This is a genomic window from Natronospirillum operosum (assembly GCF_004768465.1).
GTDB lineage: Bacteria > Pseudomonadota > Gammaproteobacteria > Pseudomonadales > Natronospirillaceae > Natronospirillum > Natronospirillum operosum.
Window position 1 is genome coordinate 57118 of sequence record NZ_SRMF01000010.1, and the last position, 57671, is coordinate 114788.

Below are 57671 nucleotides of genomic sequence, written 5' to 3' on the forward strand. Positions count from 1 at the left end.
ACGCCCCAGGCATCCAGTATAAAGGCCACCACGACCACCAGAATCAGCATGCGCACGACCTTGAGCACGGTCGGTATGAAGTCGTTCAGTCGTTCTTCCAGCAGCGGAAACCGATGGCGGGTTTCTTCGTTGATATGCAACTGGTTGCCGATCAACTGCCCCAGCACCACGGACAGGAAAACCCCGGCCCCGATGGCCACCACCATCTGAATGGTAGCGCGCACCAGGATGGGCATCGCATCCTCGGGACGCAGGAGCGTGACAATGGCCAGACCGGCAAAATAGGCAATGGCGATCCAGTGCCAGCTGCGCGCCAGCAGACCCAGACTGAAGCGCGCATAGTTGGACTGCGCATGCTCCCCGGCTGCGCGCAGCTTGGCCGCCACCTTGCTCCGATTCTGCAGGATGATGGCCAGCGCATACAGAAAGGCCACCAGCATGATGGCAAAGGTAATCACCTGTCCGACGGCTGCCGACAGATCCGCATTGACCATGGGTACCACCAGCAGCACACCATAGCCGATAAAGCTGACCAGACGCGCCAGCCAGGCATTCCAGTAAGCGGCATCCTCGGACTGCATGGGCAACAGGCGCAACCCGTCATCCCGCGCCGCGAACACCACCCGGATCATGACCTTGAACACCTCGATCATCAGGAAGGCATTCAGGAACAGGGTTTCCCGCGTCGCCATTGCACCGGTTTCACCCAGAATCAGCAGCGCTCCTGCATAACCGGCCAGCCAGGCCAGCACCACGACCAGAATATCCACACTGGCAGCAAACAGTACGGCCAGCGTCTGACGAAGCAGCGGACTGCGCTGGCTGCCCTGCTGCGCCCACTCGCTGGCCCGGCGGAACAGCCCTCGCGCCAGGCGCCTGAGTACAACAAATACCGCCAGCGTAGCCACAATAACCAGCGCCAGATTGAGCGCATTGGTAGCCAGGACAGCGTAGTCCAGGCCGGTTTCACCGGCACTCACGGCGCTGATGGCATCCAGCGCATCGCCAAACTGGGCCACCAGATTCTGGGCGATACCCTGGGTGCTGTCGGCCAGCATGCGGGAGAAGGTGACCGGCTCGGTCGCTGCCGGCTCGGCGCCCTCTTCGGTCGCCGCCTGACGCAATTCATCAATCAGCCGGTTGCGGGACTCTTCGTCTTCCAGCAGGTCGGCGAGCACCTGGCGCGGCGTCTGCTGCTGGTCCTGGGCCAGTGCTGCCACGGGCAGCCAGACAACACCAGCAAACAATACGATAAGGGCGGCACAGAATGGCCGGCAGAAACGCGATAGTGTCGGCACAGACAAAACCGGACTCCTTGTTCTTGGCAAAGTAAGGGGTAGTGACAGCGGGGCCAAAGTCGTCAGATGATTTCCAGGCCATAGGCCGACATCAGCAAATAACCGATGCCCGCCAGAGACTGCAGCATGCAGCTTTCGGCGTAGGCGGGATCACGGTTGCGAAACCACCACCATTGCAACCAGCCCACAGGCGGCAGGGTGCTGACGGCGATGCCCAGAAACAGGCCGATACGGCGCGTCCAGGGGCGCTCGGGCGCTGCCTTGACGGTCAGGTAACCAATCACGAACAACAGCAGCATGTGTAACGCCACAAAGGCGAGCACAGTGATCATGACAACTTCCTGTTGCGGCACAGATGAAGTCTAACGCTAGGCGACTTTGCGCACCGGCGCAAGTAGAAATCCGACGGCTTGCAGTCTGCGTACTCAGTCTGCACCAGCTGATCCGCAACTGCTAAGGATGCGCCATGGCAACTGCTACCGACCTGTCACCCACTCAGCACGGCCTGACCACAGGCTGCGGCCTGGGGTTTCTGGGTGTGCTGGTACTGCTGCTGGGGGCCTGTGCACAGCATCAGAACCGACCTTCGGACAGTGCCGCTGTCACGCCGCCAGCCAATGGACAGCACCAGTTGGAGCAGGATCTGCGTTTCAGCCCGGACACCTGGCCACAGACACTCCATGCCGACCTGTACACACCGGCAATCGAGTCGCCCGACGGAGGCTTTCCGGCGATGATCATGGTGCACGGTGGGGGCTGGGAAGGCCGCTCGCGTCAGGACATGAATCGCGCCGCCCGCCGTTTCGCCAACGCCGGCTATCTGGTGCTCAATATCGACTACCGCTTTGCGCCTGAATACCCCTACCCGGAGGCAGTCCATGATGTGCAGCAGGCACTGCGCTGGCTGCATGAACAGGCGGGAGCACTGTCCGTGGACACCGGCCGCATCGGCTTGCTGGGCTTTTCCTCCGGCGCACATCTGGCCAGCCTGGCGGCGCTGACCGCCGGTACCGACCATGAGCTGGATCAGCCCTGGAGCGGTGCAGCTTATCGACCCGCGGCAGTGGTGGTCGGCGGCACACCGACCGACCTGCGCAAATTCGGCTCCGGGCGTCTGGTGGAACAGTTTCTGGGCGGGACCATGGAAGCGGTACCGGCACGCTACGAGGCCGCCTCACCGGTGACACAGGTGCATGCCGACAGCCCGCCGTTCTTTCATTTTCACGGCACCTGGGACCGTCTGGTGCCACCCGACCACAGCAGCGACTTTCATGCCGAGCTGCTGGCGGCCGGCGTACACAGTGAACTCTATCGCATGCGGCTGCGCGGCCATGCCACCAGTCTGGTGTTCAGCGGCGACGCTCTGAGCGCCGCCGTCGATTTCATGAACCACCAGCTCTACCCCTGACTCAGCGTACCGGGTTTTCCGGCCCGCGCCCGCGGTAGGCCTCGATAAAGGCCGCCATCGGGGCCGGGTCAAAATCATCCAGCCGCAGCCGATGATCCCAGGCGGTCAGCACCACGCCGCGACCCAGCCCCTGGTGTGGCACCGCATTCACGGCCGACCAGGTGCCGTTGTAGAAGCGGGTCCACTCACGCAGCCGCTCCTCGTCTTCCGGCCGCAGCTCATCGTAGTAGACATTGATGTTGCCATGTTCAATGGCATGCACCAGACCTTCATTGGGCTGGGGCGTCTCGTAGAATCCGGGGCGGGTAGGCGATGGCCAGTGCGGACCGGACGTTGGAAAATCTGATTCATAGGCGACGCGGGTTCCGGCCGGCACATGCGTTTCACCCTGATTGGGCGGTGTCTCCACCTGTGCCAGGGCCGGCTGGCCCTCACGCACCAGGGTCTCCCAGTCATCCGGGACAGTCGGGAAAAACAGAACGAAAGCAGCGATCAGCGCCAGCACGGCCGCCACACCACCCCCGATCAGCAGACGCATCCGGCGCCGCTTCTGTTCCCGTTGTTGCCGCATCTTGCGATTTTTTTCCTGGCCCATGTCCTGCCACTCCAAGTACTGATTGATAATAAACGCTTAAAAGGTCCTACAGGCTGCGCAAAAACTCAGCCAGGCCGCCTCGGTACACATCTCCCGAGGTCAGAAACCCGGTGTTATGGTCGCCGCTGATCTCGAGAAAATCGACCCGCGGCGCACTGCCGGCTTCGGCCGCCTGCTGAATGGCCTCGCCATGCCGGAAGGGCACAATGTCATCCTGCGGACTGTGCACAATCAGAATCGGCACCCTCACCTCTGCCACCATGGCCTCGGTGTCATAATCATACCGGGACAGCGTGCGCACCGGCAGAAAGGGGTACAGCCGTGCGCCCATATCCGGCACAGAGGTGAAGGCCGATTCCACAATAAGACTCGCGGGTTGCTCATTTTCTCCCAGCTCGGTGGCAATTTTTGTCGCCACGGCCGCACCCAGGGAGCGACCGAAGAGCGTCACGCTGTCGCCAGCCACCCCCTGTTCCTCGATCAGCCAGCGCCAGGCTGTGCGCCCATCTTCATAGAGCCCGTCTTCCGACGGCCGGCCACTGCTTTCTCCATAGCCTCGGTAGTCGATGATCAGCACCTGCTGCTCAAGCTGGTGAAATATACGCAGCGAATCCAGCCGATGTGAAATATTACCGGCATTACCGTGAAAGAACAGCACGGTTCCGGCCGGGTCCGGGTGCGGCAACCACCAGCCATGCAGGGTTTCGCCATCCTCGGTGGTGAGTTCGACATCCTCGTAGTCCAGCCCTTCATCGGCCGGTGTGCGCACCAGTTCGCTACTGGGCAGATGCAGCAGATTGCCCTGAAACAGCCACATGGCACCGACAATCAGTCCATAGGCGGCGACAACCGTTACCAGAGCTGATTTCAAAAGCATCATCAGAGCCTCCTGCGCCGGGTCAGTGCTTCCTGCGTGCCGGGCCCTCGCGCTGCAGCACTTCCTGCAGACCCTCGCGCACCAGCCCGGTGTGCAGTTTGCGGAAGGTCAGCCCGGCCGCAACAATGCCCAGCCCCAGAAAGGCAAAGGCCCACATGGGCTGGGTTTCGACAAACAGCATGCGCCCGCCGATGGTCACCACAAAGCCGACCAACAGACTGATCACCAGATACAGGGCCACCCGGCCGGTGCGACGCTGGGAGACAAAGATCTCGTAGCGCGCCTGCTCCAGCAGGGCTGCCTGTTCCTGGCGTGAACGGTCACTGATCTCGGGGAAACGACCTATAAAGCTTTTGATAAAGACCTCCGACGACGGCACAGCAAGGGCTCACCATGATGCCAGAATGCGGGCCGCCGCGCACGCGGGAGGGCAGCGCCACATTGTAGGCTGTGAGCCTTGCTCACGCATTCGGGCCAGGACACCCATGCGTGGCCAAGGGCCACAGCCCACAATTCATCATGCCTTGCGGCACCCTCAGGCCGGTTCGGCCACGCGCACGGTGGTGGGGTTGGTCACCGGCTGCAGCGGGCGCACCGAAGACCGGGTCGCGATGAACTCCGGCCGCGGCCGTGTACCGCAATAGGGCGCCTCCAGCCGGTTCTCGACACTGTTGTAGACAAAGAACAGATTGCTGCGCGGCCAGGGAGACAGGTTGTTGGCCGAGGCATGCAGGGTATTGCATTCGAACAGAATCACCGACCCGGCAGGTCCCGTCGGCGACACCAGGCCTGCGTTCTCGCTCATGGCCTGCAGGTTGTCGGCCGCGGGCACACCCAGGGTCTGGTTCTTCAGTGACGCCTTCCAGTTTTCTTCCGGCGTCCGCCCGTGAGTGGGCACAAACCACCGATGCGACCCCGGAAGCAGCATCAGCGGCCCGTTGTATTGATTGTTCTCGGTCAGCAGGATGGACAGGCTGAAACAGCGCATGCGCGGCATGCCGTCCTCGCTGTGCCAGGTCTCGAAATCCGAGTGCCAGTTGAAACCATTGCCGGTAAAGCCGGGCTTGTAGTTGATGCGTGACTGATGAATATAGACATCACTGTCCAGCAGTTGCCGGGCCATGCCCAGCAGACGCGGGTCACGCGTCAGACGATCAAAGCGCGGGGACAGTTCATGAATCCCGAAGATCGAGCGAATCTCATCCGCATAGGGCTCGATGATGACCTGGTCACGGCTCTTCAGGTTGGGGTCCTGGCCGTAGTCTTCCAGATCGTCCAGAAAAGGTTTCACTTCTTCCGGCGAGAAGAAACTGTCAAAAAACAGATAGCCATTGCGTTCATAGAAGTCTACCTGATCGCGGCTGAGAGGCCCCTTGCTGCGCGCCGGCTCGTCGCTCCAGACCACAGGGTCCAGCCGTTCAAAGGCTGCTCGCTTGTCTTCCAGACGAGTCGGGTAAACATCATGAACCTGAGTCATAATCATCCTCCTTCTTGTCTGTGCTCGAACTTCAGATGTTGGGATTTCTCGAGTGAGTCACCCTCCAGGGTTTGGCAGTACACCTGCCATCTGGGGGTTTTGTTCCGTTTTTCAATACCTTATGTAACCCGGCCGAAAAAACAGCCCGGCAAAAGCCGCCGAAAGCCCATCATGACTTGAATCCAGCGGGATTCCGCACTAGTTTCGACAGACAAACACGAAGTCAGATCACACTGACACAGCCTGCCAGACACCATCAACAAGACAGCAGATACAGCAAGGAGGTTCGATGATTCCAGAGACCATGCGAGCAATACAACTGACCGGCCATGGCGGTCTCGACAAACTGGTTTACCGGCAGGACGTGCCGGTACCACAACCCGCCGCCGGCGAGGTGCTGATACGGGTCAGCGCCTGTGGCATGAACAACACCGATGTCTGGGTCCGCGAAGGGGCCTATGGCAGCGAAACCGACCCGGGGGCCGTATCCACCTGGCGCCGGGGGCGTTCGACCCTCGAATTTCCACGCATCCAGGGTACCGACACCGTGGGTGAAATAGTCGCTGTCGGCGACGGCGTGCCTGAGCACCGCATTGGCGAGCGCGTGATAGTCGATTTCAGTCTCTACAACCGCCCGGAGGGCGACGACAGCCTGGCCGACATCGACTATATAGGCCACGGCCGCGATGGCGGCTACGCGGAATACACTGCCGTGCCGGCCGAAAACGCCTACCACGTGACCAGCGATATCAGCGATGCCGAACTGGCCACCTTCTGCTGCGCCTACCTGACCGCCGAACAGATGCTGGAACGCTCGCGGCTCTCCGCAGGCGAACGGGTGCTGGTCACCGGCGCTTCGGGCGGTGTGGGTTCAGCCATTATTCAACTGGCGCGGGTACGCGGCGCCATCCCCTATGCCGTGACCAGCAAGGGCAAGGAACAGGCCCTGAAGGACATCGGTGCCGAAGACGTGATACTGCGCGACGAGCCCGACCTGGTCAGCGCCGTGGAACGCATGGTCGACGGCCAGCCCATCGATGTGGTGGCCGATCTGGTGGCCGGCTCCATGTTCAATGACCTGCTGCGCATCCTCAAGCCCGAAGGCCGCTACAGCACCGCCGGTGCCATCGGCGGCGCCGTGGTCGAGCTGGACCTGCGCACCATGTACCTGAAACAGCTGGAACTGCATGGGTCCTCCCAGGGCACCCGGACCTCGTTCCGGCGGCTGGTGGACTATATTCAGGAAGGGCGCATCAAGCCCCTGCTGGACCGCACCTTCAAGCTGTCCGATTTCCACCGGGCGCAGGAGACCTTCATGAGCAAGACCTACATCGGCAAGCTGGTGGTGGTCCCCGACAGCCAGTGGGAAGAAAAAGGAGCCCCCCATGCCTGAACGCACCGGACGCATGCGCTCGCTGGAACTGATCGATACCCAGTCCGGCGGCGACGTCAGCCGCATCGTCGTGGACGGCATCGGGCTGATACCCGGCACCACTGTGCTCGACAAGATGCGCTATCTGCAGGACCACGGAGACGGCCTGCGCCGCCTGCTGCTGTCCGAACCCTACGGCGACCCGGCCATGTCGGTGGATCTGATCGTCGAGCCCTCGCACCCGGAAGCCCAGGCTGGCTACATCATCATGGAGGCCATGGGTTATCCGCTCTATTCCGGCTCCAACACCATCTGTACGGCCACGGCGGTACTGGAAAGCGGCATTGTGCCCATTCAGGACGGTGAACAGGATCTGGTGCTGGAATCACCGGCCGGCCTGGCCCGCATCAAGGCCTTCAATCACAACGGCCGGGTAGAGTCCATCACCACGCAGGGCGAACCGGCCTATGTGGCCGCGCGGGATCTCAGCATCACGGTGCCAAACTACGGCGTGGTGCGCTACGACCTGGTATGGAGCGGCGCCTTTTTTGCGCTGGTGGATGCCACTGCCCTGGGTTTCGAGATAGTGGCCGACGAGCAGATCGCCCTGGCCGCCTTCGGGGATGCCTTTGTGCGTGCCGTGCGCCCGGAGTTCCGCCAGATTCACCCGGACCTGGGTGATGTCGGCCCCCTGCCCTTTGCGCATTTCACCAGCCCATGGCGGGAGATCGAGCCCGGCGGCTACGAGTCGCGCTCGGCGACCTATGTGCACCCCGGGGTGATCTGCCGCAGCCCGACCGGCACCGGCACCTCGGCGCGCCTGGCGTTGATGTACGAGAAAGGCGAAATCCGCGACGGCGAGTATCTGGAAACCATTTCACCGCGCAACAGCCGGTTCAGGGGCACCGTAATCGGCGAAGCCAGCGTCGGTGAGCACCGGGCGCTGGACAGCCATATTACCGGACGCGCCTGGACTCTGGCCCATTCCACCATCTCGGTGGATCTGGACGATCCCCTGGTCGACATCTCCGACCTGGAGCACCTGCTGCCCAGCGATGCGCCCCACTTCAAGCGCAACGGAGGCTGACCCCTTGGCCAGACCGGGTGACCACAATCAGGCCCCGACCCGCCGCATCGGCTGGATCATGGGCCTGTTGGCCTGGGCGGCGCTGTCCGGGGTGCTGATCCTGGCCTTTCAGGAGCAACTGGCCAACCTGATGAACCCCAATCGTCAGGTGCAGTCGGTGCATACGGCAGAGGCCATCGAGATCACCCTGCAGCCCTCACGCGGCGGGCACTACCTGCTGGATGGCACCATCAACGGGCAGCGGGTCACCTTCATGCTGGACACCGGCGCCACCCAGGTGGCCATACCGGCCGCCATTGCTGATGACCTCGGGCTGCAGCGCGGCCGCCCGGTGCAGGTGCGCACGGCCAACGGCATCGTCACCGCCCACCAGACCGAACTGCAGACGGTGGGACTGGGAGATATTCAGCTCGACGGCGTGGCCGCGCAGATTCTGCCGGGCTATGACAGTGACGCCGTACTGCTCGGCATGAGCGCCCTCGACCGACTCGACTGGCGCCGCGAGGGGCAGGAACTCACCCTGCGGTTTCGGCGGTGAGTCAGGTACATGCGTGCCCGTTGCCGCCTACGGGCCTGTACCACACGGACCGTCACCAAGCTCGGGCACATGCCCCTTGTAGGCGGTGGCCCTCGGCCACGCACAAGCAGGCGCCATGCGTGAGCAAGCTCACAGCCCACAACGGAGGCTCATTTGTAGCGAGCGACGCGAGTCGCGATGGGCGGCGTAAGCCGCCCTTCATACGGGGCTTTCGGCCCCGGTCGGGACCACAGGTAATTTATCGGGACTTGCGTCCCTCGCTACAGGTTGTGGTGCCCCGTTTGTCGGGACTTGCGTCCCTCGCTACAGGTTGTGGTGCCCCGTTTGTCGGGACTTGCGTCCCTCGCTACAGGTTGTGATGCCCCGTTTGTCGGGACTTGCGTCCCTCGCTACAGGCAAGCGGCCATTGGAGGAGACACGCCTTTACGCAGCGCTGCCTGCATCTCGGCTGCCGTACGCACCCGCTTGACCTGCTCGAAGCAGATGCGGGCTTCGGGGTAGGCTCGCTCCAGATATTTCAGCCACTGCTTGATGCGGCTGGGCATATAGCGCTCACGGCCGGCGGCAATATCGGTTGCGCCCAGTTGCATGACCGCCGCCAGGGCCTGTTCCCAGGTCCAGGGTGGCTGGCCGCAGGCTATGACGGCGGCAAGATTGGGCAGGGCCAGCGCCCCGCGTCCGAGCATCACATCGGTGACCCCGCTTGCGGCCCGGCAGCGGTCGTAATCCGCGCGTGACCACACCTCGCCATTGGCCACCACCGGCACCCCACGCTTGCGCGCCACCTCGGCCACCCGGGCGATCTCGTCCCAGTAGGCCGGCGGCCTGTAGCCATCCACCTTGGTACGCGCATGCACCACAATCTCGGCAGCACCGGCATCGAGCAGGGCCCAGGTATTGTCCAGCAGTCGTGCCCGGTCTTCAAAGCCGAGGCGCATCTTGGCCGTGACCGGCTGCGCCGCCGGCACGGCAGCACGCACCGCGCTGACCACACGATACAGCGTCTCCGGCTCGGTCAGCAGAATGGCCCCACCCCGGCTCTTGTTGACAGTACGGGCGGGACAGCCGAAATTGATATCGACCCCGGGTGAGCCCAGCTCGACGGCACGCGCCGCATTAACGGCCATGGTTTCGGGGTTGTTGCCCAGCAGTTGCAGGCGAACAGGAGTACCGGCTGGCGTGCGAGCACCGGCGTGCAGCTCCGGGCACAGACGATGAAACACACGCGGCGGCAAGAGTTCATCCACCACGCGCAGAAACTCGGTCACGCAGAGGTCAAAGCCGCCGTTGCGCGTAATCAGGTCACGCATGGTGGCGTCCATGACGCCTTCCATTGGCGCCAGCAGCAGGCGCCCGCCCGGTTCAGAACTCCTTGTGGTCATATTGCTGCAACTGTTCAATCACCTTGGCCAGCTCTTCGCGCCCCTGCCGGTTCAGCAACTGCCCTCGTATCTGGCGGCTGTAGCGGTCGTCCAGATACTCGCAACGCATACGCAGCTCTTCCAGAAAGTCGTCATGGCGAATGGGCACCGACAGAAAGGTACGCCACTCGATGTCCTTCGCCTCGCCGCGCTCCACCCGCTGCAGCAGTTCGAGCATGCTTTCACGGGTGGTGCGGTAGATGGGGTTGCGCTCGATACGCGCAAAGAACCAGATAAAGCCGCCAAACGCCAGCAGGACCACCACCAGTATGACCAGCGTTGCGAGCATGCCTCTACTCCGTGGGCTCGACTGCAGCCGGTTGCTGTTCGGCCACCCAGATACGGGCATTGCGGAACATGCGCATCCAGGCACTGTCCTCTCCCCAGTCTTCCGGTGCCCAGGAATGGGTGATGGTGCGGAACACCCGCTCCGGGTGCGGCATCATGATGGTGACCCGACCATCGGCGGAACAGAGGCCGGTAATGCCGGCCGGTGACCCGTTCGGGTTGTAGGGGTAGGTCTCGGTCGACTTGCCGTAGTTGTCAACAAAACGCAGTGTCACCAGCCCCGAGTCCAGCGCCTGCTCCGGGGTCTGGCCGGCACGGAATTCAGCCTGGCCTTCACCATGCGCAACCGCAATGGGCAGCCGCGAGCCAGCCATGTTGCGCAGGAAGATGGACGGGCTCTCTTCCACCCGCACCATACAGGCCCGGGCCTCGAACTGCTCGCTCTGGTTGCGCACAAAGTGCGGCCAATGCTCAGTGCCGGGAATCAGCTCGCGCAGGTTCGACAGCATCTGGCAGCCGTTGCAGACGCCCAGGGCAAAGCTGTCCGAACGCGCAAAGAAGGCGCGGAACTCTTCACGTGCCGTCGCATTGAACAGGATCGACTTGGCCCAGCCCTCACCGGCGCCCAACACATCCCCGTAGGAAAAGCCGCCACAGGCCACCAGACCGGTGAAGTCACGCAGGCTGATACGGCCGGACAGGATATCGCTCATGTGCACATCCACCGTCTCGAAATCGGCACGGTCGAAAGCCGCCGCCATTTCGATCTGGCCGTTGACACCCTGCTCGCGCAACACCGCCACCCGTGGTCGGGTATCCGTTCGGCCCAACGTTTCCAGCGGGTTGTCTTCCGGGTCGAAGGTCAGGCTGGCGTGCAGGCCGGGGTTGGCTGCATCCAACAGGTTGTCGTACTCCTGCCGGGCGCAGGCTTCGTTGTCACGCTCGGCCTGCATGCGATAGCTGGTTTCCCACCACCAGCGCAGATACTGGGTGCGGGTATTGGCCAGCACCTCGTCGCCGGCGGTCACAAAGCGGATCTGGTCATCCTCGTTGGGCCCGCCCAGGCGGCAGACCATATCGCTCAGCCCCCAGCGGTTGAGTTCATTGTCGACCGTTTCCAGATCATCATGCCGCACCTGCAGCACGGCACCGGGCTCCTCGCTGAACAGCACGCCGGTCAGGCCGGTACTGCTGTACTGCGCCAGTTTGACGGCGGCATCCAGGTTGACATCGATTCCGGTGCGCCCGGCAAAGGCCATTTCCACCAGGGTCGTGAACAGGCCGCCGTCTGAACGGTCGTGATAGGCCTGCACCAGATTCTGCTCGAGCAGACTCTGCATGGCACCGAAGAACCGTTTCAGGTCTTCCGGGTAGTCGACATCCGCCGGGGTATGACCGACCTTGCGGTAGACCTGAGCCAGCGCACTGCCTCCCAGGCGGTTACGGCCCTGCCCCAGGTCGATCAGCAGCAGTTCGGTGTCGCCCCGGTCGGTCCGCAGTTGCGGGGTCACAGTGCGCCGCACATCCGTTACCGGGGCAAAGCCGGTCATGATCAGGGACACCGGTGACACCACACTCTTGCCGACACCGTCGTCTTCCCACTGGGTGCGCATGGACATGGAATCCTTGCCCACAGGAATGGTAATGCCCAGCGCCGGACAGAACTCCAGCCCCACCGCCTGCACGGTGTCGAACAGGGCCTGATCTTCACCCGGATGGCCGGCGGCGGCCATCCAGTTGGCGCTCATGCGTATATCAGACAGCTTCTCGATGCGCGTGCTGGCCAGATTGGTAACGACTTCCGCCACGGCCAGTCGCCCGGCTGCTGCCGGGTCGATCACCGCTACCGGAGTGCGCTCACCCATGGCCATGGCCTCGCCGGTACAGCCGGCGTAACCCGTGGTCGTCACAGCCGCATCGGCTACCGGTATCTGCCAGGGGCCGACCATCTGATCACGTACCACAGTACCGGTAATGGAGCGGTCACCAATGGTGATCAGGAAACTCTTGCCTGCAACAGCCGGCAGCTTCAGAACCCGCTCTGCGGCTTCCGCCAGTTCCACCTTGGGCATGAATTTCTGCTGCGGCCGCTCCTGGCGCTGGAAGCTGCGCTGCATCTTGGGTGGCTTGCCCAGCAGCACATTCAGCGGCATGTCGACCGGCAGGTTGTCAAACTGACTGTCATGAACCTGCAACTGACCATCGGCCCGGGTTTCACCCACCACCGCAAAGGGGCAGCGCTCGCGCTCGCACAGGGCGGCGAATTCATCCAGCCGCTCCGGGCTGACCGCCAGCACATAGCGTTCCTGCGATTCATTGGACCAGATGGCCAGCGGCGACATGCCGGGTTCGTCATTGGGAATGGCGCGCAGATCGATCCGAGCACCCTGCCCGCCATCATTGACCAGCTCCGGCAGCGCATTGGACAGGCCACCGGCACCCACATCATGAATGAACAGGATGGGGTTATGCTCGCCGCGCTGCCAGCAGCGGTCGATCACCTCCTGACAGCGGCGTTCCATTTCCGGGTTGCCGCGCTGTACGGAAGCAAAATCAAGGTCTTCCGAGCCTTCACCCGAAGCCATCGAGGACGCTGCACCGCCGCCCAGACCGATCTGCATGGCCGGCCCGCCGAGCACGATCAGATGCGCCCCTGCGGGAATCGCATCCCAGGCCTTGTCGACGTGATCCGGGCGGATATTGCCATAACCACCGGCGATCATGATCGGCTTGTGGTAGCCCCAGAGCTGGTCGCCCACCACTGAGGGCGCACTGACCTCGAAGGTACGGAAATAGCCCGTCAGATTGGGGCGACCGAATTCGTTGTTGAAGGAGGCGCCGCCAATGGGCCCCTCCAGCATGATGTTGAGCGGTGATTCCATGCGCGTCGGGCGACCGTACTGGCCTTCCCAGGGCTGCACAAAGCCCGGAATGCGCAGGTTGCTGACGGTAAACCCGGTCAGGCCGGCCTTGGGCTTGGCGCCCTGACCGGTGGCCCCTTCATCGCGAATCTCGCCACCAGCACCGGTCGCCGCGCCGGGAAAGGGCGAAATGGCCGTCGGGTGATTGTGCGTTTCCACCTTCATCAGGATGTGCACGGTTTCATCGTTGTAGCCGTAGGCCTGGGTCACCGGATCAGGGTAGAAGCGGCCATTGCGGAACCCGGCCATGACGGCGGCATTGTCCTTGTAGGCCGACAGAACGCCTTCCGAGTTGCACTCATAGGTATACTTGATCATGCGGAACAGGGAGTAGGACTGATCTTCCCCGTTGATGGTCCAGTCGGCATTGAAAATCTTGTGGCGGCAGTGCTCCGAATTGGCCTGCGCGAACATCATCAGTTCGACATCGGTCGGGTTGCGCTGCATGCGCTGGAAGTTCTCGACCAGATAATCGATCTCGTCATCGGCCAGGGCCAGCCCCAGCGCCTCGTTGGCCGCGCCCAGGGCGTCGTGACCGCCCGCCAGCACATCGACGGTCTCCAGTGGTTCGGGCTCGGCTGTGGTGAACAGCACTTCGGCATCTTCCAGGCGCGGCAGCACCGCTTCCACCATACGATCATGCAGTTGGGCCGCGATGGCCCAACGCTGCTCGTTATCCAGTGGCTGCGCGCTGCTTACATAGTAGGCGACGCCGCGCTCCAGGCGCCGTACGCGACCGAGTCCACAGTTGTGCGCAATGTCGGTGGCCTTGGAAGACCAGGGTGAAATGGTGCCTGGACGCGGCACCACCAGAAACAGCTCTCCGGTCGGTTCTTCGGGCGTTGCGGCCGGACCATAGTGCAGCAAACGTTCCAGCACGGATTGTTCAGACTTCGTCAAGGCCTCGTCAGTGCGCAAAAAATGTGCATAATCTGCGTACACCGAGGTGACGTCCGGACACGTCCTCTGCAAAGTCGACAGCAGTTTTTGGCGGCGGAATGACGAAAGGGCCGGAGCCCCGCGAAGAACCTGCATGATCTGGAAGCCTCTGTAGCTTTTGGATGTCGCGCAGCCGGAGTTGCGATAGAGCGCCGGTATCATACTGAATCAGCCCGGAATTTTCATTGCCCGTATGCATATTTTGGTTCGTCAGAGATTGATCCGTCGAGGTGCTATCTGGGCTTTCGTCGGTCTGCTGGTACTGGCTTTCCTCCTGCTGGGGTTCTCCCGGGTCAGTCATGTCGAGCGCATAGAGCGCGAAGGCGTGCTGCGTGTGGTCACCCTGAACGACCCCCGGCACTACAATGCCCAGGGCGATACGCTGGAAATGTCTCTGGCGCACCAGTTCGCCAACCATCTTGATGTGGACCTGCGCTTCCACACCGCAGACAGCACCGAAGAACTGCGCCGGGCCCTGCGCCTGGGCCTGGCCGACATGGCCATCGGTGGCATTGTTGTGCCCGCCAGTCAGGCTGGCCCGCCGGACATGGCCTACTCGCGGCCCTATATGGATGTACTGCAGCAAGTGGTCTACAAGCGCAACCAGGTGCAGACCCTGAATGAACTGGCGACCCTGACCGGAGCCGTGCGCGCCAACACGCCCCAGTACCGGGCCCTGCGCGCGCTCAACTCGGACCCCCCACTGGATATCGTCGCCTTCGAAGGTACCACCGAAGCCCTGCTGCAGGCACTGGGCAATGGCGAAGTGGACTATGCCGTGATCGACTCCAACGATCATGCCTACTATCGACCCTACTACCCCAGCCTGCGCCATGCATTTGATATTTCCGCACCGCAGCCGGTAGCCTGGCAGTTCTATGCCAACCGGGATGGCTCGCTGCGCCATGCGGCCAACCGGTTTCTGGATGATCTGGAGCAGTCCGGCCAGTTGGAAATCGTGCTGGACCGACACCTGGGACATTTGCGCGAGTTCGACTACGTGGGCATCCGCCGTTTCGAGCGCCACGTCAACCAGCGCCTGCCGCCATTGCGGGATTACTTCCAGAATGCCGCCGAAGAAAGCGGGCTGGACTGGCGTCTGCTGGCTGCCGTGGGCTACCAGGAATCACACTGGCGGCCCAATGCGGTTTCACCGACCGGGGTCAGAGGCATCATGATGCTGACCCTGCGCACGGCCGGTGACCTGGGTGTCAGCAACCGGCTCGACCCCCAACAGAGCGTCATGGGCGGCGCCCGCTACCTGGCCGAGCTGCACAACCGGGTGCCCGACCATATACAGGACCCGGATCGCATGTGGTTCGCACTGGCGGCCTACAACGTGGGCATGGGGCATGTGATGGACGCCCGGCGCATTGCCGCCGCACTGGACGAGAGCGCCGACTACTGGGCCGAACTGCGCCAGTACCTGCCGCTGCTGCGCGACCCCGAATACTACCGCCACACCCGCTTCGGTTTTGCCCGGGGCGACGAGCCCGTCATCTATGTGGAAAATATCCGCCGCTACTACGACCTGCTGCGCTGGATGTTCCCATCCGAAGATGAGTCGGACACCCTGCTGCCCGGCCTGGAACCGGAAGCGCCCGCCATAGTGCTGCCGCCGCTGTTCCAGCTCTGACCGCCGAGCCGACGCTCAGGGGCGTGCGAAACGACGGCGCCCCGCCACCAGCAGAAACAACACCAGCATCAGCAGGAACAGAGGTGAAAAGGCACCGGTGGTTTCGTTGACGCGGCGGGAGACGACGTGTTCTTGGACGGAGTACAAAGCAGGGCCTGACAATGCCCAGTCTCTGATTGCAGCAACACGTGTATAGCCCGCAGGTATCTCAGTTTCATTGCAATCACCAGAAAAACCGAAACTGGTCAGACCTACCAGAACAGGAGTTGCCCCTCCTTCATATACCAATGGTCCACCGCTGTCACCCTGACAAGCATCCCCATCGTCGAACGCACCGGCAAATACCACATAGTCGCTCCACGAGTTCCAGACGCGCTGGGCGTCACTGATATCCGTCGTCAGGAAGCTGGCTTCACTTTCCAGGGTCAAGGTTACCCCCTGGAGGATGTCTGAAGTTGAGCTCTGGACGCCGGATTCAGTCTGTCCCCAACCGTAGGCAATAACCTTTTCCCTACTGTTTACCCACTGATCACTCTGCCTCTTTGTGGCCAGACGAACCGGCTCGACACCCGCAGGCACATTGTCCCCGACAAACACCAGCGCAGCATCCTTGTACAAGCTCTCGTAGCCTGGAAATATCTCGATCTGGCTCGACACGACCCTCTGACTAACAGGCACCTGAGTGTGATCGCCACCGGGCGAGTTGAAAGTAAACCGGACTCGCCTGGCTTTGGTCTGAGAATGGTCATCAAATACACAATGCGCGGCCGTAAGCACCCAGCCATTGCCGATATAGTTGGCACCGCACTTGAACGTGAAGGTGCCGGAAAAATCTATTTCCATGAATACGATGTAGGAAGGAGGATCAGTGACATCCTCCCCATTGATGATTTTGGGTTCCACGAGATAAAACCCGGTCAGCAGCCACCACAGGGACAGGGTTGAGATCAGAACACCGGTTTTCTTCATCGGCAGGGTCAATCCTCAGGCAGAGGCAGGCTCATCCTGAGCCTGCTGGCATCTTCTTGTGACCCTGATACTAGCGCAATGACGGCAACCAGGCCATGCGCAGACTCTGTTGATATTCAGCCTGCTCATCAGACTGAACCCAGGGATAAAGAAAAATGAGACCCTCCTCACATATCCTGAATGTCGCGGTTGTTTTCTCGTTCTGAGCCTTCCCAGGCATGCAGAGTTGAAATATGGTTTTTCAGGCAGGCGCCAGAACAATGCCCTGGAGCCTGCGGTAGCCACTCCACATGTGAGAGGGCTATCAACTCCGGTCAAAAGGAATTACAGGGTTTACAACCTGAATAGCGGCCGCATCCAGATTAAAGGGAATCAGGGACACCGATGGCATGGAACCTCCACAACTCCTGTCTGCTCCGGAAGCACTGGCACTGGTCGCTCGATTTCATGGCGTCGCGGCTGATGCGGAGCAGATCAGGCACACGATCGGCAAGCCCGAGCAAACATACGAGCTGGCTGATGTTGTTCAGGCCGCCAGGCAACTGGGGCTAAAGGCGCGCTCATTCAGGGCACGAGTTGATCAGTTGCAACAACTACCCTTGCCCGCTTTGGCGTTGCATCAATCCGGCCACCTGCTGATCATCGCCCGTACAGACGGCGACAAGGTGCTGGTGCATGACGTGCAGACCGGTCAGCCAGACACTCTGGCGCTGGACAGCCTTGCAGATCAACTGACCGGCGATCTCATTCTGGTCAGCCGTCAGCAGACCTTGTTTGATACAGCGCAGCGCTTCAGCCTCAAATGGTTTCTGCCTTCCATTCTGAAGCACAAGAACCTGCTGAAGCAGGTTCTGCTTGCCTCCCTTTTTGTGCAGTTGTTTGCGCTCATTACGCCGATGTTCTTTCAGGTGATGATTGACAAGGTACTGGTACATGAAGGGCGAACTACATTGCATGTGCTGGCCATCGGCCTCCTGGCAGTATCCGCATTCGATGTGCTGTTGAATGGTCTGCGCACCTATGTGCTGTCCCATACCACCAGCCGCATCGATGTCGTACTGGGGTCAAAGCTGTTCAGCCATCTGACCAAGCTGCCGGTAAGCTACTATAAAGCCCGGCGTGTCGGCGATACCGTCGCCAGAGTCCGTGAACTGGACACCATTCGTGAGTTCATAACAGGGTCCTCTGTCACGCTCATTATTGATGTTCTCTTCACCTTTGTCTTCTTCGCCGTCTTGTTCCTGTACAACGTTACGCTCGCGCTGGTAGTTCTCGCCTCCATTCCCTGCTATGTCCTGTTGTCAGCAATCATCACTCCGGTATTACGCTCACGCGTTCAGGATATGTTTCGACGGGGGGCTGACAATCAGGCCTTTGTTGTCGAGTCGGTAACCGGGATGGACACTCTGAAAGCCATGGCCGTTGAACCCCTGATGCAACGCAAGTGGGAGGGCCAGTTGGCTGCCTATGTCAGTGCATCGTTCAAGGCCAGGAATCTGGGCAATATATCAAACCAGGTCGCCAACCTTATAAACAAGGTGATCACTGTTCTGATCCTCTGGGTGGGTGCAGGCCTGGTCATGCAGGGCGCCATGACCATCGGTATGCTGATCGCATTCAATATGATCGCCGGGCGCATCAGCGGCCCCATACTGCGGTTGGTCCAACTGTGGCAGGACTTTCAACAAACCGGCATCTCTCTGCAGAGGCTGGGTGACATCCTGAACTCACCGGTCGAACCCGGGCACGACCCCAACCGCACCTCACTCCCGGACCTGAAAGGTGAAATCAACTTCGATCACGTCACCTTTGCTTACGACCCAAACCGCCCCCCGGTACTTAACGACATCTCCCTGAAAATACCAGCCGGTCAGAGCATCGGGATTGTCGGTCGCTCAGGTTCAGGCAAAAGCACACTGACTCGACTGGTTCAGCGCCTTTACGCGCCAGATTCAGGGCGGGTGCTGGTTGACGGCATCGACCTCGCCATGATCGACCCTTCATGGTTGCGCCGACAAGTGGGAGTTGTTCTGCAGGACAGTTTTCTGTTCAACCGCTCCATCCGAGACAATATTGCCCTGGCTGACCCCGGTGCCCCCATCGAACGTGTTGTCAACGTAGCCAAGCTGGCAGGAGCGCATGACTTTATTCTTGAGCTGCCTCAGGGCTATGACACACCCACCGGTGAACAGGCTGGGTTGCTGTCAGGGGGCCAGAAACAGCGCATCGCCATCGCCCGAGCACTGCTGACCAATCCCAGGATCCTCATCTTCGACGAGGCAACGAGTGCACTGGATTATGAATCAGAATCAATCATCCAGCAGAACATGGCCCAGATCGCAAAGGGACGAACCGTCATCATCATCGCGCATCGCCTTTCCACTGTGCGCCATACGGACAGGATTGTCGTGATGGACAAGGGGCGCATTGTGGAAACCGGAGACCACAAGCATCTCCTGGCCAAGCGTGGCATCTATGCTCATCTGCACGCACTGCAAAGTGGCACCGCAGATTCAGGTCGACACGAAGCCATGCTTGCCGCCGCCGGAGAGACATCATGATGGCTCGCCTGCCAACAATCGGCCGCCGCAAGAGGGAAGCAGTTGACCCCATCGCCAATGACTTCAAACCTGCGGCTATAGCACTCGAAGAGGCACCGCCGAGCCGTGTGGCACGGGGCATACTGTGGTCAATCATGGCTTTTTTCCTTAGCGCGGTTGCCTGGGCAAGCGTGGGACGTGTCGATGTCGTCGCCGTCACAGAGGGCCAACTGGTACCCAAAGGGCGCACGAATATCGTTCAACCCTCGCAAATGGGGAGAGTGGCACAGATTCATATAGAGGATGGTTCTCTGGTCGAGGTTGGCCAACCGCTGGTTACTCTGGACGGCACTGAGACACAGGCCGAAGTCACTCGATTGCAGGATATCCGGCAACTGACACAACGGCGCCTGCAAAGACAAACCTTGTGGACTGAATTCCTGCAACTCGGCCTGTCAACCAACGAGTCTTCCGAACCTGCTCAGATACAACTCGAGACAGAGGATGCCTTGCTTTCCAGCCGGCATCAGGCCCTGCTGGTTATGGATGCGGGCCTGGCGCAACGCCTGCGGGCCCGCGAACTGGAATACTCAAGAACCTCTGCAACAGTACAGCGACTTGAGCAGACTCAGCCACTGTTGGCAGAGCATGCCAGTGCAATACAGGCTCTGAATGAGCGCGATATGGCACCCAGAGTAGAGCTTATCGCCATGGAGCGTGAAATTATTCAGATGGATGGCCAACTTGAAGGCGACCGTTTGAGATTGATTCAGCTGGAAGCGGAAATTGAAGAAATCGAACATCAGCGGAGACAGCTCTGGACTGATGCATTGGAAAGATCACTGACCGAGCAGGAATCTCTGGAAGCAGAACTTGAGGATCTGGGACAACAACTGGTGAAGGCCACCTCCTTGAGTGAGCAACAGGTGTTGCGAGCCCCGGTCAGCGGCATCATCCACAACCTGCAAGTCAATACCATCGGCAGCGTAGTCCAGCCAGCTCAGACGCTGCTCGAAATCATTCCCAGTCAGGAGCGGGTCATAGCTGAAGTCTGGGTCGACAACCGTGATATCGGCTTTGTCAACGAAGGGCAATCCGCTTCACTGAAACTGAACGCTTTTGCTTTTACCCGGTACGGCACAGTTCCGGGGACAGTTACCAGTGTTTCCAATGACGCCATCGTGGATGAGAACGCCGGTCCCAGATACCTGGCCCGCATTGAACTGGATCAACATTATATCGACCTGGGCGGCAAGGAAGTCAGTCTGGCACCGGGCATGACCCTGAGCGCCGAGGTCACCACTGGGCAACGACGGCTGATCGAGTTTTTTGCCGCGCCCATACTGTCCGCGCTGGATGAAACAGGTCGAGAGCGCTAATCCAAATCAGACAGGAACTGTACCAAGGAAAAAACATGACCGTCCTCAAAAGATACACACCACTATCCGTACTAACGCTGATCTTGGCCGGCTTGCTGTCCTTGCTCGGTCTGGGGACAACGGCCTTCAGCGAAGAAGGTCAGACAATAGCCTGTCTTGAACCCCCGTTGGAGCAATACGGTACAGCGGTGGAAGACCCTGCTCATTATTTCAATCTGTCACCGGATTGCGTGGTTCAGGTGCCCGGAGAGCCGGGCACAGACGAAGAGAACCTGCGTTTAAGTGTAGGCCTGTGCTTTCCTGAGTTGATACGCTGCGATGAAACAGACAATCACTATTATCGGCTTCATATATCCAACCAATATGCCCCTGACACTTTCGCCGGGACTAGAGACTTGTTCTCCCTAACCCATGACGAATATCTTTCCACCACAGAATACGATGTATTAATCAGCTCGCCATCCATGAGAGAAAGACATGAAAGAACTCTCTACGTATATATATCTAGCAACAATAAGGATATTTTTATCACGTGCCATGATATAGCTCTCAACTGCATTCTTCATGGCCAAATACATGCCTCTGGCGTTTCCTACTCTTTGCGCTCAAATAACATGGCATACAGGGACTGGCCTCAACTACATGAGGCTGTAATAACCTTTGTAGAGGCGACAATCGAGCACACTGGCAATATAGCACCCTAGCGCTATTCCAATTGGGAAGCTCCTTTTCATAGATACTGTACCCAACTGTAGTAAGGAAAACACGAAACCCACGCGAATGAGAAACAAGGAGACGTTATGTCCAACCCACACAACAACCTCGCCGACTTTGCCAGCCAGTACCATGACAACATGGCCAACAGGGTGCCAGTAACACAATGACCAACAAGGACTCTTCCGCCATGACTCGCTATTTGACCGCAATATTGAACACTCTGGCTATTGCTATCTTCACCTCATTGGTCGGAGCACTTGCTCTGAAAGCCGACACCGACCGATATGGAGTGGACTGCACAACATCTCCAGATCACGAGGAACACGTTCAGATAGACATAGAATCGGAAACCGTTTATGTGGGGGATTGCGAACTGCCAATCGAGAACCTCAACTATCAGGGGATTAGTGACATCACTGATAAAACCACATATATATGGAATTCAATTGGAAGACATGTTGACCTCAGGCCTCAACTGTTGTCGGGGCGTTTTAGCATCATGGATTATTTCATATTAACGGGGAACCTGGAGAGTATAGAGATACTTTTTGAACTGGGCTACAGGCCAGACCAAGGGGACACTCTATCTTTAGAGCTTTTACTACGATCACTATCTTGGTTTGACTCCGGTTTTCTTGAAACAGAAACCCAAAGAAGTGACTATGCCGCTATGATGGAGATATTGATAGACAACTATTCTGACATAGACTTTGAATACCATGAAGTAACATTTATTGAGTCATTCATCATGTCATTCTGTTCCACAAGAAAGTATGAAGACGGAGATCTTAGCAAATTAACCCTCTCTCAAATAAACCCTGAAATTGACATTGGGAGGAATCAAAATATAGACAAGATAAAAGCATTAGTAGAACTGGATCTATACGATTCTGACTGCGTCTCACAACTAAATGAATACTTTAGAATTAACTATTAATTGAAACAAACACATAAGGAAATGAAATCGTGAAACACACAAAAGAAAGCCTTATCAGAAGTCAGTTAACAGAAATTCAGGCCGAAGCCCAGAAGCAGGGAAGAGTATTTGCCCGCGCACTTACCGGCGGAGGCTCTACCGGAAACGAATTGCTCGATGACATGATGTCTATCAGCAACATCGCTCTGGACGACAGTGGCCCCTCTAGGGTGACATCCATCTGGAGCTCAATTGAAGAGGTGGCAACAGCCTCAGCGACGCTATGGGCATACCACTACAACATCAACAGACTGGTAGCGGAATTAGAGGAGGGACTGGAGGCATGGGATCTCCCGCCTCTCACTGAGGAGGAAAGAATCGAACTCTTTGAGGCAGCGGTCTCAGCACACACAGAAGGAGCGAGAGAGATACTACAAGATAATTCAGATTCAGAAGAGGCAGACAGCAACCAGAGTGAAGAGGAAGCAGGCGAAGAGTCAAACGGTGGTGGCTCCGGAGGTGAATCGGGCAGCGAGTCTGGTAGTGATTCCGGTGGTGAATCAGGCAGCGAGTCTGGTGGTGATTCCGGTGGTGAATCAGGCGGTGATTCCGGTGGCGAGTCAGGCGGTGATTCCGGTGGCGAATCAGGTGGCAGCTCAGGCGGTGGCACTGGTGGTAGCTCAAGTGGGGCCGGAGCCGGCGGTGGCAGTGGTTCCGGCGGGAGCTTCTTCACTCCCCCTCCGCCTCCTCCGCCAAATCCTGGCCCCATTCCTGGCAGTCCAATTGTTCTGAACCTTGAAGGTGAGGCTATTGATACCACGGGCCTGGATGAAGAAATACACTTTGATCTGAACGGCAACGGCTTCCGTGAACAAACGGGCTGGATTACTCCGGACCAGGGTTTTCTTGTACTGGATCGTAACGGCGACGGCATCATCAACGATGGCACCGAACTGTTCGGTAACTGGACAGAGCTCGGGTCCGGCACTACTGCCGCGAATGGCTTTGAAGCTCTGGCGGAGTTTGATGAAAATGGTGATGGTGTTATTGACGCTCAGGACAGTATCTATTCCGAACTCCGTGTCTGGGTAGACCTGGATCAGGATGGTGTCAGTGACAGCGGTGAGTTGTTTACTCTCGCCGAGTTGGGTATCGCCAGTATTTCTCTGGAGTACTCAACCAGCAACCATACTGACGAGCATGGCAACGAATTCAGGCAGTGGGGTCATTTTACAACGGTCGATGGCATACAGAGAGATGCAGTCGATATCTGGTTCCACAAGGACCCGACGCTGACCCAGGAGCAGGAGCTCGATGTTTCTGCTGATATCGCAGCACTGCCCGACATGCAAGGTTACGGGACCGCCCATTCACTGCACCAGGCGATGGTCAGGGATGAAACAGGAAACCTGAAGGTACTGGTAAAACAATTCACGGAAGAAACCAACTCAGAGCGACGGCAAGAACTGATTGAAGATATTCTGTACGAATGGACGGGTCAGACAGAAGACGATAAAACAAAATTCGGCAACCGGTATGACTTTGTCGACGGTCGAAAAATTGGGGTTCTGGAAGCCTTTACCGGCCATTCAATCGGCGGTCCAAGAGGGACCGGAAGGCAGTATGCGGAACAGTTCCATGGACAGTTCAATCAATGGGCAAGCGTAGTCTACAGTCAACTGATGATGCAGTCGCATCTGTCAGACATCTTTGCGGAGGCTGACTTCACCTGGAACGAAGAACTGCAAACCTGGACTGGCCATTTCGATCAGTCGACGGAAGCTCTTGTCGACAGGATGCTCTCCCACCCAGACCAGTCTGCAGCCCTGTTGAGTGACTACATAAGCGTAATTGAAGGTATCAACCCCTACAACAATGCCAACAAGCATGCTGCTATTGCCTCAATGCTCGAGATCTCACAAAACCATGATTTGTCACCTGAGCTGGCAAACTTGATAAGCTCAACACTGTTTGAAGGCGACCAGTGGTTGATGACAGCCTTTACCGATGCCTTGGCGGGAGACTCGAGTGACCTTGAAATTGTGCAGAACTGGATGGCGGGCCATTCTGGCGGCCAGATCATTACCGGAGAGCCGCAAGAGACTGGCAGCCTGCGAGGTACTGCTGGCGATGACCTGCTCATCGCCGGCAAGAACGACCGGCTCTACGCCGGCGGCGGCAACGACACCCTGATCGGCGCCGAGGGAGCGAGGCTCTATGGCGAGTCCGGGGACAACCTGCTCGTCGCGGCCACCGACTCCCAGCTCCATGGGGGTTCGGGCAGTGACACCTACCAGATCGGCAGTGATGTCCTCACCACCACCATCCGTCACAACAACCGGAACAACCAGGACGCTGGCACCCTGTCGTTCGGAGACGGCATCAAGGCCGAAGACCTGCGTCTTGAGCGCCATGGCAGTCATCTGCACTTCGTGCACGGGGACCAGCGCATCGTCATGAACCGCTGGTTCGACAACCATCGTTATCGAGTCGCCCAGATCCAGTTCGCCGACGGTGAACCCCTGGATATATCGGAGTGGTTGCAGGCCCAGGTGGTCTACAGCGAAGCCGACCCGGGTGACCAGACGCTCAATGGCCACAGCGGCGTGGATCATATGGTAGGTCATGATGAAGGGGTTAATACACTGCGCGGTGGCAATGGGGACGACACCCTGATCGCCGGCAAGAACGACCGGCTCTACGCCGGCGGCGGCAATGACACCCTGATCGGCGCCGAGGGAGCGAGGCTCTATGGCGAGTCCGGGGACAACCTGCTCGTCGCGGCCACCGACTCCCAGCTCCAAGGAGGTTCGGGCAGTGACACCTACCAGATCGGCAGTGAAGTGCTCACCACCACCATCCGTCACAACAACCGGAGTAATCAGGACGCTGGCACCCTGTCATTCGGAGACGGTATCAAGGCCGAAGATCTGCGCCTTGAGCGCCATGGCAGTCATCTGCACTTCGTGCACGGGGACCAGCGCATCGTCATGAACCGCTGGTTCGACAACCATCGTTATCGAGTCGCCCAGATCCAGTTCGCCGACGGTGAACCCCTGGATATATCGGAGTGGCTGCAGGCCCAGGTGGTCTACAGCGAAGCCAACCCGGGTGACCAGACGCTCAATGGCCACAGCGGCGTGGATCATATGGTAGGTCATGATGAAGGGGTTAATACACTGCGCGGTGGCAATGGGGACGATACCCTGATCGCCGGCAAGAACGACCGGCTCTACGCCGGTGGCGGCAATGACACCCTGATCGGCGCCGAGGGGGCGCGGCTCTATGGCGAGTCCGGGGACAACCTGCTCGTTGCGGCCTCCGACTCCCAGCTCTATGGGGGCTCGGGTACTGATACATTCCTGTTCAAGGAAAATGTTGACGGAGCCAGCGTTCAGGTTGGATCTGCCTCGGACAAGGCCGTCTTCGAAAATGCCGATCCCAGCCAAATATGGCTGAGCCGATCGGGCAACCATCTGCTGATTGACCTTCTGCACACGGAGGAGACTGTGCGCATCGATGACTGGTTCAGAAGAAATGATCGGCAATTAGCCGAACTGAAAGCAGGTGACTCTGTGGCGACCACTGCTCAGATCGAAAAGTTGGTCAGTGCCATGGCAGCCTTTTCACCATCCGAAGCATCTGATGACTCAGGTAGCATTACTTCATCTGTACAAGAAGAGCTCAAAGATGTCCTGAGCGCCAACTGGGGCACTGCCGCCTGACATTCATGTCTGTCGGCATCAATAAGGGCTGGTTGCCAGAGGGGCAACCAGCCCTTGCGAGTGCCCTATTTCAGTTTCAGCGGGCTGCGGCCCTTGCTGGCGGCGATGCGCAGGCGCAGGGCGTTCAGCTTGATGAAGCCTTCGGCGTCTTTCTGGTCGTAGGCGCCGGCATCGTCTTCGAAGGTGGCGATGCTTTCATCAAACAGGCTGTCGTCGGAGCGACGGCCGGCGACGATCACATTGCCCTTGTAGAGCTTGAGGCGAACGTCGCCGTTCACGGTCTGCTGGGAGGCGTCGATCATTTCCTGCAGCATCAGGCGCTCGGGGCTCCACCAGTAGCCATTGTAGATGACTTCGGCATACTTGGGCATCAGTTCGTCTTTCAGGTGGGCGGCTTCGCGGTCCAGCGTCAGGGATTCGATGGCGCGATGTGCCCGCAGCATGATGGTGCCGCCTGGGGTTTCGTAGCAGCCGCGTGATTTCATGCCGACATAGCGGTTTTCGACGATATCCAAACGGCCGATGCCGTGCTTGCCGCCCACTTCATTCAGGTAGGTCAGCACTTCGGCGGGGGTCATCTTCTTGCCGTCGATGGCAACGATATCGCCCTTCTCGTAGGTCAGTTCGATGTACTCGGGCTGATCTGGCGCCGCTTCGGGGCTGACCGACCAGCGCCACATGTCTTCTTCGGCTTCGGCCCAGGGATCTTCCAGAATGCCGCCTTCATAGGAGATGTGCAGCAGGTTGGCATCCATGGAGTAGGGAGACTTCTTGCCCTGCTTGTTGAAGTCGACTGGAATGTCGTGCTGCTCGCAGTAGGCCATCAGCTTTTCGCGGCTGGTCAGGTCCCATTCGCGCCAGGGGGCGATCACCTTGACGCCGGGTTTTAGCGCATAGGCGCCCAGTTCGAAGCGCACCTGGTCGTTGCCCTTGCCGGTGGCCCCGTGGGAGATGGCATCGGCGCCGGTTTCGTTGGCGATCTCGATCAGGCGCTTGGCGATCAGCGGCCGGGCGATGGAGGTGCCGAGCAGGTATTCGCCTTCGTAGATGGTGTTGGCGCGGAACATGGGAAAGACGTAGTCACGCACGAATTCTTCGCGCAGGTCCTCGATGTAGATTTCCTTGATGCCCAGCGCTTCGGCCTTGGCGCGTGCCGGTGCGACTTCTTCGCCCTGCCCCAGGTCCGCGGTGAAGGTGACGACCTCGCAGTTGTAGGTTTCCTGAATCCATTTGGCGATGACGGAGGTGTCCAGGCCTCCTGAGTAGGCGAGTACGACCTTCTTGATATCGGACATGCGGGGGCTCCTGCTGCTCAATGATATAGGCGCGTTATTGTACGGAGCCGTCTGCAGCAACTCAACGGATGGTTTGTTTGTAGGCGGTGGCCCTTGGCCACGCATGGGTGCCCTGGCCTGAATGCGTGAGCAAGCCCCGAAACGTCAGAACGCGGGGCTGACCTGTATGGGCTGACCCGGTGCAAAACGCTGGTAGCGGAATCGACTCAGGTCGTAGCCGGTTGCGCTGCCCGCCACCAGGTCGGCCACGACTCGTCCGATACCGGGGCCGATGCCAAACCCATGCCCGCTCATGCCGGTGGCGACAGTCAGCCCCGGCACGGACTCGATGCGGTCGATAATCGGCACTGTATCCGGCATGGTGTCGATCATGCCACCCCAGGCCTTGCTGAAGGTGGGTTTGGGCAGTTGGGGAAAGATCTCGTGAAAGCGCGTCGCCATGCTGTCGAGCAGTTTCATGTTGGGCGGCGGGTTCAAAATGCGCTGCTTCTCGAACGGGCTCTCTTCGTCAGCGGACCAGCGCCGGGGCGTGCCCCAGGCATCCGGGAAACCGGCAGCGGCTTTCAGGTGGAAGCCGGTGCCGCCATGGGCACTGCGAATCAGCGGAAAATAGGCTTTCAGGTGCCGGAAGGCATCAGGCCCGATAAACAGCTCTCTATAGGTGCCATGGGCCAGCGTATAGCCGCCGTCCTCGCGCCGGCGCACAGCGAAATCCTCCTCCGCGACGCCACCGCGCAGCACCTCGGGCAGCGGGTGCGTGGCACCGACGGTCGACTTGACCGACAGCTGCGGAAAGCTGACCCCATGGGCCCGCGCCAGCAGTGACGACCAGGCGCCCCCGGCCAGCACCACCTGGCTGCAGCGGATGCGGCCCTTTTCGGTGACCACCCCGCAGATCTCGCCGCCCTGAGTATCCAGCGCCCGTACCGCACAGCCCTCATGCAGGCTGACCTCGGGCCGCAGGGACAGCGCATGCGCCAGAGTCGGCACTGCCTGCCAGGGTTCGGCCCGGGCATCGCTGGGTGTATGCAGAGCACCCGGCCAGCGCAGCCTGGCCTCCGGCATCAGGTCGGCAAGTGCCTGTTCGGACAGCATGCGGCTGTCGATGCCATTGGCTTTGGCGTGCGGCAGCCAGTCTTCATACTGCGCCAGTTCGCGCTCGCTGTTGGCCAGGTACAGGATGCCGGTCTGACGGAAACCCAGACGCTCGCCGCATTCTTCGGCCAGTTCCTGCCAGATGCAGTTGGCTTCCACCATGATGGGCAGCTCATGCGGGTCGCGGCCCTGCTGGCGAATCCAGCCCCAGTTGCGCGATGACTGCTCGCCGGCAATGCGACCCTTTTCACAGAGGGCCGTTTTCAGCCCGCGCCGGGCCAGGAACCAGGCTGTCATCACCCCGACAATGCCGCCACCGATCACCACCACATCACAGGCCTCGGGTGGGGCTTCCGGGAAGGTGGGTGTGGAATCAACGGAGAAGGGGAAATTGATGGTCCGAGTCATGACGAGTCCTATGAGCCAAGTGCAGTCAGACTCTACTGCAGCGGCGCGGTGGTGGCCAGTGCCAGCTCGTTTGTCGGGGCTTGGGTTGCTTGGCAGGCGACTCCAACCGTGGCTCCCAACCTTCCTGTAGCGAGGGACGCAAGTCCCGATTGGGGCCCGCAGGGCCTCGTATGAAGGGCGGCTGCGCCGCCCATCGGGACTTGCGTCCCTCGCTACAGAGGCATATCGGATCATTCGAGCGAGAGGTCGACGCGCTCCAGGCGAATGGTGGTGCGGCGGTTCTGCGCGCGGCCTTCGGCAGTGTCATTGCTGGCTACCGGGTAGCGGTCACCGTGGTAGTCCACCAGTATCATCTGCGGGTCCACGCCCCGGTCTACCAGATAATCCCGCACCCGCAGCGCCCGCCGTTCGGACCGGCGGCGACCGTCAAAACGGGTCGCCTGATTGTCACTGTGACCTTCCACATAGACTGCAACAATGTTGTCATCATTGAGAATATAGGTAACGACATTGTTCAGCATGGCCTGCTGCTGCCGGGTCAGCGAGTCAACGCCAGTGTCATAATTGACCACATTGCGCTCAACCTGATCAAAGTTCACCGGCAGCAGTTGGGTAATACACTGCCGATACTCTTCGATATAGTTCCTGAACCCGACCGGTGACACCCGCAGCCGCACCGGCCCGTTCATGCCCCGGCCCTGGCGGGTAAAGGTGGGCGACAGGCCGGTTTCAAGCCCGGCGATCATGGCCAGCGCACGGTCCGTGCCCACGGCCAGCGGTCGCTGACTGTCTCGAACCTGCACATAGCCCAGGTCACGTACCATTTCCGCCGGGCGCCAGCTCGGTGCTTCCACCGCCAGCGCGGCATAACCTGCCTGCATGCGGTTGTAGGGCGTCTCGATAAAGAACTCCAGATCCTCGCCCGCCCGGTGATAGAACACGGCCTCGCCATACTGCGGAATGGGCTGCCGAAACTCGCAGGCGAACCGATCACCCTCCAGCAGCCACATGGTATTCTGCAGGCCCGCACCGTATTCCACCGCACGCGCATGTCCCAGCGGCGCTGACAACAACAGCGCAGCGGCTACCAGACCAGTACCACAGATACAGTAAACTCGGGATTTGGGCATGCGACAGACGCTCCAGAGTGTCAGCATTCGAAACAGTTCAACAATCAATTACATCAGTATCCGTTGTAGCGTCCATTCGCGCCAGAACTTGAATGCTCCGCTCTCATGCCCGTAGGCCCTGCAGTGACGGATACATTGAACTATGCTGATGCTGACAAGACACAACATTCAACGGAAGAACGAGGAGGTTTGATCATGCCTTTTGCACTCTCGGACATCACGCTGAGCAGCCCTGCATTTGCTGACAAGCAGACCATTCCCACCCGCCATACCGGCGATGGCGAGGACACCTCACCCCCTCTGCGCTGGACGCTGACACCGCAAGGCAGCCAGTCCTTTGCCGTGATCTGTCATGACCCGGATGCGCCACTGGTGTCAGCCAATGGCACCTACGGTTTTGTACACTGGGTGCTGTACAACCTGCCGGCCGGCACCAACTCGCTGGAAGAGGCCACCCAGGCTGGGACGCCCGGACAGAACAACTTCGGCCATGTCGGCTATGGCGGCCCCATGCCACCCGAAGGACACGGCCTGCATCGCTACTATTTCTGGATTCTGGCCCTGAACCAGAATCTGGACCTCGAGCCCGGCCTGACCCAATGGGAATTTCTGCAGCAGGCGGAGCCCCATATCATCGGCATGAACCGCCTGGTCGGTACCTACCAGCGGGATTGATCCGGTCCCGCATTCCTTTTCCGGTGCGCATGGGCGCACCGGGTCCACCACAAATCATGGCCAGAACTGACTCGTCTCAATATCCTTTAGTCGTACACTGGTCTAAAATTACTCAAGACCCAGACAGCGCAAGCCGATAACCAAAACAATAACAATCTGCCTGGTGTGATGGCGCCACAATGGGTCAATACCCGGCCGTAATAACGAAGTACTTTTGCGGAGTGCCACATATGAAACTCAACACCATTGGCAGCCATCTGCTGATTGTCCCCGTTCTGGCCCTGGTGGGTCTGCTCATCGTCGGCGGCCTCGCCATTACCACACTGGAACAACGGGTCATGCAAGGTCGCGAGGATCGAGTCGTTGCCGTGATGGACCTGGCCCTGGGGTTGATCGATCACTATCAGTCCCAGGTCGCCTCCGGCGACCTGAGCGATGAGGACGCCCAGCGTCTGGCGCGCGATGCCATCCGCAGTTTGCGCTATGACACCATCGAGTATTTCTGGATCAACGACATGGGGCAGCCCTACCCCAGAATGATCATGCACCCTACCGTGCCCAGCCTGGACGGAGAAATACTCGACGGCCGCAACTTCTACTACGCCACCCTGGCACGTGATCTCGATGGACGCACCACAGAGAGACTGGACAACGAGAACCTTTTCGTAGCCTTTGTGGATGTGGTCAACCGCTTTGGTGAAGGCTTTGTCGAATACCAGTGGCCGCGGCCTCTGGCCGGTGGCGGCGTTACTGACGAGCGCTTCACCAAGCTGTCCTTTGTCACCTACGACCCCGAATGGGAATGGCTAATCGGTACCGGTATCTATGTCGATGATGTGGCCGACATCACCTGGGGGCTGGCCTTGCGGTTCGCCCTGGTGGTTGCGGTGCTGATTCTGGCTCTGATCGGCGCCACCTACTACGTGCGCCGTTGGGTACTGAGCCACCTTGGCGGAGATGTGCACGACACCGTCAGCATAGTCAATCAGGTGGCCGAGGGTGACTTTACCGTCCAGATTCCATTGCGGGCCGGCGACAAGACCAGCCTGCTGGCGGCCATCAGCCGCATGACCGCGCAACTGCGTGATCTGGTCTCCAATCTGCAGTCGCTCTCGGGCACGCTGCTGGAACAGGCCACCTCGCTGGCCCAGAGTTCAGAGGAAACCCGCACCATCATGGCCAGTGTGCATGATGAAACCGCACAGGCGGCCACCGCCGTGCACCAGATGTCCGCCACCACGCAGGAAGTGGCCACCAATGCGGCTTCGGCAGCACAGACCACCAAGGGAGCTGAAACCCGGGTGACGGAAGGCCATGACTCGGTCGAGAAAACCATCCGCGCCATCGAGACCCTGCACGGGAATGTCAGTGAGCTGTCGGAGGTGCTGTCACGGCTGGCCAAGGACGGTGAAGAAATCGGTCAGGTGACGGCAGAGATCGGCGGCATCGCCGAGCAGACCAACCTGCTGGCTCTCAACGCTGCCATCGAAGCCGCCCGCGCCGGCGAGCAGGGGCGCGGCTTCGCCGTGGTGGCAGACGAAGTACGTACTCTGGCCAGCCGCACCCAGACCTCGACGCAGGAAATCAGCGACAAGATCGGGCGCGTACAGGACGGCAGCAACCAGGCCGTGGAGACCATCAACAGAGGTCAGGAGCAGGCTGCGGCCACCATCGAGCAGGCCAACCAGTCGGGGCAGACACTGGTGGCCATCCGCCAGTCCATGGAGGAACTGACCGACATCAACACGCAACTGGCCAGTGCTGCCGAGCAAATGGCCACAGTGGCCAATGATGTCAATCGCAACATGGACAGCATTGCCCAGTCGGTCGAACAGACCACGGAGAGCACCACGCAGATCTCCGAGACCAGCCAGAGTCTGCAGACCATGGCCGATGAACTGGAGCAACAACTGAAGCGTTTCCGTATCTGAAGAATGCACCACCCACACAGCGGTGGCAGATCGTCCTTGCGATTTCCTGCCACCGCTCTACCATTGGGGCACACTCAGGATGGAAGGCGATGTGACAGACCCCAATGATCAGGTCATAGCCCACCGCTTTCGCGGCTTTCTCCCCGTAGTCGTGGATGTGGAAACGGCCGGCTTCAACGCCCGTACCGATGCGTTACTGGAAATTTCCGCTGTCCTGCTGGATATGGACGAAGAGGGCTATATCGCCCCGGCGGAACAGCTCACCTACAACGTGCACCCGTTCGAAGGTGCCAACCTCGAACCGGCAGCGCTGGAGTTCACCGGTATTGACCCGCATCACCCGGAGCGCGAGGCCGCGGATGAACGCGAAGCCATGACCGAGGTGTTCCGGCTGATCCGCAGAGAGGTGAAAGCACAGGGCTGTACCCGGGCCGTGCTGGTAGGCCACAACGCCAATTTCGATCATGGCTTTGTGATGGCTGCCGCCGAACGCATTGACGCCAAGCGCAACCCCTTCCATCCGTTTTCGTCTTTTGACACCGCCTCCATGGCCGGTCTGATCTATGGCCAGACAGTGCTCGCCAAGGCCTGTCGGGCGGCCGGCATCCCCTTTGACAATGCCGATGCCCACTCGGCGGCCTATGACGCCCTGCGCACGGCTGAACTGTTCTGTGCCATGGTCAACCGGCTGCTGGAAGTCGGCGCCTGGCCGCCCGAGGGTCACTGAGGAGACCATACATGACTCAAACCATTTCCGAACGGCTGTACGAAGGCTATGCCCAGACCTTCGAGGCTTCCGAACTGCTGTTCGAAGTGCGTACCGAACATCAGCATCTGCAGATCTTTGAAACCCCGGCGCTGGGCCGGGTAATGATGCTGGACGGCATTGTGCAGACCACCGAGAAAGATGAATTCATCTACCACGAAATGATGGTGCATGTGCCGCTGTTCGCCCATCCGAAACCGCGCCGGGTACTGATCATCGGCGGCGGTGACGGCGGCATTCTGCGCGAGGTGCTCAAACACCCCGAGGTGGAACAGGTCACCCAGGTGGAAATCGACCAGAGCGTCATCGACCTGTGCCGCCAGTACTTCCCCAATCACTCTCAGGGTGCCTTTGACGACCCCAGAGCCAATATCGTGATTGCAGACGGGCGCGAGTTTGTAGCCCAGTGCCAGGACCGCTTCGATGTCATCATTTCCGATTCCACCGACCCCATGGGCCCCGGCGAAGTGCTGTTCACCAGTGACTTCTATGCCGACGAGAAGCGCTGTCTGAACCCGGGCGGCATCATGGTGGCACAGAATGGCGTGCCCTTTCTGCAGGGTGACGAAATCACCACCACCTGGCGCCGGCTGACCCCCCTGTATCAGGATGCCAGCTTCTACGTGGCCCCGGTGCCAACCTATGTCGGCGGTTTCATGACGCTGGCCTGGGCCACGGATGACCCCGCCCTGCGGCGCCAGTCGGCAGCCGATATCGCGTCCCGGGTGCAGGCAGTCCAGCGGCAGAACCCGGAGTTCCGGCCCCGCTACTACAACGAGGATGTGCATGTGGCCGCCTTTGCGCTGCCCAACTATATCCGCGCCCTGCTGAACTGAGTGTAAACCCAGCCATCCACCCCTGACAGCAGCCTCGGTTGAGGCTGCTGTCAAGCCAGCCTTCCACCTGCGTGTCCGGGATTTGCCCCGGTAAACCGCTTTCACCCGTTCCCCTGCCTGTGTTTTGGTCTACCCTAGTGCCACAGAGCAGAGCCGGAAGATCCCGGTGCTGCTGCTGATAAACAGCCACTGTCGGAGATCCCGACAGTCAACAACAACAAGGCAGGCTTATCATGAATGTAAGCGATCAACGCAATACCAATGCGGATATTGTGCACAAGCCGCACTTTATCAGCGGCCATGCGATGAAGATCCCCACGCTGCGGGTGCTGCAGCAGAACGGCAAGGTCTACAAGGATGCTGTTCTCCCTGAGATTGATCAGGAACTCGCCCTCAAGATCTACGATACCTTTGTCTTTATCCGCGCGCTCGACGAGCGCATGCTGGCCTCCCAGCGTCAGGGCCGCATCAGTTTCTACATGACCGAAACCGGTGAAGAAGCCAATGACATCGGCAGCGCCGCCGCCCTGGAGCCGGATGACATCATACTGGCCCAGTACCGCGAACAGGGCGCTCTGGCCTTTCGGGGCTTCACCGTCGACGAGTTCATGAACCAGATCTTCTCCAACGAGCAGGATCTGGGCAAGGGCCGCCAGATGCCCATCCACTACGGCAGCAAGCGGCTCAACTACTACACCATTTCCTCCCCGCTGGGCACCCAGATCCCCCAGGCCACCGGCGTGGCGCATGCCCTGAAGATGCAGGGCAGGAAGAACTGCGCCATCTGCTACTTCGGCGAGGGTGCCGCCTCCGAGGGCGACTTTCATGCCGCCCTGAACATGGCCGCCCTGCTGAAGGTGCCGGCCATCTTCTTCTGCCGTAACAACGGCTATGCCATTTCCACCCCGGCACATGAGCAGTATGCCGGTGACGGCATCGCTGCCCGGGGTGTCGGCTACGGCATGCAGACCATTCGCGTTGACGGCAATGATGTACTGGCCGTGCTGCTCGCCACCCAGGAGGCCCGCCGCCTGGCTGTGGAAGAGCACGAGCCGGTATTGATCGAGACCATGACCTATCGCCTGGGTGCGCATTCCAGCTCGGATGACCCCAGCGGCTATCGCAGCCGCAAGGAAGAAGACAGCTGGCGCAAGAAGGACCCCGTGGCCCGCATGCGCCAGTGGATGGAAGCCAAAGGCTGGTGGGACGAAGAACAGGAGAAGGCCGCCCGGGAGAAACACCGGGCCGCCGTCATGACCGCCATGAAGAAGGCGGAGAAGGTACCGGCGCCACCGCTGGAAGACCTGATCAACGATGTCTACGAGACACCCCCCTGGCATCTGCGCGAGCAACTGGAAGCCCTGAAGGGCCATATTCGCCAATACCCTGACGAGTACAGGAAGACCGCGTGGAGGCTGACCGATGAGTAAGATGAATCTGCTGCAGGCGGTCAACAACGCGCTGGACACCGCCATGGCCAAAGACGACAGCGTGTTCTGTTTTGGCGAGGATGTGGGTCACTTCGGGGGCGTGTTCCGTGCCACCAGTCACCTGCAGGAAAAGTACGGCAAGACCCGTTGCTTCAACACGCCCATTACCGAGCAGGGCATTGTCGGCTTTGCCAACGGCGCGGCTGCCGCCGGTATGCGTCCGGTGGCCGAAATCCAGTTTGCCGACTACATCTTCCCCGCTTTCGACCAGATTGTGAACGAGACTGCCAAGTACCGCTACCGGTCCGGCAACGAGTTCGACGTCGGCGGCCTGACCATACGGGCACCCTACGGGGGTGGCATTCACGGTGCACACTACCACTCGCAGTCGCCGGAAGCCTTTTTTACCCATTGTCCCGGCCTCAAGATCGTGGTGCCGCGCAACCCGGAACAGGCCAAGGGGCTGTTGCTGGCCTCCATTTTCGACCCGGACCCGGTGATCTTCTTCGAACCCAAGAAGCTATACCGGGCCTCGCAGGGTGAAGTCAGTGATGACGAATACACCCTGCCGCTGGGCAAGGCCGAGGTGGTGCGCACCGGCACCGACATCACCCTGGTCGCCTGGGGCGCCCAGATGCCGGTGGTGGAACAGGCGGCGGACATGGCCGAACAGGATGGCGTGTCCTGTGAAATCATTGATCTGCGTACCCTGCTGCCCTGGGATCGGGACACCGTTGCCGACTCCGTGTGCAAGACCGGGCGCCTGCTGATCAATCACGAGGCACCCAGAACCTCCGGTTTCGGGGCCGAGATTGCGGCCGAGATCCAGCAGGCCTGTTTCCTGTATCTGGAGGCGCCCATCACTCGGGTGACCGGTCTGGATACGCCCTTCCCTCTCGCCCACGAGAAGGAATACATGCCGGACCACCTGAAAACCTATGAGGCCATCAAGGCCAGCCTGAACTACTGATGCACCGGGAACGGAGATACATGGTATGAAAACCGATTTTATTCTGCCCGACATCGGTGAGGGCATCGTGGAATGTGAACTGGTCGAGTGGCGGGTGCAGGAAGGTGATCCGATCGCGGAAGACCAGCCCGTCGCTGACGTGATGACTGACAAGGCCCTGGTCGAGATCACCGCCATGCACACCGGCACGGTCAGCCGGCTCTACTGCAAGCAGGGTGATATCGCCCGGGTCGGGGAGCCGCTGTTCGAAATTGAAGTGGCTGGGGACGAGAAAGCGGAGTCGAAAGTTGAAAGTCGAAAGTCGAAAGTCGAAGAAAGCCAGTCGACAGAAGACAGTCGACAGAAGACAGTGAAGAGCGGGGAGTCGAAAGTAGAAAGTCGAATGTTGAAAGTTGAAAGCAAGGCTGGCTCGGGCTCGCTGTCTACTGTCGACGGTCAACTGTCGACTAACAGCAAGGTTTTGGCGACTCCAGCCGTCCGAAGAATCGCGCGTGAAAACGATCTGGATCTGAGCCAGGTGCCGGGTTCGGGGCGCAATGGCCGGGTGCTGAAGGAAGACATTCTGCAGTATCTGGATCAGGGTGGCGCCGCACCACAGGCGGCCCCTGCGACAGCGACTGTGCCTTCGGCAGCGGACCGCACCGAGCCCATCAAGGGTGTGCGGGCGGCCATGGCGAAGCAGATGGCCGACTCGGTGAGCACCATCCCGCACTTCACCTATGCCGAAGAAGTGGATGTCACCGCGCTGGACCAGTTGCGGCAGCAACTGAAGCCGCGCTTTGCCGAAAAGGACCTGAAGCTCAGCATGATGCCCTTCATCATCAAGGCGCTGGAACTGGCCATTCGGGACTTCCCGTTGCTCAACAGCCGGGTCAACGCCGACTGTACCGAGCTGACCTACCTGGCCGACATCAATGTGGGTATGGCAGCCGACACCCCGATGGGCCTGCTGGTACCCAATATCAAACGGGTCCAAACCCTGTCTCTGGAGGAGATAACCGCCGAGGTCAACCGCCTGACGGCACTGGCCCGGGACGGCCGACTCAGCCAGGACGACATGAAGGGCGGCACCATCAGCATTTCCAATATCGGCGCTCTGGGTGGCACCGTGGCCACGCCCATCATCAACAAGCCGGAAGTCGCCATAGTGGCACTGGGCCGGGTACAGCGGCTGCCCCGCTTCGCAGACGACGGCAGCGTCACCGAACGGCGCATCATGCAGGTGAGCTGGTCCGGTGATCACAGGGTTATTGATGGCGGCACCATGGCGCGCTTCTGCAACTGCTGGAAGGGCTATCTGGAAGATCCGGTGACCATGCTCACCGCATTGCGCTGACATCCAATGCGGGGCAAGCTGACAGCATGACCGAAGCACCGCAGGTACTGCAGCAGTTCTACATCAACGAAGATCAGTCCCTGTATCTGATGAGCCATCAGGACGCTCAGAAGATCAGGGACTGGGTGCACCTCTGTCAGGCGCAATTGTCGCAGCTCGGTTTCCACGATATCGAGATGATCGGCAAGGGCGCCTACGGCTTCGTGTTCGGTGGCCGGGATGCCGAGGGCGGCGACTTTGTGTTCAAGTTCTCGCGTATCAACCTGCCGCAGACGGTGCAGGACCGGCTGGAGGAAGAAGCCTGGATGCAGAACCAGGTGCAGCACCCGCATATTCCCAAGGTACAGGAATACACCCGCCTTGGCCGGCAGTCCGTGCTGATGATGGAGCGTGCCCGCGGCCTGGACCTGGAACGCTACGCCATCCGCCATGGTCGCCTCTCACCCCGGCTGGTCATGCGTATCGCCACCCAGTTGATCGATGTGCTGCAGGCCCTGCGCAACTACCGGCGTGACGGGCAGGACATGCCCATAGTGCATGGCGACATCAAGCCCTCCAATATCGTGTTCGACCCGGAGCAGGAAAAGATGTGGTTGGTCGACTGGGGTTCCAGTGTGTTTGCGCAGCTGGACGCCAACGGCCAGCCCGTCGGGCCCGCTCAGCTCGGCCTGATGAGTGCCGACAACCAGTCCACCAACGCCAAGCTGGGTGATGTCTATTTCATTGGCGAGGATCAGCTCAATGGCGGCCTCAGCTCGCCCCGCTTTGATGAACAGGGTGCCGCCGCCACCCTGTATGCCATCGCCTCGGGTCTGCCCTGCCGCTACGGCTACGAAGCCATGCCGGCCACGGCACTGAACCTGCCGCAGGAATTCGCGCGCACGCTGCAAATGCTGCTGGCGGGTGAACCGGCCGCACGGCGCCGCGCCGGCGATTACCTGATGGCACAGATGCACCGCATGGCACGCATCGTGGTGCCGGAGCTGCCCAATCCGGCAGAGAAACCCCAGATCCCGGTCTGGACCTTCGACAACGAAGGGCCCATGGAAACCGTGGTCTACAGTTCAAGACGCAGCTTTCTGCGCGAAGAACAGCTGGACCCCTACCTGCTGGCCCAGGTCGATGATGTGGAGCTGGAAAAGTACTACAAGAACTTCATGCACGGCATGGGGCCGACCGAACGCGCCTTTCTGGCTGCGGTCAGCCGGCTCGGCAAGTTCCCCATTGTCGGCGGTCTGGCCGTACACTGGGAGGAAGACGGGGTCTACATGGACTCCAGCCTCAACCTGCACGACCCGGAGCTGCGGGCGCCCTTTGTGCAGGCGGTCAACAACATGGTGACGCTGGGGCGTGCCATCCACCGCCAGGGCGTGTTCAAGTGCTGCATGTTCGATGCCCGTGTCACCCTGCACGTGGAGCGGGCCGGGCCCGAGGTACCCTTCCAGCCACCGCCAGAGCTGCGCATTCCCTTTGCCGTGCATACAGCCCCGACCAGCGAGGACAGCACGCGCAACCACTCCTATTTCGAGGACGGGGAAGACCCGGACGAATCGCTGGATCTGCCACAGGCCATCATGGACGAGATCGTCTTTCTGAATGATATCCGGCACACCGGGCTGATCATCTTCGAGGCCATGCCCACCCACCTCAAGGTGCACAACTACTATGTGCTGCTGGATCCCATGCGGGAGGCCGACTTCAGCGCCGCACTGGAACGCATCGTGGCCGCCATTCCGCAGATCGTCGGCCTGGGCGTCTCGGGCTACATGAAACTGCCGTACAAGAACACCCGCCGGCTGTCACCGCTGGACCGCCTGCCCGACCGCTTCTTTCCGCGCGATCCGCGGGCCTTCATGCCGCAGTCGCAGGGCGCAGGCTGACCCGGGTAGAAAAGAAGGTGGCGCCCCCGCCCATGTCGGCTGGCCGCGACGGGGTCAGATGATTCACCGCCTGCAGGCCCTGCTCCGGGCTGTCCCGCCACAGACCCAGCGTGACCAGAGTCTCGGGCAGCACCTCGGCAGCCACTTTCGCTGTCAGTTCCACACTGCCTCGCTCGTTGAACAGCCCGACCCGATCCCCCGTTGCAATGCCCTCCCGGGCAGCGGTATCGGGGTGCATGATCACGGTTGGCGTGTTGCCTTCCAGACGCTGCAGTTTCTCGTCCTCGGCACAGGTGGAATTCAGAAAGCGGTGGTTGGGTGCCGTGATCAACCAGTAGGGATGGCCTTCCGGCTCCTGCAGCGGCGTGTGGGCCGGCAGTGGCGGCAATCCCAGATCCGCCAGGCGCTGCGAGTACAGCTCGATGCGCCCGGAAGCGGTCGGAATATGTTGCGGATACAGTCCAATATCCGGCACCTTGAGCCGCTGCCAGCCGTGCGTGCGCAAGGATTCCAGCGTGATGCCCTGCAGGTAGGGGCTGGGGCTGTCCAGAGCCTGACGTACAAGGTCTTCCTCGGTGTCCTGAAAACAGGGGTCGGTAAAGCCCATCTCGGCCGCCAGATCCCGGAACAGCTGTACATTGGAACGCGCCTCGCCCTGCGGCGGCAGCACGGGTTCGCTGAGCTGTACATAGAGATGCCAGTAGGACTTGTACAGATCCAGATTCTCGAAATGACTGGTCGCCGGCAGCACGATATCGGCATAGCCGCAGGTATCGGTCAGAAACAGGTCATGCACCACGGTGAACAGATCATCCCGCTGCAACCCGGCACGCACCCGGCTCTGGTCGGGGGTGACCTGAACCGGGTTGCTGTTGTAGACAAACAGCGCCTGTACCGGCGGGTCGGCTGCCAGCAGGGCCGCACCCAGCTCGTTCATGTTGAAGGTGCGGGCCTCGGGGCTGGGATGCAGATCCGGCCGCCGCAGGGCCTGCGCATTGAACTGCGCATACCAGCCGTTGCCTTTCAGGGCACCGCCACCGCGCCTGCCCCACTGGCCGGTCAGGGCCGGCAGACAGCTCAGCGTGCGGATGATCATGCCGCCATTGTCATGATGCTGCAGCCCATTGCCGATACGCAGCAGCGAGGGGCTGGTGGTACCGTACAGATGCGCCAGATGCTCGATGGCCGACACTTCCAGCCCGGTCACGGCCGCCGTGTGCTCCGGCGTCCACTGCTGTACTTCGGCGCGCAGGGCGTCCACTCCCAGTGCGTGCTCACGCAGAAAGGCGTCATCGGTCAGGCCATCACGAAACAGGATGTGCATCATGCCGAGCGCCAGGGCCGCATCCGTGCCCGGGCGCAGGATATGGCTTTCATCGGCCCAGCGCGCGGTGCGGTTGTGATGCACGTCGATGCAGACAATGCGCGCGCCCTGTTGGCGGGCCTCGTTGGCCAGCATGACCTGATGCATGTTGGTGCTGACAATGTTGCAGCCCCAGATGATGATCAGCCGAGCATGGGGCGTGTCTTCCGGGTCGACGCCGGCGGTCGCGCCCATGGTGTGGGCATAGCCTTCGGCAGCTGCTGAATTGCAGATGGTACGAGCCAGCTTGCTGGCTCCGAGGCGGTTGAAAAAGCGCCGGTCCATGGATTCACTGTTCAACACGCCCATGTTGCCGTAGAAGCTGTACGGCAGAATGGCCTCTGCGCCGTGCGTGCGAATGATGTCGCGGAAGCGCTGACCGATGTCCCGACAAGCCTCGGCCCAGCTGATGGGCTCGAAATCGTCGAAGGCCGGGCGTTGGCCCAGACCCTTGGGTCGGTCAGAGCGCCGGCGCAGCGGCGTCAGTACCCGCTCCGGGCTGTGTACCCGCTGCGGAAAGCGCTGCACCTTGTGGCAGATGGCACCCCGGGTCACGGGGTGATCCGGGTGACCGCCGACCCGGGTGATCACCGGGCTCGAAGTGCCGTCTGCAGATGGCTCCGAGTCCACAGTTACCTGCAGGGCACAGGCATCCGGGCAATCGAGCGGGCATACCGAGCGCTGCTGGCGGGGGCCGACTTTGATATCAGAAGTGGTCATGGCTTACCGGTCCGGGGCATGAGGAACAGATCAATCCGAGGCAAGGCGACAGTCTACTAGAGGGACCAAGACCAGACAAAAAAACGGGCAAAAAACAAGGGCAGCGGAGGTCCACTGCCCTGTAACGACAGGATTAACGTGTGGTCTTCTCAGACTGCTAGCAACCGATCAGGCGGCTTTCTTGCCGGCCTTCTCGGTTTCAACCTTGCCAGCCTGGGGCTTCTCCTGAGGCTGGTGCTCCAGTGCCTGCTGATCGTCCACGTCGATGTCAATGCTCTTGGGCTTCATGGCTTCCGGCACTTCCTTCACCAGGTTGATGGTGAGCAGGCCGTTGCTCAGGTTGGCCCCGCGCACTTCGACATGGTCCGCCAGGCTGAACTTGCGCTCGAAAGTGCGCGTCGCAATACCCTGATACAGGTACTGGCGGTCGTCACTGTCTTCGGCTTTGCGACCACGGACAGTCAGTACACCGCGCTCCACCTGGATGTCCAGTTCGCTGCGCTCGAAGCCAGCCACAGCCAGCGTCACGGCGTAGCGATTTTCATCGGTCACCTCGATATTGTACGGCGGATAACCGGCAGAGTGCTGGTCATTGCGCAGTACGGAATCCAGCAGTGAACCGAAGCGGTCAAAACCGATGGTGCTGCGGTACAGCGGAGTCAGATCAATGGTGTTCATGGCAATATCCTCCTTCAGAAGCGATATCTGATTAATGTCACTCATTGTCAGGCGGGCACACTGCCCAGTTCAGGCGCAGTGGCCACGCCGAGACGGACTCTCTGCGAGACGTCCGCCTCTGCTCACTTAATGGGGTCTGCGCATCCGGCTTCAACAGGACAGGAGGAGCTGAGAGCCCGCCATTACGGGCTCTTTACACTTTGAAGGAGATCAGTTGGAGCGCTGTTTCAGATCATCTGGGGCGCCGGTACAGCACCATGGCCAGCGGTGCGAAAACCACCGTAATAAAGGCCGGCAGTGCCAGCGCCAGCAGCAGGCCGGACAGGGTGGCGGTGCCCGCCATCAATTCCCGAATGGCCGACACCAGATGCGATACCGGGTTGGCATTGACCACCGCCTGCAGCCAGCCGGGCATGGTCGCCGGGTCGACAAACACATTGGAGGCGAACGTCAGCGGCATCAGGACAATCCAGCTGATGGTCATGACGGTGCCCGGTGTGCGCATCAGCAGCCCCAGGGTGGTGAAGATCCAGCCGATACCGAAGGCAAATACATTCAGCAGCACCATGGAGTACAGCACCCCTGCCAGCCCGGCCTCAGGCCGAAAGCCCATCAGCAGCCCGATCAGAACCACAATGATGGAAGAGCCGGTATAACGCAGGAAATCACCCAGCATGGCCCCGACCAGCGGCGACGGGCCCCAGATCGGCATCGATTTGAAGCGGTCATAGATGCCCTTGGAGATATCGGTGTTCAGCGTTACCCCCGTATAGATGGTGGTGAAGATGACGGTCTGCGCCAGTATGCCCGGCAGCAGAAACTGCAGGTAGTCGATAGTCGACCCGGCCAGTGCACCGCCAAACAGGTAGGTGAACATGACCGTGAACATGATGGGCGTCACCACCACGTCGAACAGCTGTTCGGGCACATGCTTGATTTTCAGCAGCGCACGCCAGCCGAACATGGTGGCATTGGACACCGGTCCGGGGCGACGCGGTGCAGCACGGCGACTGATGGCCTGCTGCAGGTCGGCATCGAACAGAGCGCCGGTTTCGGGTTCAGTCATCGGGGCAAGCTTCTGATCGCTCATGCGGTCACCTCCATGGTGTCGGTCTCCGGTTCGGCTGGATGCCCGGTCAGGGCCATGAATACTTCATCCAGGCTGGGCTGCCCCAGCGAGAAACTGCGCAGCGGGATATCGGCCTCGGTCAGCGCATTCAGCGCCCGGGGAGCATGCCGGGTATCATCCAGTTGCAGCGTCAGCGCCGTGGGGTCGGCTTCGGCATAGGGCTCTATGCCCAGTTGCTCGCGCAATACCCGCGCCGCCGGTTCACGCTGGTCGGCCGACAGCACACTGACATGCAGCACACTGGTACCGACCGAGGCCTTCAGCTCGGCCGAAGTACCTTCGGCAATGACCCGACCATGGTCGATGACGGCAATACGCTCCGCCAACTGGTCGGCTTCTTCCAGATACTGCGTGGTCAGCAGCACTGTAGTGCCGCCCCGGGTCAGGGCGCGCACGATGTCCCACACCTGGTTGCGCGAGCGCGGGTCCAGGCCGGTCGTGGGCTCATCCAGAAACAGCAGGTCGGGCGTGACCAGAATGGAAGCCGCAATATCGAGACGCCGGCGCATGCCGCCGGAATAGTATTTCACCTGCTGCCCGGCAGCCTCGGCCAGCCCGAACCCCTGCAGCAGCTCTTCTGCCCGGGCGCGGCCGTCACGGCGGCGGAATCCGAGCAGACCGGCCAGCAGCCGCAGGTTTTCCAGACCGGTGAGGTCTTCATCGACAGAAGCAAACTGCCCGGTCAGGCTGATGCGCTGCCGCACTGCTGCCGCTTCCGTGGCCACATTGTGCCCCAGTACCAGGGCTTCGCCGCCGTCGGGTTTGAGCAGGGTGGCCAGCATTCTGAGTGTGGTGGTCTTGCCGGCGCCGTTGGGGCCCAGCACGCCATAGACGGTGCCCTGAGGCACACGCAGGTCGACGCCGTCGACGGCGCGATTGGTGCCGAACACCTTGACCAGTTGTCGGGTTTCAATGGCGAGGGGGCTTGTCATATCAGGCTCTCCGTGTGCCGCACATCCGGCTTTAAGGAGAGCCGAGTTTAGCCCTGTCTAGGCAGGCTGGCGACTGAGCTTTGTCACAGTTTTGCGGCCTGCATGAATGGGCAGTTGCTGCTCGAACTCGCGGGGACTGACGGCGTAGAATGCGGTCAGAGCCTCGACCAGCAGTTGCGGCCGGGTATTGAGGCCCTGCGCCAGCAGACGCCTGACTTCCTGCCGCACATTGGCCTTGAAGGATGCCGATGGCCCGCAGCCGCCGCTGATATTGTCGGCACTGAAATGAAACGGGTGCCCGGCAGCGGCAGCGAAGATCCATTCATAGGCCTGCGGTCGCACCTCGACCCGCTCGAACTCGATCTGCTCGGCCGGAGTACGGCCGTCCGGCTTGTACCAGTAGCCGAAATCCTCCAGTTGGCGCCGCGCCGACCCCGCCACGCACCAGTGCCCTATTTCGTGCAGGGCACTGGCAAAGAAGCCGTGCGCAAACAGGATCCTATGACACGGATGCGTGGCGTCCGCCGGGAGATAGACCGGCTCGTCATCCCCGGCGATCAGTTCGGTCTGGTAGCGGTCCCGGAACAGGCTGTTGAACAGCCTGATCAGGTCCTCAACCTGGTATTGCCGCATGCTCAGCCCTGGCTGTTACCGCTGCCGCCACTGACGGCACCCGGGCCCAGCAGCTCGCGAATACCGCCGACAGAGCCCATGAGATTGGACGCCTCAACCGGCACGAATACGCGATCGCCCTCTTTCGCGATCTGCGGCAGCATGTCGATATAGTCCTTGGCAATCAGGTAGTTGATGGCCATGGAGGGGTCATTGGTCTTGTCCTGAATGGCTTCCACGATATGGCGGATCGCCTTGGCTTCACCCTCGGCATGCAGGACCGCTGCCCGCTTGTCACCCTCGGCCTTGGCCACGGCGGCTTCGCGGTCACCTTCCGCATTCAGGATAACGGACTGCTTGTCGCCTTCCGCTTTCAGAATTTCGGCCTGCTTGTAGCCCTCGGCCGTTCTGACCTGAGCCCGGCGATTACGCTCGGCCACCATCTGCTGGTTCATGGCCTCGCGAATCTCGTCCGGCATGGTGATATCGCGGATTTCCACCCGGTTGACCTTCACGCCCCACTTGTTGCCGGCTTCATCCATGGTGGACTGCAGCCGGCCATTGATCTCGTGCCGCGACTCGAAAATCTTGTCCAGTTCCATGGTGCCGATTTCCGAACGCAGGGAAGTCTGGGCCAGGGTCTGAATGGCCAGCACCAGATTCTCGGTACCATAGACAGCGGCCTGGGAATCCATGATCTGGTAGTACAGCACGCCGTCGATCTGCACATTGACGTTGTCCTGCGTGACGACAGCCTGGGCCGGAAAGTCGAGCACGATCTCCCGCATGTCGATCTGGCGGTCGATACGGACTACCGGCTGACCATTCTCGAAGCGCAGAATGGTGATCTGACGGGCCTGATCAATAAAGGGCACCAGAAAGTTGAGGCCCGGCTCGAGCACCCGATGGAACTTGCCCAGCCGCTCGATCACCATGGATCGGCGCTGTGGCACCAGGGTCAGACCCTTGATGACCAGCAGAATGATGACGACTGTGAGCAGTACAATCAGGCCGAAACCTGTAAAATCGGTAAATTCGTTCATGGACCTCGGTCTCCGTAGGTCGGTTTCAAGACAGTATGTAGTTGCTGCCCCGGCAAGTACTGCTGCCGGGGGTTTTGTTCGGCATCAGGGCGGCTCAGGGCCGCCTCATGAAGAGTTTGGCTGACTCTGGCCCGACTCGGGGCGCACTATGGCGGTAATGCCTTCAAAGCGCAGAATGCGCACCTGCTGGCCGGGCATCAGCTCGGTACCGGCATGGGCCGGGTCCGGCTTCACCGGGTAGGTGTCGCCCAGCGCCTTGACGACCAGACGTTCACCATCCTGCTGCAGTGCATAGGTTTCATCAGCCAGCCTGCCCTCGCTGTGCTGGCTGTTGCGGCGCCCCGTGATGCGCCGCATGATCAGAATGACCACCGGGATGAAGATCAACCCGGATACAGCGGCGAAAGCCATTTGCGCGTTCACATCAAGCCCCAGCAGGGCCGCCAGCACACCAGCGAAGGACATCAGCGCCAGCACCAGCAGAATACCACTGGCCCCACCGGCCACGACGATATCCACCGCCAGCAACACCAGCGCCAGGGCCAGCCAGATTACCCAGGGTTCCATGCCGTTTCCTGTATCAGATATTCACGTGGAGGTTAGGGGAGTCGGGGGCAAAGCGCAATAAACCTCTAGGTTAGTAGACAGTAGACGGTCGATAGAAGACAGTAGACGGTAGACCAAGATAGTCGACAGTAGACGGTCGACAGATGACAGTGGTGGGCGTATCTAGATACAACGACCCACTTCAGGTTGGCAAGCACTGAACGACTTGCACGATTTGTCGGGTTGGCGCTGTATAACTGTCGACCGTCTTCTGTCCTCTGTCTACCTTCCTACCTTCTGGCTACTCAACTTTTACTGTGATGCTCCCGCGCCTGCAGCGCCAGCCCGACCTTGGAGCGATTGTGCCGCTCCAGGCGTTCGCAGATGGCTGTGCCGACCTTGGCCATCGCCTTGAGGTCGACATCGGTGCGAATACCCAGCCCCTGCAGCAGATAAAGCACGTCTTCGGTGGCAACATTACCAGCCGCACCCGGCGCATAGGGGCAGCCACCAAGGCCCGCGACGGAGCTGTCGATCACGCTGACGCCCTCTTCCAGCGCGGCATAGATATTGGCGATGGCCTGACCGTAAGTGTCGTGAAAATGTACCGCCAGCGCCTCTACTGGCACCTTTTCGCTCACGGCATGCAGCATGCCCTTTACCGACAGCGGCGTGCCCACACCCAGCGTGTCGCCGAGGGAAATCTCATAGCAGCCCATTTCATGCAGGGCTGCAGCGACCCGAGCCACGGCATCCGGAGGCACTCTCCCCTCGTAGGGGCAACCGACCACGGTGGAGACATAGCCGCGCACGCGGATCTTCTGCTTGCGGGCCGCTTCCAGCACGGGCCTGAAACGGTCGAGGCTTTCCTGAATGGAACAATTGATATTGCGCCGACTGAAAGTCTCCGAAGCTGCGGCGAACACGGCCACTTCGTCGGCACCGGCCGCCACGGCATCCTCGAACCCGCGCATATTGGGCGTCAGGGCGGAATAGATAACGCCGGGTCGGCGATTGATCTGGCGCAGCACGTCGGCAGAGTCGGCCATCTGCGGCACCCATTCCGGTGACACGAAACTACCTGACTCGATGTGTTTGAGCCCGGTATCCGCGAGCCGCTCGATCAGTCTTACCTTGTCAACAACGGCCAGCGGGTGGGTTTCATTCTGCAGGCCGTCACGCGGCCCCATTTCAACCAGTCTGACCTGACGGGGTAATCTCATTCCACTGTCTCCTCAGCCGGCACAAAGGCCAGCAATTCGGCACCGGCGCTTACTGCCTCACCGGGCTGAAACCAGAGGGTTTCGACAGTGCCGTCGGCCGGGGCGCGAATGCTGAGCTCCATCTTCATGGCTTCCAGCACCATCAGCGCCTGTCCGGCCGTCACGGCCTGCCCTGTGTCCACCAGTATAGACACTACTGTGCCATTCATGGGAGCCGTCAGAGAATGATCTTCGTCGCCGCCTGTGGACAGGTGCTCTGCCACCGGCTGACAGACCATATGCCAGGGTCGGCCGTCCACAAACAGTGTCAGGTGTCGCGGTGTGCCGCGATCCCTGGTAAACCAGCCTGCCGAGTGCAGGTGGCCGTTCACTGTCACCTGCGCCCGGGTCTCGTCCAGTCGGGTGACGCAGGCCCGCTCCGCTTCCAGCGTAACGGCTGTGATTTCGCCCTGGCACTCCACCTCGATGCAGCGTTGCGCCGGCTGATTGAGCTGCCAGCCCACCGGCTGGCTCCATAGGTCGCGCGACTGCGCAGCCTCGCGCTCGAGCAGGGCCTGATGCAGGGCCCCCGCCATCTGACTCAGGGTCGCATCCGCTGTCGGCGTGGCCAGCAGCTCTGCTTCCCGCGTGCCGATAAAGCCGGTATCCAGGTCGCCGGCAATAAAATCGGGGTGCAGGACCAGGCGCCGCAGAAACGGGATATTGGTCACCACGCCATCCACCTGATAGTCGGCCAGTGCCTGGGCCAGGCGCTGCAGTGCAGCCTCCCGGGTGTCGGCATGCACGATCAGCTTGGCGATCATGGGGTCGTAGTACATGCTGACCTCATCACCCTGCACCACGCCCGTATCAATTCTGACGCCGTCGACTTCGGCCGGCGGGCGCAGGCAGTGGAGCGTGCCGGTGGCCGGCAGAAAACCGTGTTCGGCATCCTCGGCATAGATGCGGGCTTCCACCGCATGGCCCGACAGGCGAAGGTCGGACTGACTCAGCGGCAGCGGCTGCCCGCTGGCCACCTGCAACTGCCAGGCAACCAGGTCCTGCCCGGTGATCATCTCGGTTACCGGATGCTCGACCTGCAGCCGGGTATTCATTTCCATGAAATAGAAGCTGCCGTCGCGGTCGAGCAGAAACTCCACGGTACCGGCCCCGACATAGTCAATGGCCAGAGCGGCACGCACGGCAGCTGCCCCCATGGCCTGACGCAGGTCCTCCGTCATGCCGGGTGCCGGTGCTTCCTCAATGACCTTCTGGTGCCGTCGCTGCAACGAGCAGTCGCGCTCGGCCATATAAACTGCATTGCCCTGGGTGTCGGTAAACACCTGAATTTCCACATGGCGCGGCGCCAGCACGCATTTTTCGACCAGCAGGTCCCCATTGCCAAAGGCGTTCTCGCCTTCGCGCCGCGCCGCTGTCGCCGCCTCGGCGAAATCCTCCGCCCGGCCGACCACGCGCATACCCTTGCCACCGCCACCCTGCACGGCCTTCAGCATGACCGGGTAGCCGATCTCGTCAGCGGCCTGACGCAGGCGCTGCGGGTTCTGATCGGCACCATGATAGCCCGGCACCAGAGGCACGCCGGCCTGCTCCATCAGCGCCTTGGCCGCACTCTTGGAGCCCATGGCTTCAATGGCACTGGCCGGCGGGCCGATAAAGACAATGCCTGCGGACTCGCAGGCGCGGGCAAACTCTGCATTCTCGGACAGAAAGCCATAGCCGGGGTGTATGGCCTGGGCACCGGTCTGCTGTGCCGCAGCCAGCACCTTGTCAGCCCGCAGGTAGGACTCGCGGGCCGGAGCCGGGCCGAGCAGAACGGCTTCATCGGCCATCTGCACATGCTGCGCCTGCTGATCGGCTGCGGAGTAGACCGCCACGGTACGGATACCCAGCTCGCGACAGGTCCGCATGACCCGACAGGCAATCTCGCCTCGGTTGGCAATCAGTATCTTGCTGAACATGGGTGCGCCTTCCTGTTGGGCGCCGGCGCGGGGCCGGCAGCGTATTACTGTTTTTTCAGGAACTGCTTCAGGCCGGCCTGACCGTCCTCGGAGACCCGCACGGTGGCAATGCGCTCACTGATTTCATCCAGCAACTCATCATCGATAGCGTGGTCGCTAATGGACAGAATCAGATCCTTGGCCTGCAGCACGGCCGGATGCCGATTGCTCAGCACCACATCGGCCCAGTTGGAGGCCGCTGCCTCCAGTTGCAAAGCCGGCACCAGCTTGTGCACCAGGCCCAGTGTGAGCGCCTGCTCGGCCTCAATCACCTCCGCACTCAGGCAGTAGCGCCGGGCCTGACGCTCACCGATGGCACGGGTGACATACGGCAGTATGGTGGCCGGCATCAGCCCAACCTTGACTTCGCTGAGGCAGAAGCGGGCATCGTCGGCGGCCAGCACCATGTCACAGCAGCTCACCAGACCTACGGCACCACCGAAGGCAGCACCCTGTACCACGGCCAGAGTAGGCTGCGGCATGTGGTAGAGAGTGTTCATCAGCTCCGCGAGCCGACGCGCATCGGTGACGTTGTCCGCATAGTCGTTGTCGATCATGCGCTGCATCCAGCCCAGATCGGCGCCAGCACTGAAGTGGTTGCCAGCACCACCGAGTTGCACGATCTTGACTTCGGGTGTTTCAGCCGCCTCCTTCAGTTCAACGATCAGCTCTTCAATCAGCGCATCGTCAAAGGCATTGCGCTTGTCCGGGCGATTGATGGTGAGGTGCAACACCCCGCGTTCGTCCAGTTCCTGTAACAGAAAGTCCTCAGTCATGATTCACATCCTGAACACACCGAAACGTGTGTCTGCAATGGGTTTGTTCAGACAGGCAGACAGGCTCAGAGCCAGTACTTCCCGTGTCTGAGCCGGGTCTATAATGCCATCATCCCACAGGCGTGCACTCGCATAGTAGGGGTGCCCCTGGGTCTCGTACTGTTTGCGGATGGGCTCCCTGAAGGCCTTTTCATCGTCGGCGCTCCAATTTTCGCCCCTGGCTTCCAGGGCATCCCGCCGCACCTGAGCCATGACTCCGGCTGCCTGTTCACCGCCCATGACCGAGATGCGGGCATTGGGCCACATCCAGAGGAAGTTGGGGTCATAGGCCCGGCCGCAGAGCCCGTAGTTGCCGGCGCCATAGCTGCCGCCAATGATGACGGTCAGCTTGGGTACTCGGGCACAGGCTACCGCGGTAACCAGCTTGGCGCCATTCTTGGCAATGCCTTCGGCCTCGTACTGGCGCCCCACCATGAAGCCGGTGATGTTCTGCAGAAATATCAGAGGAATATGACGTTGGGTGCACAGTTCGATGAAATGGGCCCCCTTCAGGGCCGATTCGCTGAACAGCACGCCGTTGTTGGCAATAATACCGACCGGATGCCCGTGCAGGCACGCAAAGCCGGTGACCAGAGTGCTGCCGTAGAGCGGCTTGAACTCGTCAAAGACCGAGTCATCCACAATGCGGCTGATCACTTCGTGCACATCATAGGACTTGCGCAGATCAGTGCCGACAATGCCGTACAGCTCTTTCGGATCATGCCGGGGCGGCACGGGTGTCGCCTGGTTGTCCGGTACTGGTTTGCGGTGGTTCAGGCGCGCCACGGCACGACGTGCCAGATGCAGGGCATGCAGGTCGTTCTCAGCATAGTGGTCGGCCACCCCGGAGACCTTGCAGTGCACATCGGCACCACCCAGTTCTTCGGCACTGACCACCTCACCGGTAGCGGCCTTCACCAGCGGCGGGCCAGCCAGAAAGATGGTGCCCTGATTGCGCACGATAATGGATTCGTCCGCCATGGCCGGCACATAGGCGCCGCCGGCGGTACAGAGCCCCATGACGACGGCAATCTGCGGTATGCCCTCGGCGGACATGTTGGCCTGGTTGAAAAAGATGCGCCCGAAGTGCTCGCGGTCGGGGAAGACTTCATCCTGCTGCGGCAGGTTGGCACCGCCGGAATCGACCAGATAGATGCAGGGGAGCCGGTTCTGCTGCGCTATGGCCTGGGCCCGCAGGTGTTTCTTGACCGTCAGCGGGTAGTAGGTGCCACCCTTCACCGTGGCATCATTGGCCACGATCATGCACTCGACGCCCTCGACGCGCCCGATGCCGGCGATCACACCGGCACAGGGTATGTCGTCGTCATAGACGTTCCAGGCCGCGAACTGGCCGATCTCCAGAAACGGCGAGCCGTCGTCCAGCAACCGGCGCACGCGTTCCCGGGGCAGGAGTTTGCCGCGGTCAGTGTGGCGGCGCTGCTTCTCTTCACCGCCGCCCTGCCGGAAGCTGCTGACCTTTTCCTGCAGATCATCGACCAGGGCCTGCATGGCCTGCTGGTTCCTGCGGAACTCGTCGCTGTTCACGTTGACTGCTGTGGTCACACTGGGCTCCTGTTGTTCATGTTCATAGCCTCCGTTGTAGGCTGTGAGCTTGCTCACGCATTGGGGCCAGGGCGCCATGCGTGGCCGAGGGCCACAGCCTACAGATTCTGCGTGGTCGAGGGCCACAGCCTACAGATTCTGCGTGGCCGAGGGCCACAGCCTACAGGCGCTCACGATTCGTTGAACAACTCCCGCCCGATCAGCATGCGGCGAATCTCGGAGGTGCCGGCGCCGATCTCGTACAGCTTGGCGTCGCGCAGCAACCGTCCGGTCGGGTATTCATTGATGTAGCCATTGCCGCCCAGCAACTGAATCGCATCCAGCGCCATCTGCGTGGCCTTCTCTGCTGCATACAGGATAGCCCCTGCAGCATCCTTGCGCGCGGTTTCGCCCCGGTCGCAGGCCATGGCCACGGTATACACATAGGCGCGGCAGGCATTCAGCGTGGTGTACATGTCGGCCAGCTTGCCTTGCACCAGCTGGAATTCTCCAATGGCCTGACCAAACTGCTTGCGGTCGTGCACATAGGGCACCACCACATCCATGCAGGCCTGCATGATGCCCAGCGGGCCGCCGGCCAGCACGACGCGCTCATAATCCAGGCCGCTCATCAGTACCTGTACACCGCGGCCTTCTTCGCCCAGCAGGTTCTCCGCCGGTACCTTGCAGTTGTCGAACACCAGCTCACAGGTGTTGGAGCCGCGCATGCCCAACTTGTCGAGCTTCTGCGCCTGGCTGAAACCGGCAAAACCACGCTCGATGACAAAGGCGGAAATGCCCTTCGAGCCGGCGGCCGGGTCCGTCTTGGCATAAACCACATAGGTTTCGGCATCCGGGCCGTTGGTGATCCACATCTTGTTGCCGTTCAGCACATAGTGGTCGCCCATTTTCTCGGCGCGCAGCTTCATGCTGACCACATCGGAACCCGCGCCCGGCTCGCTCATCGCCAGAGCCCCGACATGCTCGCCGGAAATCAGCCCGGGCAGGTATTTGGCTTTCTGCTCGGCCGTGCCGTGGCGACGAATCTGATTCACACAGAGATTGGAATGCGCCCCGTAGGACAGCGCCACCGAGGCCGAGGCACGACTGATCTCCTCCATCACCACCACATGGGCCAGATACCCCATGCCGGCACCGCCATCGGCTTCCGGCACGGTGATGCCGAGCACACCGAGATCCCCCAGCTTGCGCCACAGATCTGCCGGAAATTCGTTCTTCTCGTCAATCTCTGCCGCGCGCGGTGCGATTTCTTCCCGTGCAAACGCATTGACCTGGTCGCGCACCATGTCGATGGTGTCATCCAGCCCGAAATTCAGAGCCTTGTAGGGCGTTATCATTGTGGTCCACCTTGGTTGTCCAGTTCATCACGCAGCCGGGTCTGGCCATCGGCACTCATGGAATTCCAGCAGCGCGCTTCGGCATTGCGCAGCTCTTCCTGCACGATGCGCAGGTCCACCAGTTGCTGTTGCAGCGCCGCCTGGCGTTCGCGCACCTTGCGAATCATCACGCTCAGTTGCCGGTCATTGTTGCCGTTGGACTCGTCATAGAGTTCAAACAGCTCGCGCGTCTCGGCCAGCGAAAAACCCAGTCGCTTGCCGCGCAGAATCAGTTTCAGCCGCACTCGGTCCTTGCGCGCGTAGATGCGCTTCTGCCCTTCCCGTGCCGGCGCCAGCAGACCTTCGGACTCGTAGAAGCGAATACTGCGCGGTGTGATATCGAACTCCCGCGAGAGTTCGTTGATGGTCCAGGTCTGCTGTTTGGTGTCCGGCATGACGGTCATGGTGCTCAGGCTTTACAGTTTGGTCTCAGTTGTCGGCAAGCCTAACTCAGCTTTACGTTTGCGTAAACGTCAACCTGTGCTAATTTCGAGACCAAACAAGACAGCCAAATGGAAACCGGGGCTTACAGCCCGAACACTGCCATGCACTATGACCTGACTGAAGATCAACGCGCCTATGTCGAGTCCGCGCGCCAGTTCTCCGAGAAGGAACTGGCACCCCATGCCGCGCGCTGGGATGCAGACTGCGAATTCCCCACCGACGTCATCCGCCGGGCGGCGGACATGGGCTTCTGCGGCCTCTATACACCCACGGATCAGGGCGGGCTCGGCCTGTCGCGTCTGGATTCCAGTCTGATTTTCGAACAGCTGGCCATGGGCTGCACCTCCACTACCGCCTACCTGACCGTGCAGAACATGGTGACCTGGATGATTGCCCGCTTCGGCTCGGAGGGCCTGGCCGGCGAGTGGGTGCCGCGCATGGTCAGCGGCGAGGTGCTGGGCTCCTACTGCCTGACCGAACCCGGCTCCGGGTCCGATGCGGCGTCGCTGCAGACCCGGGCCGAGCGCCAGGGTGACGACTATGTGCTGACCGGCACCAAGATGTTCATCTCCGGCGCCGGGGCTACCCAGGTGCTGGTGGTGATGGCGCGCACCGGGGGCGACGGCGCTGCCGGTATTTCCGCCTTTGTGGTGCCGGCCGATGCGGCCGGGGTCGCGGTCGGCAAGCCGGAAGACAAGCTGGGCTGGAAAAGCCAGCCCACCTGCGCCATTACCTTTGACAGCGTGCGCATTCCGGCCACCAACCGCCTGGGCGCGGAAGGCGAAGGCTTCCGCTTTGCCATGCAGGGGCTGGATGGCGGCCGTATCAATATTGCCACCTGTGCCCTGGGTACGGCCCAGGCCGCACTCGACGAGGCCCGCGCCCATGTGCTGGAGCGGCGGCAGTTTGGGCGCCCGCTCGCCGACTTTCAGGGCCTGCAGTTCAAGCTCGCCGACATGGTCACGGACCTGGTCGCTGCGCGGCAGATGATTCGGCTGGCCGCCTACCGGCTGGACCATGCCGACCCCGAAGCCAGCGCCTACTGTGCCATGGCCAAACGCTTTGCAACCGATGCCGGCTACCGCGTCTGTGACGATGCACTGCAATTATTCGGCGGTTACGGCTACATTAGAGAGTATCCGGCCGAAAGGCATCTGCGCGATGCGCGGGTGCACCGGATACTGGAAGGCACCAACGAGATCATGCGGGTCATCATTGCCCGTCGCCTGCTGGCCGAGGAGGCCGGCAGACTGCTCTGAGGTTCCACGACTGTTTGTCAGGGCCTGCCGCCCTGCCACAGGACAACAGGAGGCCGTATGACTAGCGAGCGCGAACAAGGCTCAACCATGCAACTGGAGCGGGATGGTGCCGTCGCCATCATCACCATGAACAACCCGCCGGCCAACACCTGGACGCCGGAGTTGTTGCACGACTTCAGAGTCATGCTGGATCAGCTCATCGACGACGAGGAAGTGCGTGCCCTGGTACTGGCCAGTGGCAGTGAGCGGTTCTTCTCTGCCGGCGCCGACGTGAAGCAGTTTGCCGACGGCGACGCTACCCAGGCCACCACTGCGGCCCGGGCCTTCGGCTCCGCCTTTGAAACCCTGACTTCATTCCGCGGCCTCACCGTGGCCGCCATCAATGGCTGGGCCATGGGCGGTGGCCTGGAGGTGGCCCTGGCCTGTGACCTGAGGGTGGCCGACGAGACCGCCGTGATGGCGCTGCCGGAAGCGCGGGTCGGCCTGCTGCCCTGTGCCGGCGGCACACAGAACCTGACGCGACTGGTCGGCGAAGGCTGGGCCAAGCGCATCATCCTCTGCGGTGAACGTGTGGATGCCAGTCAGGCGCTGCAGATCGGTCTGGTGGAAGAAGTGGTCGGCGCCGGCGAGGCTCGTGTCAAAGCGCTGGAACTGGCGCAGATGTCCTGCCGCCAGAGCCCGGCTTCCGTGGTGGCCTGCAAGACCCTGATTCAGCACACGCGCTCCGGCGACCACAACTCGGCCCTGATGCGCGAACGGGATCTGTTTGTCGACCTGTTCCGCACCGACGACCAGAAAGAAGGCGTGCAGGCCTTTCTGGAGAAACGGGAACCCAACTGGCAGAACCGCTGACACAGAGCCAGGAGCACACAGTCATGTCCAGATCCGAAGACCAACGCACGGAGCCCCCCGTGCTGTTCAGCGAAATTCCGCTCGGCCCGCATGGTCAGTTTCGCCTTGGGCGCGCCACCCTCAATCGCCCTCGCGCCCTGAATGCGCTGGGCCGCGACATGATCGGCCTGCTGCTGGAGCAGTTGCCGCGCTGGGCCGAGGACCCCAACATCGTGGCCGTCTGGCTGGATGGCGAGGGCGACCGGGCTTTCTGCGCCGGCGGCGACGTGGTGCAGGTCTATCTCTCGATGACCTCCGAAGACCGCTACGCGGAAGACGAAGCACTGGACTATTTCAGCCACGAATACCGACTGGACCACATGATTCATGTGTTTCCCAAACCGCTGATCTGCTGGGGCAACGGCATCGTCATGGGCGGCGGCCTGGGGCTGATGGTCGGCGCCGGCACCCGGGTGGTGACCGAGCAAACGCGCATTGCCATGCCGGAAATCACCATCAGCCTGTTCCCCGATGTCGGCGGCAGTTGGTTTCTCAACCGCATGCCGGGCCACAGCGGCCGCTTTGTGGCCCTGACCGCCGCCCATCTGAATGCCAGTGATGCGCTCTTTGCCGGGCTCGCCGATCGCTTCATACCGCATGGTGCCCACGAGCGCGTGCTGCAGGCCATGCGTGATGAGCACTGGTCCGGCGACCCGCATCAGGATCAGGCCCGACTGGATCGCCTGCTGCGCGGCTACAGCCATCTGGGCAATGCCGGCATACGCAAGCAACTGCCGGCCAGCCCCCTGCGCCAGCATCTGGACCGCATCAACGACCTGGTGGACCACCCTACCCTGGCGGAAACCGTGCATGCCATTTGCGGCCTGACCGACAACGACCCCTGGTTGCAACAGGCTGCTGCCAACTTGCGTCAGGGCAGCCCCACGGCAGCGCATGTGATCAATCACCAACTGCAGCGGGCCCGCCACTGGTCGCTGGCAGAGGTGTTCCGTGCCGAGCTGGAACTGGCCGTCAACTGCTGCCGCCTGGGCGAGTTTCAGGAAGGGGTCCGGGCCCTGCTCATCGACAAGGACAAGCAGCCGCGCTGGCGTTATCCGGATGTGGAATCGGTGGAGCAGCAGTTTGTCGATGCCCACTTCGAACCCCTGCCGCAGCCCAATCCGCTGGCAGACCTCGAATAGGCAGGCGCCCGGCGCAGCAACACCTCAGCTACCGAATACTGACCAGAATGGAGACATGACCGACCATGCAGATTGAAGACGCC

48 protein-coding genes (2 of these 48 only partly in view) are annotated in these 57671 nt (G+C 60.8%); 22 read left to right on the forward strand and 26 right to left on the reverse strand.

The genetic code is table 11. The features are described 5' to 3' along the window. Positions 1 to 1298 carry the 5' portion of a mechanosensitive ion channel domain-containing protein gene (locus E4656_RS17145; RefSeq protein ID WP_135484539.1) on the reverse strand. The gene continues 982 nt to the left of window position 1, outside the view, so 1298 of the gene's 2280 nt are visible here — the first part of the coding sequence; its start codon is at positions 1296 to 1298; the stop codon falls past the left edge of the window. 62 nt (positions 1299 to 1360) lie between these two features. Further along, on the reverse strand, positions 1361 to 1630 hold the full coding sequence (locus E4656_RS17150; RefSeq protein ID WP_135484540.1) for a hypothetical protein: 270 nt from the start codon (positions 1628 to 1630) through the stop codon (positions 1361 to 1363). 134 nt (positions 1631 to 1764) lie between these two features. On the opposite strand from E4656_RS17150, the gene E4656_RS17155 reads away from it, so the two are divergent. Beyond that, on the forward strand, positions 1765 to 2706 hold the full coding sequence (locus E4656_RS17155) for an alpha/beta hydrolase (protein ID WP_135484541.1): 942 nt from the start codon (positions 1765 to 1767) through the stop codon (positions 2704 to 2706). 1 nt (position 2707) lies between these two features. Here the strand turns inward: E4656_RS17155 and E4656_RS17160 are convergent, their stop codons facing one another. The 4 genes from E4656_RS17160 to thpD form a co-directional block, all read right to left on the reverse strand. After that, positions 2708 to 3301: a DUF3105 domain-containing protein gene (locus tag E4656_RS17160; RefSeq protein ID WP_135484542.1), complete on the reverse strand. Its 594-nt coding sequence runs from the start codon at positions 3299 to 3301 to the stop codon at positions 2708 to 2710. A 46-nt stretch (positions 3302 to 3347) separates the two neighbouring features. Further along, a complete protein-coding gene (locus E4656_RS17165) occupies positions 3348 to 4181 on the reverse strand; it encodes an alpha/beta hydrolase (RefSeq protein ID WP_135484543.1) in 834 nt (277 codons plus the stop codon). A gap of 19 nt (positions 4182 to 4200) precedes the next feature. Further along, positions 4201 to 4557, reverse strand: coding sequence for a hypothetical protein (locus tag E4656_RS17170; protein ID WP_135484544.1), 357 nt, complete (start codon positions 4555 to 4557; stop codon positions 4201 to 4203). Positions 4558 to 4713: 156 nt separating this feature from the next. Further along, positions 4714 to 5655: an ectoine hydroxylase gene (gene thpD / locus E4656_RS17175; RefSeq protein WP_205849255.1), complete on the reverse strand. Its 942-nt coding sequence runs from the start codon at positions 5653 to 5655 to the stop codon at positions 4714 to 4716. Between the two features lie 289 nt (positions 5656 to 5944). Here thpD and E4656_RS17180 point away from each other — a divergent pair, with 289 nt between their 5' ends. The 3 genes from E4656_RS17180 to E4656_RS17190 are packed head-to-tail and all read left to right on the forward strand — an operon-like array spanning position 5945 to position 8652. Further along, positions 5945 to 7048 carry an alcohol dehydrogenase family protein gene (locus E4656_RS17180; protein WP_167856111.1) on the forward strand — a complete coding sequence of 368 codons (1104 nt, stop codon included), beginning with the start codon at positions 5945 to 5947 and terminating at the stop codon, positions 7046 to 7048. Beyond that, complete coding sequence (locus E4656_RS17185) at positions 7041 to 8114, forward strand: proline racemase family protein (protein ID WP_135484545.1); 1074 nt, start codon at positions 7041 to 7043, stop codon at positions 8112 to 8114. The genes E4656_RS17180 and E4656_RS17185 overlap by 8 nt, the downstream gene beginning before the upstream one ends. A gap of 4 nt (positions 8115 to 8118) precedes the next feature. After that, positions 8119 to 8652 carry a retropepsin-like aspartic protease family protein gene (locus E4656_RS17190; protein ID WP_205849256.1) on the forward strand — a complete coding sequence of 178 codons (534 nt, stop codon included), beginning with the start codon at positions 8119 to 8121 and terminating at the stop codon, positions 8650 to 8652. Positions 8653 to 9041: 389 nt separating this feature from the next. On the opposite strand, the gene E4656_RS17195 is transcribed toward E4656_RS17190, so the two are convergent. From E4656_RS17195 to purL, 3 genes are read right to left on the reverse strand one after another with little or no spacing between them, the layout of a single operon-like run. Further along, positions 9042 to 10034, reverse strand: a complete 993-nt coding sequence (locus E4656_RS17195; RefSeq protein WP_135484547.1) for a tRNA-dihydrouridine synthase — start codon at positions 10032 to 10034, stop codon at positions 9042 to 9044. Further along, a complete protein-coding gene (locus E4656_RS17200) occupies positions 10015 to 10362 on the reverse strand; it encodes a hypothetical protein (RefSeq protein ID WP_135484548.1) in 348 nt (115 codons plus the stop codon). The genes E4656_RS17195 and E4656_RS17200 overlap by 20 nt, the downstream gene beginning before the upstream one ends. A gap of 4 nt (positions 10363 to 10366) precedes the next feature. After that, entirely contained in the window at positions 10367 to 14317 is a 3951-nt protein-coding gene (purL, locus tag E4656_RS17205) for a phosphoribosylformylglycinamidine synthase (protein WP_135484549.1), read from the reverse strand. Between the two features lie 97 nt (positions 14318 to 14414). Here purL and mltF point away from each other — a divergent pair, with 97 nt between their 5' ends. After that, a complete protein-coding gene (mltF, locus tag E4656_RS17210; protein WP_135484550.1) occupies positions 14415 to 15857 on the forward strand; it encodes a membrane-bound lytic murein transglycosylase MltF in 1443 nt (480 codons plus the stop codon). A gap of 15 nt (positions 15858 to 15872) precedes the next feature. On the opposite strand, the gene E4656_RS17215 is transcribed toward mltF, so the two are convergent. Then, positions 15873 to 16826, reverse strand: coding sequence for a S1 family peptidase (locus E4656_RS17215; RefSeq protein WP_135484551.1), 954 nt, complete (start codon positions 16824 to 16826; stop codon positions 15873 to 15875). A 389-nt stretch (positions 16827 to 17215) separates the two neighbouring features. On the opposite strand from E4656_RS17215, the gene E4656_RS17220 reads away from it, so the two are divergent. From E4656_RS17220 to E4656_RS17240, 5 genes are all read left to right on the forward strand, one after another. Continuing rightward, positions 17216 to 19387, forward strand: coding sequence for a type I secretion system permease/ATPase (locus tag E4656_RS17220; protein WP_135484552.1), 2172 nt, complete (start codon positions 17216 to 17218; stop codon positions 19385 to 19387). After that, a complete protein-coding gene (locus E4656_RS17225; protein ID WP_135484553.1) occupies positions 19384 to 20745 on the forward strand; it encodes an HlyD family type I secretion periplasmic adaptor subunit in 1362 nt (453 codons plus the stop codon). Before E4656_RS17220 ends, E4656_RS17225 begins: the two co-directional genes overlap by 4 nt. 35 nt (positions 20746 to 20780) lie before the next feature. Continuing rightward, entirely contained in the window at positions 20781 to 21449 is a 669-nt protein-coding gene (locus E4656_RS17230; protein ID WP_135484554.1) for a hypothetical protein, read from the forward strand. A gap of 176 nt (positions 21450 to 21625) precedes the next feature. Beyond that, entirely contained in the window at positions 21626 to 22399 is a 774-nt protein-coding gene (locus E4656_RS17235) for a hypothetical protein (protein ID WP_135484555.1), read from the forward strand. A gap of 29 nt (positions 22400 to 22428) precedes the next feature. Beyond that, on the forward strand, positions 22429 to 26103 hold the full coding sequence (locus E4656_RS17240) for a calcium-binding protein (RefSeq protein WP_135484556.1): 3675 nt from the start codon (positions 22429 to 22431) through the stop codon (positions 26101 to 26103). Between the two features lie 65 nt (positions 26104 to 26168). On the opposite strand, the gene E4656_RS17245 is transcribed toward E4656_RS17240, so the two are convergent. The 3 genes from E4656_RS17245 to E4656_RS17255 all read right to left on the reverse strand — a co-directional run bounded on the left by E4656_RS17245 (position 26169) and on the right by E4656_RS17255 (position 30031). Further along, positions 26169 to 27398: an argininosuccinate synthase gene (locus tag E4656_RS17245; protein ID WP_135484557.1), complete on the reverse strand. Its 1230-nt coding sequence runs from the start codon at positions 27396 to 27398 to the stop codon at positions 26169 to 26171. 144 nt (positions 27399 to 27542) lie between these two features. Beyond that, complete coding sequence (locus tag E4656_RS17250) at positions 27543 to 28901, reverse strand: NAD(P)/FAD-dependent oxidoreductase (protein WP_135484558.1); 1359 nt, start codon at positions 28899 to 28901, stop codon at positions 27543 to 27545. A gap of 230 nt (positions 28902 to 29131) precedes the next feature. After that, positions 29132 to 30031, reverse strand: coding sequence for a flagellar protein MotY (locus tag E4656_RS17255; RefSeq protein WP_135484559.1), 900 nt, complete (start codon positions 30029 to 30031; stop codon positions 29132 to 29134). A gap of 195 nt (positions 30032 to 30226) precedes the next feature. On the opposite strand from E4656_RS17255, the gene E4656_RS17260 reads away from it, so the two are divergent. The 8 genes from E4656_RS17260 to E4656_RS17295 all read left to right on the forward strand — a co-directional run bounded on the left by E4656_RS17260 (position 30227) and on the right by E4656_RS17295 (position 39855). Next, entirely contained in the window at positions 30227 to 30706 is a 480-nt protein-coding gene (locus E4656_RS17260; RefSeq protein WP_135484560.1) for a YbhB/YbcL family Raf kinase inhibitor-like protein, read from the forward strand. A 230-nt stretch (positions 30707 to 30936) separates the two neighbouring features. After that, positions 30937 to 32637, forward strand: a complete 1701-nt coding sequence (locus E4656_RS17265) for a methyl-accepting chemotaxis protein (protein WP_135484561.1) — start codon at positions 30937 to 30939, stop codon at positions 32635 to 32637. 79 nt (positions 32638 to 32716) lie between these two features. Further along, on the forward strand, positions 32717 to 33364 hold the full coding sequence (gene rnt, locus E4656_RS17270; protein WP_205849257.1) for a ribonuclease T: 648 nt from the start codon (positions 32717 to 32719) through the stop codon (positions 33362 to 33364). A gap of 11 nt (positions 33365 to 33375) precedes the next feature. Beyond that, the gene (gene speE / locus E4656_RS17275) at positions 33376 to 34239 is read left to right on the forward strand and encodes a polyamine aminopropyltransferase (RefSeq protein ID WP_135484563.1); all 864 of its coding nucleotides are present in this window, start codon (positions 33376 to 33378) and stop codon (positions 34237 to 34239) included. Positions 34240 to 34472: 233 nt separating this feature from the next. Continuing rightward, a complete protein-coding gene (locus tag E4656_RS17280; RefSeq protein WP_135484564.1) occupies positions 34473 to 35669 on the forward strand; it encodes a thiamine pyrophosphate-dependent dehydrogenase E1 component subunit alpha in 1197 nt (398 codons plus the stop codon). After that, positions 35662 to 36639 (forward strand): alpha-ketoacid dehydrogenase subunit beta, encoded by a 978-nt coding sequence (locus tag E4656_RS17285; RefSeq protein WP_135484565.1) that lies wholly within the window; start codon positions 35662 to 35664, stop codon positions 36637 to 36639. The genes E4656_RS17280 and E4656_RS17285 overlap by 8 nt, the downstream gene beginning before the upstream one ends. 25 nt (positions 36640 to 36664) lie before the next feature. Further along, positions 36665 to 37975, forward strand: a complete 1311-nt coding sequence (locus tag E4656_RS17290; RefSeq protein WP_135484566.1) for a 2-oxo acid dehydrogenase subunit E2 — start codon at positions 36665 to 36667, stop codon at positions 37973 to 37975. A gap of 26 nt (positions 37976 to 38001) precedes the next feature. Further along, positions 38002 to 39855 carry a protein kinase domain-containing protein gene (locus tag E4656_RS17295; RefSeq protein WP_135484567.1) on the forward strand — a complete coding sequence of 618 codons (1854 nt, stop codon included), beginning with the start codon at positions 38002 to 38004 and terminating at the stop codon, positions 39853 to 39855. Here E4656_RS17295 and E4656_RS17300 read toward each other — a convergent pair. The 13 genes from E4656_RS17300 to E4656_RS17360 all read right to left on the reverse strand — a co-directional run bounded on the left by E4656_RS17300 (position 39827) and on the right by E4656_RS17360 (position 54256). Then, on the reverse strand, positions 39827 to 41938 hold the full coding sequence (locus E4656_RS17300) for a molybdopterin-dependent oxidoreductase (protein ID WP_135484568.1): 2112 nt from the start codon (positions 41936 to 41938) through the stop codon (positions 39827 to 39829). The genes E4656_RS17295 and E4656_RS17300 overlap by 29 nt on opposite strands. 168 nt (positions 41939 to 42106) lie before the next feature. Next, entirely contained in the window at positions 42107 to 42616 is a 510-nt protein-coding gene (locus tag E4656_RS17305; RefSeq protein WP_135484569.1) for an Hsp20 family protein, read from the reverse strand. A 232-nt stretch (positions 42617 to 42848) separates the two neighbouring features. Beyond that, the gene (locus E4656_RS17310; RefSeq protein WP_205849258.1) at positions 42849 to 43706 is read right to left on the reverse strand and encodes an ABC transporter permease; all 858 of its coding nucleotides are present in this window, start codon (positions 43704 to 43706) and stop codon (positions 42849 to 42851) included. Next, positions 43703 to 44677, reverse strand: a complete 975-nt coding sequence (locus tag E4656_RS17315) for an ATP-binding cassette domain-containing protein (protein ID WP_135484570.1) — start codon at positions 44675 to 44677, stop codon at positions 43703 to 43705. Before E4656_RS17315 ends, E4656_RS17310 begins: the two co-directional genes overlap by 4 nt. Positions 44678 to 44734: 57 nt before the next feature. Then, positions 44735 to 45310, reverse strand: coding sequence for an elongation factor P hydroxylase (locus E4656_RS17320; protein ID WP_135484571.1), 576 nt, complete (start codon positions 45308 to 45310; stop codon positions 44735 to 44737). A 2-nt stretch (positions 45311 to 45312) separates the two neighbouring features. Then, complete coding sequence (locus tag E4656_RS17325) at positions 45313 to 46332, reverse strand: SPFH domain-containing protein (RefSeq protein ID WP_135484572.1); 1020 nt, start codon at positions 46330 to 46332, stop codon at positions 45313 to 45315. 105 nt (positions 46333 to 46437) lie between these two features. Continuing rightward, the gene (locus tag E4656_RS17330; protein WP_135484573.1) at positions 46438 to 46899 is read right to left on the reverse strand and encodes an NfeD family protein; all 462 of its coding nucleotides are present in this window, start codon (positions 46897 to 46899) and stop codon (positions 46438 to 46440) included. Positions 46900 to 47183: 284 nt separating this feature from the next. Continuing rightward, the gene (locus tag E4656_RS17335; protein ID WP_135484574.1) at positions 47184 to 48101 is read right to left on the reverse strand and encodes a hydroxymethylglutaryl-CoA lyase; all 918 of its coding nucleotides are present in this window, start codon (positions 48099 to 48101) and stop codon (positions 47184 to 47186) included. After that, the gene (locus tag E4656_RS17340; protein ID WP_135484575.1) at positions 48098 to 50059 is read right to left on the reverse strand and encodes an acetyl-CoA carboxylase biotin carboxylase subunit; all 1962 of its coding nucleotides are present in this window, start codon (positions 50057 to 50059) and stop codon (positions 48098 to 48100) included. Before E4656_RS17340 ends, E4656_RS17335 begins: the two co-directional genes overlap by 4 nt. A gap of 44 nt (positions 50060 to 50103) precedes the next feature. Beyond that, positions 50104 to 50874 (reverse strand): enoyl-CoA hydratase-related protein, encoded by a 771-nt coding sequence (locus tag E4656_RS17345; RefSeq protein ID WP_135484576.1) that lies wholly within the window; start codon positions 50872 to 50874, stop codon positions 50104 to 50106. 3 nt (positions 50875 to 50877) lie between these two features. Further along, positions 50878 to 52476: a carboxyl transferase domain-containing protein gene (locus E4656_RS17350; protein ID WP_420812694.1), complete on the reverse strand. Its 1599-nt coding sequence runs from the start codon at positions 52474 to 52476 to the stop codon at positions 50878 to 50880. Positions 52477 to 52646: 170 nt separating this feature from the next. Next, positions 52647 to 53813, reverse strand: coding sequence for an isovaleryl-CoA dehydrogenase (locus tag E4656_RS17355; protein WP_135484578.1), 1167 nt, complete (start codon positions 53811 to 53813; stop codon positions 52647 to 52649). Then, positions 53810 to 54256: a MerR family transcriptional regulator gene (locus tag E4656_RS17360; protein ID WP_276605989.1), complete on the reverse strand. Its 447-nt coding sequence runs from the start codon at positions 54254 to 54256 to the stop codon at positions 53810 to 53812. Before E4656_RS17360 ends, E4656_RS17355 begins: the two co-directional genes overlap by 4 nt. A gap of 141 nt (positions 54257 to 54397) precedes the next feature. On the opposite strand from E4656_RS17360, the gene E4656_RS17365 reads away from it, so the two are divergent. From E4656_RS17365 to E4656_RS17380, 4 genes are all read left to right on the forward strand, one after another. After that, entirely contained in the window at positions 54398 to 55555 is a 1158-nt protein-coding gene (locus E4656_RS17365; RefSeq protein ID WP_135484593.1) for an acyl-CoA dehydrogenase family protein, read from the forward strand. 57 nt (positions 55556 to 55612) lie between these two features. After that, positions 55613 to 56407 carry an enoyl-CoA hydratase gene (locus tag E4656_RS17370; RefSeq protein WP_135484579.1) on the forward strand — a complete coding sequence of 265 codons (795 nt, stop codon included), beginning with the start codon at positions 55613 to 55615 and terminating at the stop codon, positions 56405 to 56407. A 23-nt stretch (positions 56408 to 56430) separates the two neighbouring features. Then, positions 56431 to 57588, forward strand: a complete 1158-nt coding sequence (locus E4656_RS17375) for an enoyl-CoA hydratase/isomerase family protein (protein WP_135484580.1) — start codon at positions 56431 to 56433, stop codon at positions 57586 to 57588. A 65-nt stretch (positions 57589 to 57653) separates the two neighbouring features. Beyond that, positions 57654 to 57671 carry the beginning of an SDR family oxidoreductase gene (locus tag E4656_RS17380; protein ID WP_135484581.1) on the forward strand. 744 nt of this gene lie beyond the right edge of the window, so only the first 18 of its 762 coding nucleotides appear in the window; it begins with the start codon at positions 57654 to 57656; the stop codon falls past the right edge of the window.

Bases quoted from the DNA above. Each gene is read 5' to 3' on its own strand.
- E4656_RS17230 (WP_135484554.1), top strand. From the start codon at position 20,781: ATGACCGTCCTCAAAAGATACACACCACTATCCGTACTAACGCTGATC.
- E4656_RS17365 (WP_135484593.1), top strand. From the start codon at position 54,398: ATGCACTATGACCTGACTGAAGATCAACGCGCCTATGTCGAGTCCGCG.
- mltF (WP_135484550.1), top strand. From the start codon at position 14,415: ATGCATATTTTGGTTCGTCAGAGATTGATCCGTCGAGGTGCTATCTGG.
- E4656_RS17360 (WP_276605989.1), bottom strand. From the start codon at position 54,256: ATGACCGTCATGCCGGACACCAAACAGCAGACCTGGACCATCAACGAA.
- E4656_RS17215 (WP_135484551.1), bottom strand. From the start codon at position 16,826: ATGAAGAAAACCGGTGTTCTGATCTCAACCCTGTCCCTGTGGTGGCTG.
- E4656_RS17200 (WP_135484548.1), bottom strand. From the start codon at position 10,362: ATGCTCGCAACGCTGGTCATACTGGTGGTGGTCCTGCTGGCGTTTGGC.
- E4656_RS17180 (WP_167856111.1), top strand. From the start codon at position 5,945: ATGATTCCAGAGACCATGCGAGCAATACAACTGACCGGCCATGGCGGT.
- E4656_RS17320 (WP_135484571.1), bottom strand. From the start codon at position 45,310: ATGCGGCAATACCAGGTTGAGGACCTGATCAGGCTGTTCAACAGCCTG.
- E4656_RS17355 (WP_135484578.1), bottom strand. From the start codon at position 53,813: ATGATAACGCCCTACAAGGCTCTGAATTTCGGGCTGGATGACACCATC.
- E4656_RS17295 (WP_135484567.1), top strand. From the start codon at position 38,002: ATGACCGAAGCACCGCAGGTACTGCAGCAGTTCTACATCAACGAAGAT.
- E4656_RS17150 (WP_135484540.1), bottom strand. From the start codon at position 1,630: ATGATCACTGTGCTCGCCTTTGTGGCGTTACACATGCTGCTGTTGTTC.
- E4656_RS17375 (WP_135484580.1), top strand. From the start codon at position 56,431: ATGTCCAGATCCGAAGACCAACGCACGGAGCCCCCCGTGCTGTTCAGC.
- E4656_RS17370 (WP_135484579.1), top strand. From the start codon at position 55,613: ATGACTAGCGAGCGCGAACAAGGCTCAACCATGCAACTGGAGCGGGAT.
- E4656_RS17245 (WP_135484557.1), bottom strand. From the start codon at position 27,398: ATGTCCGATATCAAGAAGGTCGTACTCGCCTACTCAGGAGGCCTGGAC.
- E4656_RS17255 (WP_135484559.1), bottom strand. From the start codon at position 30,031: ATGCCCAAATCCCGAGTTTACTGTATCTGTGGTACTGGTCTGGTAGCC.
- E4656_RS17345 (WP_135484576.1), bottom strand. From the start codon at position 50,874: ATGACTGAGGACTTTCTGTTACAGGAACTGGACGAACGCGGGGTGTTG.
- E4656_RS17265 (WP_135484561.1), top strand. From the start codon at position 30,937: ATGAAACTCAACACCATTGGCAGCCATCTGCTGATTGTCCCCGTTCTG.
- speE (WP_135484563.1), top strand. From the start codon at position 33,376: ATGACTCAAACCATTTCCGAACGGCTGTACGAAGGCTATGCCCAGACC.
- E4656_RS17325 (WP_135484572.1), bottom strand. From the start codon at position 46,332: ATGAACGAATTTACCGATTTTACAGGTTTCGGCCTGATTGTACTGCTC.
- E4656_RS17330 (WP_135484573.1), bottom strand. From the start codon at position 46,899: ATGGAACCCTGGGTAATCTGGCTGGCCCTGGCGCTGGTGTTGCTGGCG.
- E4656_RS17195 (WP_135484547.1), bottom strand. From the start codon at position 10,034: ATGACCACAAGGAGTTCTGAACCGGGCGGGCGCCTGCTGCTGGCGCCA.
- E4656_RS17315 (WP_135484570.1), bottom strand. From the start codon at position 44,677: ATGACAAGCCCCCTCGCCATTGAAACCCGACAACTGGTCAAGGTGTTC.
- purL (WP_135484549.1), bottom strand. From the start codon at position 14,317: ATGCAGGTTCTTCGCGGGGCTCCGGCCCTTTCGTCATTCCGCCGCCAA.
- E4656_RS17160 (WP_135484542.1), bottom strand. From the start codon at position 3,301: ATGGGCCAGGAAAAAAATCGCAAGATGCGGCAACAACGGGAACAGAAG.
- E4656_RS17285 (WP_135484565.1), top strand. From the start codon at position 35,662: ATGAGTAAGATGAATCTGCTGCAGGCGGTCAACAACGCGCTGGACACC.
- E4656_RS17300 (WP_135484568.1), bottom strand. From the start codon at position 41,938: ATGACCACTTCTGATATCAAAGTCGGCCCCCGCCAGCAGCGCTCGGTA.
- E4656_RS17185 (WP_135484545.1), top strand. From the start codon at position 7,041: ATGCCTGAACGCACCGGACGCATGCGCTCGCTGGAACTGATCGATACC.
- E4656_RS17220 (WP_135484552.1), top strand. From the start codon at position 17,216: ATGGAACCTCCACAACTCCTGTCTGCTCCGGAAGCACTGGCACTGGTC.
- E4656_RS17340 (WP_135484575.1), bottom strand. From the start codon at position 50,059: ATGTTCAGCAAGATACTGATTGCCAACCGAGGCGAGATTGCCTGTCGG.
- E4656_RS17305 (WP_135484569.1), bottom strand. From the start codon at position 42,616: ATGAACACCATTGATCTGACTCCGCTGTACCGCAGCACCATCGGTTTT.
- rnt (WP_205849257.1), top strand. From the start codon at position 32,717: ATGGAAGGCGATGTGACAGACCCCAATGATCAGGTCATAGCCCACCGC.
- E4656_RS17310 (WP_205849258.1), bottom strand. From the start codon at position 43,706: ATGAGCGATCAGAAGCTTGCCCCGATGACTGAACCCGAAACCGGCGCT.
- E4656_RS17260 (WP_135484560.1), top strand. From the start codon at position 30,227: ATGCCTTTTGCACTCTCGGACATCACGCTGAGCAGCCCTGCATTTGCT.
- E4656_RS17290 (WP_135484566.1), top strand. From the start codon at position 36,665: ATGAAAACCGATTTTATTCTGCCCGACATCGGTGAGGGCATCGTGGAA.
- E4656_RS17250 (WP_135484558.1), bottom strand. From the start codon at position 28,901: ATGACTCGGACCATCAATTTCCCCTTCTCCGTTGATTCCACACCCACC.
- E4656_RS17280 (WP_135484564.1), top strand. From the start codon at position 34,473: ATGAATGTAAGCGATCAACGCAATACCAATGCGGATATTGTGCACAAG.
- thpD (WP_205849255.1), bottom strand. From the start codon at position 5,655: ATGACTCAGGTTCATGATGTTTACCCGACTCGTCTGGAAGACAAGCGA.
- E4656_RS17155 (WP_135484541.1), top strand. From the start codon at position 1,765: ATGGCAACTGCTACCGACCTGTCACCCACTCAGCACGGCCTGACCACA.
- E4656_RS17165 (WP_135484543.1), bottom strand. From the start codon at position 4,181: ATGATGCTTTTGAAATCAGCTCTGGTAACGGTTGTCGCCGCCTATGGA.
- E4656_RS17335 (WP_135484574.1), bottom strand. From the start codon at position 48,101: ATGAGATTACCCCGTCAGGTCAGACTGGTTGAAATGGGGCCGCGTGAC.
- E4656_RS17225 (WP_135484553.1), top strand. From the start codon at position 19,384: ATGATGGCTCGCCTGCCAACAATCGGCCGCCGCAAGAGGGAAGCAGTT.
- E4656_RS17235 (WP_135484555.1), top strand. From the start codon at position 21,626: ATGACCAACAAGGACTCTTCCGCCATGACTCGCTATTTGACCGCAATA.